Genomic DNA, 57,671 nt, shown 5'->3' with positions numbered 1-57,671 from the left:
AACATCACCATTTTCTACTGGCTCTATTCCCGTTTCTCCTTGTGATCTTTGTTGCCCGGCAACTACTCCGGTTCTTCCAGAATCTTCAATTCTCTCCTGCAATTCTAAATCCTGATTAAAAACAGCGATAAAGGTATGATCGTTAAAATCACTATTGAATGCACTATCGCTGCCATCTTCACCAGCTTTAATCGTTCTGTACCCAACTAAAACCTGATTGTTATATTCAGCAATATCTGTAATATATGCATATTCGCCATTATCGGCTAAAGCTTCTGTATCTATAGAAAATGGGCCGCTTACTGCCTGGGTTTCTCCGTTAATCTTGTAAAATGTAGCCACTGGTTCTTCATAATTTCTAGAAGAAAATTGTACAAACATTTCATCTCCAACAATCCCTCTACTTTGGATAGAAACCTGAAGATCTATTTCGTTACGCCCTTCCAGTTCACCTTCCTGGTTTAAAATAAAAGATTGAGTTGTCCCTGGATCACCCTGCCTGTAAACAAAAGAGTAGGCTGCCAGTTCGTTGTAGAAATACCAGGATGGCGTTCCTACCACCTGAAGACCATCTCCTACGATAGAAACCTGCCCTTGTGAAATATCGTCTGTAGTTAGTAAATAAGAGTTTTCTTCTGACGTTGCTGCAATAACATATTGCTCTGGTGAACCTGTTCCTACACCATCACCTCCAGAAGTATCTGGAGTATCATCGTCACTACAAGAAGTAAGTCCTAAAGTTGCTGCAATAGCTAAAGAAAAGTAAAATTTCTTACGTAAAATCATATTCATCATCATTGGTATAATTAAAATTTATCAATAAAATATCGAAGCTTAACTGCAAAGCTTCTTCCTGGTTTTTGTAGACTGTAGTTATCGTATAAGTTCTCATCCAGAATATTTCGGCATTCCAGAGAGATATTATACTTCCCACCTTTTAAACTATAGTTTAGGTAGATGTCGTGAGCAAACTGTGTTGGAATATTAATATTGGTTGCACTATTCCCATATCCGGAATAATCATAGCTAAATTCGTGGATGTATAGCATATTATAGTTTACACTAAAACGATCCTGTGATTTCCACATATCATCAAAGAAGAACGAGAAACCAGCATTTCCAAATAAATAGGGCTGATTGGGAATTCGCTGATCGTAGCTTAAATTCGTGGAACCATTATTTCTATATTCTAATGTATTTCTTTGATCCTGGTAGGTGAAACTGGCATTTGCACTAAATAAGTTTCCATACGTATAAAGTGCTTCAAAATCGATCCCTCGGTTTTCTACACTTGCCTCGTTGATTGAAGCTGCAGCACCTTCAGAATTTACCTGCCTTCTTATAAAATCTTCAGTATCTCTGTAAATAAAACTTGCATCTAGATTTAGGGTGTGATCTTTCGCCAGGATCCAGTTGTAATTAGCGCCAATATTTATGTTATCACTACTTTCTGGCCTTAGATTTGGATTTCCTAATTCAAAGCTGCTACCAGATCCAAAGAGTTCTCTTCCGGTAGGTAATCGAACAGCATTTTCGTAAGAAGCTTTAAACTGCAGACTTTCTGTTATAAAATAGGAAGAGGCGATTCCGTAACCATACGTATCTGTAAATCTTGAATAATTTTCGTACTCATCATTTCCTTCTGGAGCAGCATATTGATTCACCGTATTGCTATAATATTTACCAAAAACAGATGTACTCCACGCATCGTTTGGCTGAAATTTATATCCAACACCTAACACATTTTTAAAGTTCTCACTAGGATAATCGTCTGCCGGGGATGGCTCGGCCAGGTCTGTTCCTTTTCTGGAAAAAGCACTAAAGACATTATTTACCGTAAAAGCATGTTTATCATTGAACTTATAGGTTGCATTTGCGTTCACAGAGCCATTTCTGTTTTTAAAAAACCGCCGTGAATACTGGTATTCTCCAAGTGCATCCTTTTCTACATATTCTCCCAGCCAGTTGTAATCACGATTGGCTGCATCGATATAAGACGATTCTCCAAAATTGTAATTTGCCTTAAGCGAAACATTTAGATTCTTTGTAAAAAGGTCTTTTTTACGATAGGTAAGAGAAGGCATTAAAGTTTCAGCTGTCTCATAGATTTGCCCAAATGCAACATTCATATAGGCAGGATGCTGAACTTCATTATATTCATCGCCATAAGTAAAGCCAAGTAGTAATTGATCTGCATACGATTTATTCACCACTCCTACTTTTCCCATTAACGTATAGTTGCGGTACATATCATGAAATCTTCTAACATTTTGGCGTTCTCCTGAAAACTGGTAACTACCTTCTCCTTCTAATTCTACGATACCGGCATCTACTTTGTAATCGTTATCTGAATAATTTTGAAAAGCAGTTAAACGTGCTGTAAATCCAGAATCTGAAGTATAGGCCGTATTCAAAAAGCTTTTATGAGTATTAAAAGATCCATAAGAATAAGAAGCATCCAGAAAGTTCTGTTTTCCATCTTCGGTCACGATATTTATAGCTCCTCCTAATGCATCAGATCCAAAGTTGATAGGAACTACTCCTTTATATACTTCAATTCTTTTAGCCAGATTAATCGGAATGTTATTCATACTAAAAGCTGAATTAAATCCTTCCATAGGCACGCCATCGATAAACATTTTAACGTGTCTTCCTGTAAATCCATTCAGCATTAGATTTGCATTAGATCCTAAACCTCCAGACCTTCGCACCCTTACACCAGAGACTCTTTCTAAAGCCTGCGAAATATCTAAAGTTGTATTATGTAAACCTTCAGCATTTAAAGCCACAACATTATAGGAAGATTCCTGAATTTCCTTAAGAGCAGATTTCCCAATTAAGCTAACATCACTAAGCGTCATATCTGGATCTATAGGTAAAACAAAATCAATCCTTTTACGCTCTGCAGGCTCTAAACTAACATCCTTTATGGTTTTAATATACCCCATTGCAGAAGCGGCAAATTTATAGTCACCAGCATCTACGCTGATACTATACTTTCCATTTTCATCTGCTCTGGTATAAATTGTTGTCCCATTTATATAAAGATAGGTTTCTGGAATAGGCTGATTTTCTTCTGAAGTTATAATACCGTATATCTCTGCCTGCTGGGCTGTAGCAGTCAAAGAATTTATAAGTACGCAAACGAAGCAATAAAAAGTTAATTTTTTCACGAGGGAATTTAATATTCTATATTTGCACTATATTTATTTAAACTTAGTCTAAATATTGATTGCAAAAGTATAGGTTGACCCCATACCCAGATTACGGTATTGGAAATAAAAATATCGCTAAACGTATAATGGAAATTAATTCAGTAATCCTCGAAGAAAATTGCTCGATGTTTAAAGAAAACACCGGTAAGTATAATTCTAAAGATATTATTTCCAAGCGCATTAAAAAGATTAAAAAAGATGCTTTTAATGCCGAGTCTACACTAAAACTTTCCAAATTTATTAGTGTTATTTACACCAATTTCGACCTCAAGAAAAAGGTGACCGATAAGTTTTCGATTACCGGAGATACCATCATGATAAGCTGTGTATATAAAGGTGATTCTACAGTTTTAAGCAAACGCAGTAAAAATCTGGAGTTGGGACAGGTATTTCTTACCTATTCCCCAGAAAGCACGCAATACATTAAAATGCCGGCTTCGAAGACCCGGTACGTTTGTATCTTATTGCAAACCGATTACTACTTAAATCTATTGAAGAATGAAAAATGGATCAAGAATGATTCATTCTACAAAAATGTTGGTTTAAAAAAGCAAATATCACTTGGACAATTTAGCTTACCAGTAGGTTTTCAGCTTCAACAGATCGTTAAAGATTTACTGGCATGTAACTGGCATTCCAATACCGATCTACAATTAGATTTTTTTGATTTAAAGCTAAAAGAACTTTTTCTTCAGCTACATCATCAAAATACCGGTGCAGATCATGACACTAATTACACCGTAAGTAGAACAAGTATGGAGAAACTCAAGAAAGCTAGAGCTTTTTTAATGGCGAATTACAAAAACCCACCTACGATAAAAGCGCTTTCAAGAATCATCTTACTTAATGAGATGGAATTAAAAAAAGGTTTTAAAGAAGTCTTCGGAAAGACAATACGTGCTTATATCATCGAATTAAGAATGAACAGTGCTTCCCAACTTATTAAAGATCATTCTGTAAACGAGGCTGCTGGGATATTGGGCTATAAAAGTGTTCCCCATTTTATTAAAAGTTTCAAAAAGTATTATGGGGTAACGCCAAAACAATTCTAAACTTATAACAGGTAAGATTGCATAAAAAAAGCCTCTCATTTCTGAGAGGCTTTTTACCTGTGCGGGCGGAGAGACTCGAACTCTCACACCTCGCGGCACTAGATCCTAAGTCTAGCGTGTCTACCAATTCCACCACGCCCGCAGGTTCAATAAAGTGCTCATCCTTTCGGTAAGCGGATGCAAATATAAACAAATCTTTCAATACACAAACAAGCTTTCAGAAAAAATTTTTGAAATTATTATCTTTGAGAAATTTCAAAATCTAAACCAATGGACAACGTTAAATCTTATGTTGAAGAGCATAAAGATAGATTTGTCTCAGAACTTGTTGATTTACTTAAAATTCCGTCGATAAGTGCCGATTCAAAATTTAAAAATGAAATGATCACCACTGCCCAGGCAGTGAAAACAGAATTAGAAAAAGCTGGTTGTGATTTAGTCGAAATTTGTGATACCCCAGGACATCCCGTTGTATACGGCGAAAAAATTATCGATAAAAACCTACCTACGGTACTGGTTTATGGACATTATGATGTGCAACCACCAGATCCTTTAGATCTTTGGAATTCCCCACCCTTCGAACCTGTTATTAAAGAAACTGAACTTCATCCAGACGGCGCTATTTTTGCCCGTGGTGCCTGCGACGATAAAGGCCAGATGTATATGCATGTAAAAGCATTGGAATATATGACCAAAACCAATCAGCTTCCATGCAACGTAAAATTTATGATTGAAGGGGAAGAAGAAGTAGGAAGCGAACATTTAGGATGGTTTATCGAAAATAATCTGGAAAAGCTTAAAAATGATGTGATCTTAATTTCAGATACCGGTATGATTGCCAAAGATGTACCGAGTATCACCACAGGATTAAGAGGATTATCATATATGGAAGTTGAAGTTACAGGACCTAACCGTGATCTTCACTCTGGGCTTTATGGCGGTACAGTAGGAAATCCTATCAATATTTTGACTAAGATGATTGCGTCTCTTACCGATGAGAATAATCATATCACCATTCCGGGATTTTATGATAATGTAGAAGAACTTTCTGCGGAAGAAAGAGCTAAAATGGCTGAAGCGCCTTACAATGAAGAAGAGTATAAAAAGAAACTAGACATTAATGATGTTTATGGTGAAGCAGGATTCTCTACGCTAGAACGTGGCTCTATTCGACCGACTTTAGATGTAAACGGAATCTGGGGCGGTTACATTGGTGAAGGTGCTAAAACAGTTTTACCATCTAAAGCCTTTGCTAAAATATCGATGCGTTTGGTGCCAAATCAGGATTGGAAAGAGATTTCTGAACTTTTCAAAAAACATTTCGAAAGTTTAGCACCAAAAGCTGTGACTGTAAAGGTGAACACGCATCATGGTGGTTACGCTTATGTAACGCCAATCGATAATGACGCCTACAAAGCTGCAAGTAAAGCTTACGAGAAAACCTTCGGAAAAACACCAATTCCACAACGTAGCGGTGGTAGTATTCCTATCGTTTCTCTTTTCGAAAAAGCTTTAAAAAGTAAAATTATTTTGATGGGCTTTGGGCAGGATACCGATGCCATCCATTCACCAAACGAACATTTTGGAATTTGGAATTATCTAAAAGGTATTGAAACCATTCCATATTTCTATAAAAATTTCGCTGACTCACAGAAATAAGTTTCGGTATTAGTCAGCTGTTTTTACAGAAGCTCTTATCGATATTTAAAACTAAACCTCACAGGTTTTAAAACCTGTGAGGTTTCTTGTTTTATAGAATTTGAATTTGAAGAAATAGATTTCTCGACTTCACTTTGTTTCGCCTTTCTGTCGGCTAGGCAAGCTCGAATTAATCGTTAGCGAAATTTACAGAAAACTGAAAGCTAACTGCTACATGATAATTGTTTATTGAATTTTGCCAATTGTCTACTGAGACTGCTTACTGAAATCAGATTTCTCGATACAATTTAATTTCGCTTCACTTCTTTAAAATCACTCGAAATGACAACATCTTAAGTTATAAATAGATTCTGCCATAGTGGCCACTTTGAAATTAGCTTCTCAATACTCAATTCTGACGACTAACAGCAACACGATCTAACATCTAATTTCCCAAATCTAACAGTGCAGCGGTCTAAATTTTCTCGATCAAATCTCCACGAACGGGTGAGTAATTTTCGATATATTTTCGGTCTACTTTTAAGCGTTTAAAATAAGATTTTAAGCCTTTCGCACTATTCATTCTTAATTCATCCTGAATATGCATATGCAAATGTGGCTCGCTGGAATTTCCTGAATTTCCGCATAAAGCCAATAGTTCCCCTTCTTCAACCTTATCGCCTTCCGCCACTTTAATCGAATGCTTTTTTAAATGTGCCAGCCATAAAAACTCGCCATCTTTCAGCTTGATTACAATGGTATTTCCGGTCACAAAATCCGGATTCATTTTTCCAGGAATATTATCATAAATTCCGTCCACCACCATCACCACTTCTCCGGCAGCAGGAGCTAAAATTTCCTTCCCAAATGCATAATATTGCTCGTTGGTGCTACCCTCGCCTTCATGCGTTTTAAGATCGTCGTTGATCTTTAGAAAATCGAAAGCGCCAGTTTGTGCAGGATGCTCTACATGATAATTATCTTCTTTCTTGTCACCACCCCAAACCACGTACCATTCACCTTCAAAAGGAAGATTGAGCATCGTGTCGGCTTCAGCAAGATTGGTATCTTTTCCGTAGGGCGTAAACTTAAAACCGATAATCTCTTTATTTTCTGAAAGCGCCAGGCTAAACATAAAAGCACCAGCATCAAATTCCGTAGCATAAATCGTATATGGCGGATTAAATGTTAGAAACTCTGAATCGATAATATTTCCTGCGGAAGTCTTTAAATTTCTAAAAAACTCTTCGGTTTTATCTAGGCTAAATGCGCCTTGCATTTCTACGGAATAGCTATCAAAAATCGATTTATATTCTCCTGAATTATATGCTGAAATTACAGATTCTTTTACCTTTTCATAATCGTTTTGATTTTGCCCAAAACTTAACTGAAAACCAAGAACGAAAAATAAGAATAGAATACTTTTATTCATTTTTTACTTCTTTTATGTAGTTATTTACCAAATCTTCCATTAAGGTTAAAGTCACCGTTCCCTGCGATAAAATTACCCTGTGAAATTCACGAATATTGAAATCTGTTTTTAAAGCTTCTTCTGCTTTTTTACGCAATTCCTTGATTTTAAGCTCGCCCATTTTATAGGATAGCGCCTGTCCCGGCCACGAGATATAACGATCGATCTCGGTATTAATTTCATGCAAAGAAAGTGCGGTATTTTTAGTCAAAAAATCCACCGCTTTTTCGCGACTCCATCCTTTAGCGTGCATTCCGGTATCTACCACTAATCTACAGGCTCGCCATTGCTCGTAGGTTAGCTGCCCAAATTTCTCGAACGGATTGGTGTAAATTCCCATTTCTTCACCTAAACTTTCCGCGTATAAACCCCAGCCTTCACCATAAGCCGAAAGATAAAATCCACGGCGAAATGGCGGAATGCTATCTCCTAATTCAGCATTTAAAGAAATTTGTAAATGGTGCCCCGGCACGGCTTCATGAAGTGCTAAAGCGGGCAATGCATATTTTGGCCTGCTTTCTAATTTATAGGTGTTAATCCAAAAATATCCAGGTTCGGTTGGAGAAGATGCTCCTTTATATCTTCCTGCCGTATATTTTGGCGCAATAGCGCTTGGCACTGGGGCTACGCCATAAGGTTTCCTTGGTAACACTTTAAAAAATCGAGGCAATTGCGCATCGATCCTTTTTGTAATATCCCGACCTTCTTTTAATAATTCTTCTCCTGTTTCTGCATAAAATTGATCGTCTGTTCGTAGAAAATCGATAAATTCATCAAAGCTTCCTTCAAATTTTACTTCTTCAATAATTGCTTTCATTTCAGCATTAATTCGCGCCACTTCTTTCAGTCCAATTTCATGAACCTCATCTGCGGTAAGATCTAATGTGGTGTAATAATGAATTCTATTTTGATAATATTCACGACCGTTTGGAATTTCAGAAACACCTATACTTTTTCGGGTTTTTGGAAAATATTCGGTTTCAAAAAATTTCTTGATTCGCTTAAACTGCGGAATCACATTTTCTTCCACAGCGATTTTAGCGACTTTCAATACCGAATCTTTTTGCGTCTGCGTTAAGTTGCTAGGCAAATCCTGAAAAGGACTATAATAAAAGCTGTCTTTATAATCGTCTACGATCTGATCGTTATAAGTAGCCTCGTAACCATCGAAGATCACCAAAGGCTGCGTGATTCCTAATTCCAATCCTTCTCGCAACAATGCTAAATTTTGATCTACATACTGCGGAATCGCATTTAGCTTTTTTAAATACCTCTTCACCTGCTCATAATTATTCAATCGCCCAACATGATAAGGCAAACTCACATGAAATCCCGCATCTGAAAGCAGCGGATTCAAATAAGCTTTATATTGATATTGATCAACACGTTCCTGAAGCTTAAACTTCATCAATTCAGCCGTAATTTTTTCAGTTTGCGAGAGAGTAGATTTATCGATTTTGGATAATTTATCAAGGAGATTTTGGGCAAAATAGGCTTCAGATTTATAGAGTTCTTCTGTATGTAATCCTAAAGGATATTCAGCATAATCGTAAGCGCGATGTTCGCTTTCAGCTTTAAGAATGCTATCCAGTTGGACTGACGGATTTTGAGCAAAAAAAATACTCGTAAAAAATAAACAAAATGAGCAAAGAAGTGATTGTAATTTCATTAACCAGGGGTTTTACAAGGCCTAAGATAATGATTATAGGGAAATGATTTATTAGTTGACAGTTCAGGGTTGACAGTTATCAGAGATGAACTAGCTTTCAGCTTTTAGCGATCAGCTTAAATTAATGTCATTCCATGCTTGCCACAGAATCTCATCCCCTAAATATGCTTTTAGACTATCGATCGAGTCCAACTGATAAGTTAATTGAATGTCACTTCGAGTGACAAATTTCGTAATGTAATGGAGGAATTTGTTGTATCGAGAAGTCGATATCAGGTTGCAATTTACAGAGACATCTTAAAAATAAAATTGGACCATGAATTCAAAATTATCGCTCTAACTCTTGAATCTCTTATCTATTTTCTATGTTCTAAGATCTAATTTGTAAGAGCGAAGCGGTCTAAATCAAACTGCTAAGTGAGACTGCATACTGCGACTGTAAACTGAAACCTAATTCCCTCTCATTCTCTCTAATAAACCTTTCATCATTTTAGAAGCATCGCCGTAATCTTTTTCAACTTCGGTCGCGATAAGTTCTCCGTCTTTGACTTCGAGTTTATAGCTAAAAACAAATCGAGAATCATTTCCTGTTGGATCGATCGTACCAAAACGAAGATCATTAAAATAGAGTTCTCCTTCTTTTTCGGTAATCGTGTACCAGCCTTTCGAGATCTTAACCAATCGCTCGAAATTTGGATAATTTTCCAGATCTCCCAGCAAATCGTAATTTTTAGGATAGCGCCTAAATTCTATGGGCATATCGTCTAAAATCGAATAAGTTCCCACTAAATAAGATTTGTCTGTCGCCACGTTAGCCGTCCAAAGAATAGTGTTAAACGGACTAGGTTTTGTTTCGATCTCGTAATAAGACAAATTTTGTTCTTCTAAGGCATTTTCAAATTCAGAAAATGTATAGATCTTCAGCGGAATCGTAATGCAAAAAAGGTAAAAACAGCTTAATTGTAATCCCATATAATTCAGCTTTCTTCGGCCTATAGAATCTTTCGGCCTAAAAGCAGCCAATGCTACAAAAAATAAAAATGGGAGCGTATAAAAAGGATCGATCACAAAGATCGTTTTAAACGCCAACCTTATATCTGCCGGCCAAAAAAGTTGCGTTCCCCAGGTGGTAAACATATCTAGAAGCGGATGCGTAAATAAACCCCAAAACATCAATTTAGACCAGCCTTTCCAATCAACATCTACTTTACGTTCGATCTTAGAAATAAGCCAACCAAAAATGGGTGCAAAGATCAAAGCAAAGAAAATAGAATGTGTAAAACCACGGTGCATCTCATTAGCGGTGATCGTATCTGTAAAATTACGAGCAATCACATCCAAATCTGGAATCGTACCGGCAATTGCCCCATAAAGCATGGCTTTGTTACCAACTTTTTTACCTAAAACCACTTCGCCTACCGAAGCTCCTAAAACAATCTGGGTTAATGAATCCATTTAAACTTTCTTTCTACTATTCGTCTACAATCTCCATTTTTCGCAATAAAAACGAAGCATTCATATTTTGGCAAATCCCATCTTTAAAGCGATAATCAAAATGAAGTTCATCATTAATGATTTCTGCATCAAAATAGTGGTTTTTCACCTGGGGTAATTCTGCGGTAATTTCACAAAGGCTTAGATCGTGGGTGGCGATAATTCCTGTAGAATGTGATCGTACTAGTTTTCGAACAAACTTTTTAGAACCATTGGCCTTATCGGTACTGTTTGTTCCTTTTAAAATTTCATCTAAAATTATAAAATATCGGTCTTCTTGAATACGATTTACGATATATTTAAGTCGTTTTAGTTCAGAAAAGAAATAAGATTCATCATCGTTAAGCGAATCGCTGGTTCGCATACTGGTAATTAATTTAATAGGCGTGTACTCACAATTTTCAGCACAAACCGGCAAACCAATGTTGCTCATCACGATTTGCAAAGAAACCGTTCTTAAGAATGTACTTTTCCCGGCCATATTTGCCCCGGTCACAATAAAAAATTCTTTGTTGTCGATATAAAAATCATTAGCCACTCGCTTTTCCGGATGCAAAAGCGGATGCGCTAATTGGGTTGCTAATATTCCTTTTTCTTCGGAATTTATCTTCGGAAATGTATAATCTGGATGATTAAAACTGAAGTTTCCCAACGAATTATAAGCATCGGTAAGTTCGATCACTTCAAACCACTTTTCCACCTGAAGTCCGTATTTAGCGATCCAGTTTTCCAATTTTAAAGATTGCCGCAAATCCCAAAGCAAAAAGCCATTCCCAAAGATCCCGAATAACATATTATTTCGTTGATCTAAGGCATCGATGGCTTTAGAAAATTCCCTGAAGATCTGTGAAGCTTTCTTACTTTCTGTCCTAATCGCCTGCTTTTTGTCTTGCATTATTGCTGAAGAAAATGCTTCGTTTTCTAACATTCCCAGCAATTGGTGATATTGGTGAAAAGTATCCTGAATTTTAGAAACGCTTCCCGAAAGTAAATTGATCTTTTTCAGGTAAATTCCCGTGATCAAAATACCAACGATTAACCATAATATTAGCTGAAATTCACTTACAAAACCAAGCGCATATCCAACAATTACAGCAATCGACAATACCGAAAATACCGGCGAAAGCCATTTTATAAACTTCGGAACAAAACTTTTGTATTCTTTAAACCAGTTAACGATAGTGGTAGAAGATTCGATTGTTTTTACCAAACTTGCGGTAGCGCTAAACTCCTGGCGCCATTTGGCTTTTTCGGCCAGTTCTTTTACCGCTTCCTGTTTCTGCGGAATATCTTCAATCTCATTTGCCAGCAGCACACTCACAAGCTTTTTTGTTCCCTCATAAAGTGCCGTTCTATTTAAATACTGAAAAAAGGAACCTCTTCCGAAGAGATCAATATCCTGCGCATATTCATGATTAGGAACTTCAAACTCACTACCATCTGGCAGATCCTGAAATCGTCGCGATTGCATGACATCAATTTCGGTTTGATTCAGTTTAATGATCGCTTTTTGCTTATCGCTTTTGTATTTAAGATCGCTATGCCGCGAAACCAGAAAAACGAAAAGTGCGATCCCGCCAATGATCGAAGAAATAATTACCTGTGTATTTCCCCAGAAAAAATAAATTAGAAAACAAATAATTAAGAAAACAAACAGGCGTAATAAGCTGGACGCCAATAATTGTTTAGAAAGTTTGTCTGCCGCTTTTTGATGAATTTCAATCTGTTTTTTATAAAAATCGATGTGTTTTGCCATTATAATTGGTCGAATTCTCGTTGTTGTTTTTTCGTTAAGCTATTAACGATTAGATGATAAGAATGGTCTGTAAGTTCAAAAATTAATTCGGTAGGGATTTCACCATCCAGAATCATCGTATTCCAGTGTTGTTTATTCATGTGATAACCGGGAATGATCTTCCCGTCGTATTCTTCGCGAAGCTCTAAAGCTTTTTCCGGCTCACATTTAAGATTTACACGAAGTGGGACAGCATCTAAAGACACCAAAGCAAACATTTTACCCATCACTTTAAAAACAAGTGTTTCAGGATCAAAAGGTAAATGCTCGGTCACCGCTTTTTTATCCAAACAATAATTTCTGAAAGTATCTATATCCATATTGTTGAATTTCAGACTTAATTTTTTTCGATCTTTTGTTGTTCGTTTTCATCTAAAATCAATGCCGAATAATCTAGTTTCCAGCCAATGGTTTGGACGATATTTTCCATAAGTAATACCGTATTTAACGCCTCTTTTTTAGCCTGTTCGAACAATGGTGATTCCGGAATTTTATCTACAATATGCTTTTTTGCGTCACGATTAATTTCAGTTAAATCTGAAGTTGTAAAAGGATTAGCCCAGCCTTCGCGCTTATCGTAATATTTAAAATCGGTTTCGATGGTAAGCAATTCGGGTTCAGGAAAATTAGTAAGAATGATTTGCTTTTTCTCGTTATCACTTTCCATCTTGATCTTACTAAGATCGAAACCCACATGCGCTTTCGCGTTAATCAAAATAATTGCCTTCTTTTTCCCAAAGATCAGGCTTATATATTTTTCCTTTAGATTTTCGTAATGATAGATTTCAGAAAAATCACCTTCTACCGTAATAAATTTGCAAACGCTTCTAATCTTTTCCATTAAAACGACAGATTGCTCTTTGGTTTTCACCTTAGAACGATCCTTATTGAATGCTGTAAAAATAAAGTACGACGCAATGGCGCCTGCCGCCAGCCCGATAAAAAGAAATTCCATAGTCTACTTTCCGATTTCTCCCAAATGAGTGAATTTAAAACCTTTTTCGTATTTGAGTCCGTATCCTAAAATACGATCAAAAGCCGAATGAGAAAACAAAATTACACCTATTAATTGTAAAACCTGAAAATGCAGATGAATCCCCACTAGCCAAAACAAGATCGCCAATCCCTGGTGATGAAACAAATTGTACAAAAATGCCCCTACTTTATTATTGAAAACATAACCAATCGCACCAATATCTGGCGCCAAAAATAAACCGATAAACCACCACCAGGAAAAGTCTAAAAAATAGAAAGCGAAAATGCCCAATCCCAGTTTGGCAAGTTCTTCGAGTTTAAGTGTTGTTTTCATTGATCACTGAATTTTATATAAAACAGGTTTTGATGGCGAGGCATCATTTTCAAAGGAAGCGATCTGCAAATTCAGAAAATATTCACCGTCTAGCACATGATTCGGCACATAAATAAGTTCTGAAATTGTTGCGTCAAAACGTGTATTTTTAGGATAATTCCAAAAAGCTTTATGTGCCAGTAATTTTCCTTCGTCTTTCTCTTTATCTACCGATGGCAGATCGATCAGCAAATGTTTTACATTCAATTGCCTGATAAACAGCATAGCTTCTTCAGATAAATATGGCCAATTGGTATGCGAATATTTTTTGCTTCGCTTTTCGATATAATTTGGCAGTGTTCTTACCACTAAAGCTTCCGGGCAAGAATCGCCGATTTGCTCTTTTAATAATGCTGCGGAAATTACCTGATCTTCACCTTGAACTTCCGGACTTACAGAAATAAGTTTCGACTTAAAAAAGAAGTTTTTTAAAGTTTGATTTACGCTGAAAAACTCTTTGCTGATATGCCCAACACATTCGGTATGCGTGCCATGCCCATGAGGATTAAACTGAATATTATTAAAATTCACCGAAGCTCCTTCTGAAACTTTTCCTACAAAATCGCCATCTTTAAATGGCGTTATCTTTGGCGAATCTAAATACCAAGCAACAGGATTTTTATCGTCCCCGCGTAAACTCATCGATATATCGATAGGTTTCGAAAAATCGATCGTAAAACTTTCTTCTTTATACTGAATTTGTGCAAGCATAATTTGTTTAGTTCTGGAGAGTAAAATTAGAGATTATTTATGGTTATAGCAGTTTTTGTAGAGCATTGAGTGTTAGTTTTCCGCAGAAAAATTTTAAAACTCAGTTTTCAAAATAAATCTTAATCCTTGCCAGTTGTTCCTCTCGTCTTATCTCTCTTATCTATTTTCTATATTCTCCATTCTAATATCAATCAGCGCAGCGATCTAAGCCTTAATCGATATAAAACAAATCGGCTGCAATGCCGTCACTTAAAAACGTTCCTTTTTCAGTAATATGCATTACATTATTTTCAATTTTCAAAAGCTCTTTTTGAAATAATACAACCGACTGTTCCTTTAGATATTTTACATATTTTTCACCAAATTTGGTTTCAATTTCTTTCAAATCTACACCGAAATGCGTTCGCAATCGCGTCATGATATATTCGTTATAACAATCTGTGGTGCTTAACTCTTCAATTTCGAGAGGTAGTTCCGATTTCTCGATGGCTTTTATGTAAAGCGTATTGTTGCCGATATTCCATTTTCGGGAATTTCCATCGTAAGAATGTGCAGAAGGTCCTATTCCCAAATAGGGTTTACCTAACCAATAAGCCGTATTGTTTTGGGAAAAATAGCCCGGTTTCCCATAATTTGAAAATTCGTAATGTTCAAAACCTGCATTTTTCAATGTTGTCCTTAGAATCTCGAAATGTTGCGCAGCAGCCGCATCATCTACCGGTTTTACTTTTCCTTTTTCGATAAATTTCTGCAAAGCTGTGTTTGGCTCGACCGTTAATGCATAGCTAGAAATATGCGGGATATCCAAATCAAGTAATATCTGGATATTCTCTTGCCAACGCTCGTTATTCATTCCAGGGATGCCATAAATTAAATCGACCGAAATATTATCGAATTTCGATCTGGCCAACTTGATAGATTGTAGAGCTTCTTCAGCATTATGAGCACGGTTCATTAATTTTAGATCTTCTTCAAAAAATGACTGCACGCCAATGCTTAGTCGGTTAATTTTTGAATTCGCCAGCTCGTTTATTTTCTCTTCAGCAAGATCATCTGGATTTGCTTCTAAAGTAATTTCAGGGTTTTCAGCAATATTGAATTCCGCATAAATCGTTTTAAAAATCGCATTTAATTCCTGTAAATTCAGCAAACTTGGTGTGCCACCACCAAAATATATGGTTTGGATCGGCTCATCAGGCAGCTCATTTTTCCGAAGTATTAATTCCTTTTGCAATGCGCTAACGAGCTCACTTTTTTTCTTCAATGAGGTCGAAAAATGAAAATCGCAGTAGTGACACGCCTGCTTGCAAAATGGGATATGGATGTAGATTCCGCTCACTTAGTTCAATTATCAATTAGCAATGATCAATAAACAAGAATTATTAATTATTTAGCCTTGTTTTCTTTAAAATCGAATACAATATTCGGGATATTTCGTCGCAATCTTTATGTAGACTTTCAAAATTCTCTAATTGCAAATATTCTGAATCTTTTAAAAGTGACAGCCAATATTTTGTCTCTAAACTTTCTTTGTAAGCAATCGATATTTTAGCCGAAAAATCAGCATTGGATATCGCACCATTCGCTTCGGCAACATTTGCTCCAATTGAAGTGCCCGATCTCAATAACTGTTTAGAAAGTATAAACTCTCTTTTGTCTGCCATTAATTTCTTGGCAACCAAAACAATTTTCAATGCAAAATCATAAGATTTCTTCTTCAAAGGATTATTCTTAAAATCTTTCATGATTTTGCTTATTGTTAACTGATAATTGCTTATTGCTTTTTGACTTTCCCCGGGTTTTGTTTAATAAACGCGTCCCAACCGGTGTAACTTTTACCGATATTAGGTTGCCCGGAATTGTAAAAGTGACAAACCGCAGCGGCGAGACCATCAGTAGAATCCAGGTTTTTGGGCAAAGTTTTTAACTTCAGCATACTTTGCAGCATTTTCGCAACCTGCTCTTTACTGGCATTTCCGTTTCCGGTGATCGCCATTTTAATCTTTTTAGGAAGATATTCAGTAATTGGGATCTCGCGTGAAAGTCCGGCAGCCATTGCCACTCCCTGTGCTCTTCCCAGCTTCAGCATCGATTGCACGTTTTTACCAAAAAAAGGCGCTTCAATCGCAATTTCGTCTGGATGAAAAGTATCAATAAGCTCGATCGTACGCTCAAAGATCAATTTCAGTTTCACATAATGATCATCATACTTTTTTAGTTGAAGTTCGTTCAGCTGCAAAAACTCCATCTTCTTATTTTTCACTTTTATCAATCCAAAACCCATAATCGTAGTTCCCGGGTCGATTCCTAAAATGATCTTTTCGCTCAAATTCGTGATTTTTTGACAAGGAAATTAAAGTATTCCTCTTTTGCAAAGCTACGGAAATCTATCTTTGCGATAAATTGCCACAGGATTTCTGAAACTTCAGTAATTCTGAAAAAATCGAACCCATTTTATGCTAATATTCGTTGTTTTAATCGCCATTTCTTACGCCGCACTAATGATCGCTTTCAAAAAAGGCTGGGGCAGATTAAAAGAGCCGCTTTACGACTACGAAACGCCGGAAAATAGCTTTTCGATTGTGATTCCGTTTAGAAATGAAGCCGAAAACCTACCAGAATTACTCGAAAGTTTGTCTTTGCTGAATTATCCTTTAGAACTTTTTGAAATTTTACTGGTAAATGACGAATCTAAAGATGATTCTGAAAAAATTATTGCTGAATTTATCGAAAATCAACCTCAACTTACCCTGAAGCTTTTACAGAACAATCGAAGTTCTAATTCCCCAAAAAAAGATGCGATAAAAACAGCGATTGAAATTGCCCAATCTGACTATATTCTTACCACCGATGCCGATTGTAAAGTACCGCAATACTGGCTGCAAAGTTTTAATACTGAAATTATAAAAAACAATCCGGCAATGATCGCTGCGCCGGTGACTATTGAGGTTGAAAACCCAAAATTCAGCACCGCTTTTGAAGCGCTTGACTTTTTGAGTTTGCAAATTTCTGGTGCTGGAGCATTCGGACTTAATAAAGCTTTTATGGCCAACGGCGCTAATCTTTGTTATAAAAAGGAAGCTTTTATTAACCAAAATGGATTTGATGGAAATGATAATATCGCCAGTGGTGACGATGTATTTTTGCTGCAAAAATTTATTCAGCAAGGATTAAAAGTGAGTTTTCTTAAAGATAAGTTGGCTGTGGTAACCACAAAACCGCTGAATAATCTTAAAAAACTGGTACAGCAACGAATTCGCTGGGCATCAAAAACCCCAGCTTACAGCAGTATTTTTGCAAAACTTACCGGACTTATCGTTTTTGTAATGAATCTCGCTTTTAGTTTGAGTCTGCTTTTGGGACTATTCAAGCTGTTTCCATTTCCTTATTTTATGATCATCTTTTTAGTGAAATTTAATTTAGATTTTGTGCTGCTTTATAATGCCTGTCAGTTTTTTAACCAGGAATCCCTAATGCGACATTATATGGTCAGCAGTGTTTTGCATCCGTTTTTTTCGATTTATGTGGCTTTTCTATCTCTCTTCGGTGGTTACCAATGGAAAGGGAGAAGTTTTTAGTAGTTAGCAGACAGCTTTTAGCTATTATCCTTCTGCAATATTATGGTTTTTGTTGTTTTCTCCATCAGTTGGCAGTCTCAGTTAGCAGTAGAGTTCTATTCGCAATGATTGTCATTTCGAGTGATTTTAATGGAGTGAAGCGAAATTAAAATTGTATCGAGAAATCTAATTTTCATTGCAGTAAACAGTCTCAGTAGGCAGTTGGCAAAATTCAATTAACAATTAGCAATTAGCTCTCAGCCTTCAGCAATATAAAGGTTTTAGTTATCTCCATCAGTTGGCAGTCTCAGTTAGCAGTAGAGTTCTATTCGCAATAATTGTCATTTCAAGTGATTTTAATGGAGTAAAGCGAAATTAAAATTGTATCGAGAAATCTAATTTTCATTGCAGTAAACAGTCTCAGTAGGCAGTTGGCAAAATTCAATTAACAATTAGCAATTAGCTCTCAGCCTTCAGCAATATAAATGTTTTAGCTATCTCCATCAGTTGGCAGTTTCAGTGAGCAGTAAAGTTCTATTCGCAATGATTGTTATTTCGAGTGATTTTAATGAAGCGCAGCGAAATTAAAATTGTATCGAGAAATCTGTTCCCAGTAAGCAGTCTTAGTGGGCAGTTGGCAAAGTTCAATAAAAATTATCAATTAACAGGTAGCCTTTAGCTATTAGCAAATTTCATTATAAATTAGGTCTAAAGAGATGACGGAATCTCATTCAAAATTCAGCATGTAAAATTCAAAATGAGTATCCTGATTCTTCAATCTTGACTTTAGCATCTAAAAGCGAAGCGTCTCAATACTCAATTCTAAATACTAAAAGCGTAGCGGTCTAACTTCTAACATCTAACAGCGCAGCGATCTTAAATCTATTCCCTATCTTTAACCAAAACCAATCTTATGAATTTTTATATCCTAACTTATCATCTTGTAGATTCGTATTTAGAAGAACGTGGTAAATACCGCGAAGAACATTTAGGTATGGCGAAAAAAGGACAGGAAGCTGGAGAAATTGTTATGGCGGGAGCGCTGGACAATCCTGCTGATAAAGCTGTTTTTATCTTTAAATCTGAATCTGAAGAAACCGCTAAAAATTTCGCCGAGAATGATCCTTATTATAAAAACGGACTCATAAAAGAATATTCGGTTAGAAAATGGAATGTGGTGATCGGCAATTAGTAGTGAGTAGTGAAATTTCAGATTGAAAATTTAAACTGCAAAAATGTTTTTTTACTGAATGCTATAATTACTCTGCTTTAATTACAATTGGCATTTTAAAAGCGGTAGAAACTGGGATTCCGCGTTTGCTGGCTGGATAGATCTTAGGTAAAGAATCGATACTTTCTCTTAGCCAGTTTTCAATTTTTGGCAATTGATTGGTCACCGTACTATCTATTGCAGAAATCGAATCGATCTCTGGTTTCCCTGTTTTAGTGACTTCAAGATAAATATAGATGGTATCGTCGATACTTTTACTTACCACCGGCTGTTGCTGTTCCAGATAAGCGTAAACGTTTTTGGCGACTGCAGTTTCAAAACATTTTTTGGCAGCAACCAATTCGGTTTCCTGCTGGCATTCTTCAAAAGCCGGATATTCATCGACTTCTTTCCAGTTAAGGGATTTTGATTCCTGTTCTAAAACTTCTTCAGAAGATATTTTTTTTGTTTCAAAATTACAGGAAAACAGCATCAAAATTAAAACCGAAAAAAAGCTACCTCGAATCACACCTTTTACGTAGGTATGGTTAGTAACTTTTTGTAGCGAGAAAGGCGTTTTTATAACCTCATATCTACTGTTGAGTAAACTTCTTTTCATTAATCTTCGGCTTCTGGCATCAAAAATAATCAAATTGCGCTTAACCCCAAGATTAGATGATTTTTATACTATTTTTTCTGTTCAGAAATATTGCTGGTATCTGCTTCAGCTAAAGAATCCTTCAATTGATCTTTTTCATTTTCTTCGGAAATTTTTTCAGCAGCTAAATGTTTTTTTTCTTTAAGATCACTTATTCGGGTTTTAGTGAGATACAGCATTTCTCTCGCTAAGTAATGAGGATCTTCGCTATAATATTTATCCCAAAAAGCCTGATAATAATTTATCCTTGTATCGATATCCCGAAAATAATTATCGCCGGCAACCGCACGCTCATACAAAGCCCTGATATGATCGGGATTTTCCTTTAAGGTCTTCTGGAAATAATCAAAAGCTTTTTTATAGTCTTCAAGATACTTATAGGTAAGTGCTAAACTAAAATATTCTCCATCCAAAGGCTGATCCTTAATCTCGATAGCCATTAATAAATGCGCTTCAGACTGCTTAAAATCTTGCGTGTTGGCGTACAATTTTCCCAATAAAAAATGGGTTGAAGAATTTCCCGGCTCGTAAACTAAAGCCATTTTATATTGTTCTATCGCCTTATCTTTTTTACCGTCTTTATAATAAGCGTAAGCCAATTTGGTATGAATAAATTCATTCCCTTGTCCTAGCTTAATGATCTTTTCGTAATGCGGAATCGCTTCGTAAAAAACCGCCATCGCCGAATATGTTTGTGCTGTGATAGAAAGTAGCGAGACGTTATTTTCGTTTTTGCCTAATCCCATCGCAGTATAGGCTAAGGCTTGCTGATAGTCGTTATTTCGAAGACTTTCTTTAGACAATTTATACAACGCATTTTGGTGAAATTGGTCATATTTATGCGTTTTTTTAAATAGCTCGAAGGCCAGACTATCTTTTGCCATTCGTTCGTTCGCCAAACCTCTGGAATAATAAAATTGTGCGTTTTCAGGATAACGTAAGCTTAGTTTTTTGTAAAGACTGTCAGCTTCCTTTAATCTATTCAGGTTCAAAAGTGTTTCCCCATAATTTAAAGCCGTTATTACCCGGCTAGAATCCAAATCCAGGATCTTTTTATAGGTTTTTAAAGCCTTTTTATCTTCACTATTCGCCTTGTAATATTTAGCCAGATCTGTTAATATTTTTACTGAAGAAGTATCTTCTTTCTCCATCAACAAAACCGCCTCGTCGTATTTCCCAACAGCATACAAACTATCGGCAATTTTGGTGTTGGATTGTGCATAAATCGAAAGACTGATAAAGGCAAAAAGAATTGTACTAGTAAATCGCATAATTATACTTTTAGATAAAACGGAAGCACCTGCTTTCGTTTTTCGTATTCTGAAACTAAATTTTCTCGTAATTATTTCTAATATCAACTTGCGCCGACATGCTTTTTAGCCCGAGAATCAGTACAACAAAAAGAAAGCCTCTCATTACACCTCTGCATTTAATGTAATTGGCAGCGAGTAAATCACATTTACTTTTTCAGAATTATGTTCTCCCGGGATTAACTGCGGAAGTGCTTCTACGGCCTTTACCGCTGCGGCTTCTACAACTTCACGGTTATTGCCTGCTAAAATCGCTCTGGCTCTTGCTGCTTCAACTTTTCCTGAAGAATTAATTCTGAATTGCACCACAACTCTAATAGCACTATCAAAATCACCTTTTATCCCCTCATTAAACCTGTTATTTACAAACTCATTAATTTTTTCTGAAGTACAGTTTTTTTGCTCTGCTTCAGATAGCTCTTCACAACCCTTAAAAAGCGGAACTTGATCGACCACCGCAAAAGGAAAATCTACGGGCTGATTTTCGCTATTTCCAGCCATTATTTCAACATTCGCTGTGTTCTCTGCGGAAGTAGCGCTTGCTTCAGAAACCTTATTCTGAATCGTATTTGCTGAAACATTCGCTACAAAAACCAACATGGCGAACGTTAACGGAATGGCAAATAAATATTGAAGTTTAGCCAAAGATCGGCTTTGTTTTTTCTGTATCATTTTAATGCGTTTTTTTAATGATGAATTATTTAAAAACTGACTCGAAAATATAAGATCCTCACTACCAAAACTGGCATTGAGTAAATGCTGAAAATAGTTAGATTTTGAGGTCTTTTTTACCGACTCGGTATCGGCAAGATACTCGTGGATCATCGCAATTTTAGATTGATACACATATACCAGCGGATTAAACCAAAAAAAGACCTTGAAAATCTCGAAAATCAACAAATCTAGGCTATGTAATTGTTTGGCGTGTACTTTTTCGTGTACCAGGATTTGATCCCGCTCTAATGCTGAAAGTTCGCTTCCCAAAAAAATAGTTTTAAAAAAGGTAAAAGCAGCTTTAGTTTGCGGTAGCTCTATAATTCTAAATTGATCTTCAGTTCTTTTAAGGTTTTGTGTAAAAAGTGACTTCAATTTAAACAATTTCAGGCTTAAAAAGATTGCGCTTATCACAACACCAATCACATAAGTTACCACCCACCAGTTTATAAAAATTTGCTTCGAAATTATCGAATTTCGGCTGGCTTCTTTTGTAGTTTCAGGTGCGGTAATATCTAAAATCTGTTGCGCCCTAAAAGCGCTTAGCCTTTCTGGTGAAACCACATCATAAAAAAGATCGAATTTCAGTAAAGGTAAAATTAGCGACAAACTAAAAGAAAGCAGTAAATACCAGCGATTATAAGCAAAAAAAGTAGTTCGTTTTAAACTAATCTCGTACACCAGCCAAAATAGGAACTGGAACACAATTACCTGAATACTGTACTGCAACATCTTTTAATCTTTAAGTAAAATACCTTGGGGTAAACCCACAAGGCATTCGTTAGGAATAAATTTTTAAATGAAAACTGCCCAGAAATGGGCAGTTCCCTAAGTCTTTTCAATCAATACTTAACCGTTCTTAAAAGAAATTGGTAATGAATACACAACACCTACAGCTTCTCCACCTTGCTTTCCTGGCGTCATTTGCGGGATAGTATTTACCACTCTCTTAGCCTCTTCTTCTAATTCTGGTGCTGGACCTCTGGCTCTAATATTACGAATGCTTCCGGTTTCATCGATCTTAAACTGAACGATTACTCTGGCAATAACCCCTTCTTCCAAAAGATCCTCTCCTATTTGAGTATTAAATTCTTTCTGAACATGTTTCATAATCTTTTCTGAAGTACAATCCTTACGCTCTTCGTTGGTTTTTAATTCTTCGCAACCAGCAAAGGCAGGAACTTCTTCAATAACAGCAAACGGAACATCTGCCCCATCAGATGAAACTCCGTAACCTTGTACCTCTATTACTTTTTTATCTTCAAACCTACTAGATCCCAACATTTTACCTTCAATTTCCTGCAAACTATTTACCAATTGAAGTTTTTGATCTGAAGTTAAATTGTCCCTGCTTTCGATCTTAGAAATTAAATTTTCGATATCATTGCTTGGATCTTGCGAAGCAACCTCTCGATCATCTGAGCAGGAAACATAAACAAGCATCATCGCCAATACCGGCACCACCAGTAAAAACTTGAATTTTGCGATGGTTTTAGATTTGTTTTTTTGTAACATAATTATTCGTTTTTTGATTAAAGATTTATTAAAAAATTGATTGGTGAATGAGAGATTTTGGGTTTCAAAAGCACTGTTAAGTAACTGATTGAAGTAATGTTTTTTAGAAGTTCTTTTTACCACTTCTTCATCGGCGATAAACTCGTGTAATAAGGCTATTCGATTCTGAAAAATATAAACTAACGGATTAAACCAAAAAAGCACTTTTAAGATCTCGAAAAACAATAAATCCAGGCTGTGTTTTTGCGAAACATGAATAAGCTCGTGTTCTAAGATTTGCTCGCGTTCTTCTGCTGAAATTTCACTTCCCAGGAAAACAGTTTTCAAAAATGTAAACGCCATTCTGGAATTTGGAATTTCAACGATTTTAAAGTCTTTTTTATCTTCAGCTTTAAACCTAAATAACTTCCCTATAACTCGCCATCTTTTTAGGAATAACAGCAAGCTCGAAAAACTACCCAAAGCATAGGCTACCAGCCACCAATTAACTGCGGTTGTCTTTTCGGCTACAATATGCACCGTAGGTAATTGTTCAACTTGCGGCTGGTTACTACCTATAAAGACTTCGGGTAATTTTATGGTATTATTAATTGCCATGACGGCAGATGCAGGTACAACTTCAGATAAAATAGTAAAACTGGCAAAAGGGAGTATTAAAGAAAGCACCGGGGTTAACAAAAGATACCAACGGTTCGCCGTAAAAAAGGTTTCCTTTTTAAGAAACAATTCGTACACCAGCAAAAATGCCAGCTGAAAAACTATAATTTGAATAATGTACCTTATCATAATTTTTTATTTTTAGAATCTCTTGAAAGAATTTCCAAATCAGAAAACTCTTTATTTCTGAAAATCAAGGAACTTTTAGAATTATTTATCCCCTTTATTAATTTCTTTTAAAATGGCTTCTAAATCTTTAGTATCCATTTCGTTCTTTTTCATGAAAAAAGAAACCATACTTTTAAAAGACCCATTAAAGTAATTGTTAATTAGCTTCATCATACTCTGGTCACTGTAGGTTTCTTTCGCAACTATAGGAAAGTAGATGTATCCTTTTCCCTTTTTGCGATGATCTACAAATTCTTTGTTTTCCAAAATTCTTACAATTGTAGAAACGGTATTATAAGCCGGTTTTGGCTCTGGCATCTCTTCGATAATCGTCGCGACGTTCGCTTCCTTTAATTGCCAGAGAATTTGCATGATCTCTTCTTCTGCTTTTGTTAATTGCTTCATTTTTTATTTTTTAATAGGGTCTTTAATTTCATAAATCTTGAGTATTCGAAGGTCTTTATAGTAACATTAATAGCAATTCCAAAAAACCTTTTTATACTCATTTGATGAAACTGATAGTATTGATTGATGATGCTAATATAAACTAATCATTTAGTTTAAACTAATCTGTTAGTTCAAAAATTTAAACTTTAACATTTCATGATGCTTATTGATTCCTGAAACTTCATGTAATCTATTGATTTATAAACTTTTTATAAAATTGCTCAAAATAATCATAAGGGTAAGCTTCAGCTTTGAGAATTTCTATAACTTTTGGTTTAACCAATCGACTAATCATAACACTTCATGGAAAATGCTTATCAAAAAGCGATAGCCCAAATAGAAAAAGAATTCAATACTAGTAGCAAAAATGGGCTTTCAGGAGATCAGGCCAAAGATAAACTTCAAGAATACGGCCCTAATAAATTAAAGGAAAGTAAACAGAAGAGCCTTTGGGCAATACTAATCGCCCAAATTGCCAATCCAGTGATCTATTTACTTACCGCAGCAGCGGTTTTGGCTTTTGTTTTTGGTGATATTGCTGAAGGTATCGCTATTTTAGTTGTACTAGTGGCAAACACCATTATTGGTTTTTGGATGGAATATCAGGCGCAAAAATCTATGGAAGCTATTAAAGAAATGGATAAAACTGAAGCCATGGTTTTGCGTGACGGGAAGGATAAAACTATTGATGCTGAAGAAATTGTACCCGGAGACATCCTTATTGTAAAGGCAGGTGTTTTAATTCCGGCAGATGCTCGTGTTTTTGAAGCAACCGAACTTAAAGTTGACGAATCCCCATTAACTGGAGAATCTGTTCCTGTTTCTAAAAACCCTGAAGATATCGAGGGAGAAAAACAAATTGGTGATCGTAACAATATATTACACAAAGGAACTGCCGTTACCGGCGGAACCGGAAAAGCAATTGTTTTTGCTACAGGAATGGATACCGAAATGGGAAATATTTCGGCAATGGTAAACGAACAGGAAGACGATGAAACACCTCTAAATAAAAAATTACATAGTTTAACCCATAATCTTATCTGGGTTATTTTAGGAATGGCGGCTGCATTTTTCTTATTTGGGTGGATCGCCGGCAAAGATATTTATCAATTAATTCAGACTTCAATTGCCTGGGCAATTGCGGCCATACCAGAAGGGCTTCCTATTGTAGCAAGTATCGCTTTAGCCAGAGGAATGTATCGACTTTCCAAAAAGAATGTATTGGTTAAAAAACTGGCAGCGGTAGAAACTCTAGGTGAAACTACCGTCATTTTTACCGACAAAACAGGAACGCTTACTAAAAACGAACTTACTGTTAAAGGTTTTCTATATCCTAAATCGGATTATAAAAAAGTCGACTGGAACAACAGTGAAAAACCGGTTATTAAAGGGATCGAAAAATCAGATAGCCAACAAAACTTTAAGCAACTATTTAAAATTTCGGTTTTAGCAAATGATGCCAACCTTAAGGATAATGACGATGAAAACGATGCCCAGGGTGATCCTTTAGAAATCGCTTTATTAAATTTTACTAAACAATTTGATAAAGGCTTTTATACTGAAAATAAGGATTTAGAACGAGAAGGTCACATTCCATTTGATTCAGACATCATGCTAATGGGAGCGGTGTATAATCAGGAAAATGGCCATTATATTGCCGGAAAAGGATCTACAGATGCCATTTTAGAACGTTGTGATACTATTTTGATCGACGGGGCAATTGAAGATTTTAGTGATTCAGAAAAAGAGAAATGGAAAAAAAGTAATAATGAATTAGCCGAAGATGGATTGCGGGTATTAGCTTTTGCTTACAAAGAGGTTGATAATTTCTCTAATAATGAAGAAAATAATTTTCTCCAAGGATTAACCTTTGCCGGTTTAATTGCCTTTATCGATCCACCAAGAAAAGAAGTCGCAGATGCTATTGAAACTTGCCGTAACGCAGGTATAAAAGTGGTTATGGTTACGGGAGACCACCCCGGCACGTCTAAGAATGTTGGAAAAACAGTAAAAATTTTGGATGACGAAAAAGATTATGATTCGGTTGTACTTCATGGAAAAAACTTAAATAAAGACCTGGAAGAAGACAATAATGAAAAGCTGGTTAACACGCCTATTTTCTCTAGAGTAGACCCAGAACAAAAATTAAGCTTAATCTCACATTACCAGGATCAGGGAGAAATTGTTGGGATGACAGGTGATGGTGTAAACGATGCTCCTGCCCTTAAAAAAGCAGATATTGGTATCGCTATGGGAAAACGTGGTACGCAGGTAGCCCAGGAAGTTTCAGATGTGGTATTACAGGACGATCAATTCCAGTCGATCGTAAAAGCCATAGAGCAAGGCCGTATTATCTTCGGAAATATTCGCCGTTTTGTTCTTTATCAGCTTTCCTATCATTTTGCTGAAATCATCATCATCGCGCTAATGAGTTTCACCTTATTTATTTTACCAATTTTACCGCTTCAGCTTTTATTCCTGAATTTACTTTCAGATGTCTTCCCTGCTTTAGCGCTAGGTATTGGCGAGGGGAATCCACATATTATGAAAGATCCGCCAAAGGATCCCAAAGAACCAATTATTACCAGGAAAAACTGGTGGCAAATTGGAATTTATGGTTTTATTATTGCTGCTTCTGTAAGTGGAGCTTATCTATATGCTCATTTTGTTTGGGAGACTTCCGAAGAAATTAATAATAATATTGCCTTTTTCAGTCTGGCTTTTGCTCAGTTTCTACATGTATTTAATATGCGAGAAGGCGATGAACCTCTGTTGAATAATCAAGTTACCAAGAACAAATATGTGTGGATGGCGCTTGCATTTTGCATAGCGGGAACTCTCGCGGGATATTTTATACCAGCATTAAAAGAGATTTTTCAGTTTCAGGATCTGGATATCAGGACTTGGATTCTAATTGTCATTGCCGGTGTATTACCTTCAGTAATCATTCAATTCATAAAACTGGTAAAAAAAGATTTCTAAGTGAAATTGATTTCACCCTTATTTAAATTCAACTTTAATAGAAAACTAACATAAATAGCTTCTAAAAGTTCTATCTTGAAACGACAAATTTTAGCATCACAATAATTAACTATGAAAACTTTACAAGACCCGAAGCAATTAGATCCGGCGATAGAAAACCTTGAAGAATTACAATCGAAATTCAGCAAAAACAAACCGCTTATTTTTTTAGATTTTGATGGCACCCTGGCTCCAATCGTAGAGAATCATGAAGATGCGGGGATGGACGATGAAACTCGAAAGATTGTAAAGAAACTCTCCCAAAAATATGCTATTGCTGTGGTAAGTGGTCGTGGTTTAAGTGATGTTAGGGAAAAAGTTGGGCTTACAGATATTTATTATGCCGGTAGCCATGGTTTTGAAATTGCCGGACCTAATAATTTTGAAAAAGACAATGAAGAAGCTGAAAAAATGCTTCCGGTTTTTAACGAAATTGAGGAAAAACTTCAGCAAAAACTAAAAGTGATTGATGGCGTAAGGTTTGAGCGTAAAAAGTTTACGCTGGCCATTCATTATCGCCAGGTGGCTGAAGAAAAGGTTTCAGAGTTTCATAAAATCATAGAAAATGAAGTCGAAAACTATCCAAAACTGCACAAAGGCGATGGTAAAAAAGTAGTTGAAATAAAACCGAATATCGACTGGCATAAAGGAAAAGCGGTTAATTTTCTTCGGAAGGAATTGAGCGAAGAAGAAAATCCATTTTCAATTTATTTGGGAGATGATACTACAGATGAAGATGCCTTTAGAGAAATGGAAAACGGAATTGGAATCCTGGTTGGGGAACACGCCAACGATTCGTATGCCGATTATCGCGTAGAAAATATTGAAGAAGTAAAACAATTTTTAAATGCATTACTTTAAAAGAGTGATCAACTTTTAGAAAAAAAGATATTCAAATTATACAAAATCAATCCTAGTTTTAGCATGACGATACTCCTTATTAGCCTCGCGGTTATTTGTTTAGTAATTGGAATTATTGGCAGCGTATTGCCTGTTTTACCAGGCGTGCCTATAAGCTGGCTGGGATTATTGTTTTTTTATATTATTCCGGGTATCGAAATTGATTATTGGTTTTTAGGAATTACACTTGTTGTTGCTATTGCGATCTATGCCTTGCAAATAATGATCCCCGCCATGGGAACTAAAAAATACGGTGGCAGTAAAGCAGGAATGATTGGCACTACCATTGGTTTGATCGTAGGGATTTTTGCGCCTATTCCTTTTGCTATCCTAATTGGCCCTTTTATAGGTGCTTTTATTGGAGAGATCGTAAACAAATCTGATTCTAAAACAGCGTTGCGTGCAGCTTATGGTAGTTTTATAGGATTTTTGGCTTCTACTTTTATGGAATTTATGGTAGCGCTTATTTTCTTTATCCTATTCTTATATAAAGGATGGAGTTATCGTGATTTTATTTTCAGCTATTAGTCTAGATATATCGCGGGATAGAAACATTAAATTTAGTTCCGGTTTCTTCTTTAGAATCTATATCCATTTGCCCACCCATCTCGAGTACTAAGTGTCTCACTAATTTTAAACCAAGACCATAAGATTGTTCTCCTACAAGTCCTTCTTTTGCCTGCAAACTTGCATTCATAATATCTTCGACAGCCTCTTGCTTAAGAAAAGTTGTTTTATCCTCTACTAACACACTTAACTTAGCCATATCTGAAGCTCCGCTATTCTTTAAACCAATAAACACTTTAACTTCTGAACCTTCGGCTGCATAATTGATCGCATTAGAGACTAGATTTCCAGAAATTTGAGTGATCTTTTGTCTTGAAAATTTTAGTTGTTGATTACCCGGTAATAATTCGATATTTAAGTCTATGTTTTTAGACGTTGCCAGCCCGCCATACAGTGCCAGTAATTTTGCTTTCAATTCACTAATGGTGATGCTTGCTTTTGCATACTCGAGAAACTCGGAATTATTTTTCTCTAAAATATCACTTATAATATCCAAAAGCTCTGTACTACTTTGTCCAGAAAGGTTAAGATATTGTTTTAATACTGAAACGTCCTCTTCGTCCTCGGCCAATTTACTTAAACCAAGAACACCACTCACCGGCCCTCGAAGATCATAACCCAATTCTCGTTGTGCTGCGTGCATATCATGAAAACGGCGATTTACTTCAGCCATTTTCTTCATTCCTTCCAGTTTTTCAACGATTTCAGCTCCGATCAGTTTTAAAGCTTTTTGCTGATCTTTATCCAAACTATGCCCAACCTCATCGATTATACAAAGCGCTCCAATTGCATTCCCTTCAGAAGTTCTTAAAGGCACGCCAAAATAATAACCATATTTATCGTCTAGGGGCACATTAAATTGATCGCTATCCCTAAAATTCTCGACTTCTAAAGAGTCTTTTTCACCAATAGTATATTGACAAACTGAATTTTCTCGACGCATTACAACGGGATCCATTCCGTTTGCCGCAATAGACCATTGCCAGTAAGAATCTAAAATATTCACTAAAGAAAGTTCGGCTCCGGTGATACTGGAGGCAAGTTCCGTTAAATTTTTAAACATTTCCTGTAGGCTCTGGTAGTCCAGGTCTAGTTGAGAAACTTCGAGAATTCTTTTAAACTCGGCTTCAGAAGAATCATTAGGTGCATTCATACATTTGGTCGAAAAACGTAGTAAAATACATATTTTCAATCAGATAGGCAACTTTTATATTTTCAGAAGAAATCATTCAATTAATCACAAAAGAGAGGAGAAAAAATACGTCAAAATTTCAAAATTGGACAAAATGAAAGTTTATGTTAATTCAGCAAAATTAAGCTAAGCCCATTATTAACAAAGGTTTATACGCTCATATTTAAAAACACAGATCCTATTCTATAATTTTACAACTAAAACCAAAAAGACTTTTATTATGAAAAAGAATGTAATTAAATTATCTGTTTTAGCTATTGGGCTTACAGGTATGATAAGCCTATCGTCATGTAAGAATACAGAATCTGATAACGATGCTCCACTGGCCGATAATAATGATATGGAAGTAGAGCAGGATGATAATACTGATAATTCTTATCCATCAAACCCTACTGCAGAATATCTTGCTTATGTAGATCGATCTACCGTAGAGCCTGGGGAAAATCTTTACACAAAAGAGGCTATAAATAAATTAGCTGCTGCTGTTGAAGATAAATCACAAGATCTAAAGGCGACCCCAAATGATAGCTTAACTGCAATAGTTCCTGAAATGAGCGATAATGCTGAAGCTGACACTACGATCACTACAGAAAATCTTTATTCTAAAGGACATGTAATTGTAGGCGTATTGGAAAACCTTCAAAAGCAAAATTTCCCAAATTTATCTGATGATGTTGAGGAGCTTAAAGAAAGCTGGAAAGAACTGGAAGAAGCTAAAAAAACTGATTATAGTGAAATGGCTGTAAATTCTTTCTTTAATAAAGCAGCAGATCTACTTGAAGAAATGGACTCTAACACGCCAGATGGAACAATGTCTGCTAGTTATACCGGCGATTCTACTCAATATAGTACAAAAGGTGACACCTTAAAGGTAGAGGATCAATAAAATTGAGCTTAAAAATAATCAATATCAGGTCGTCTTTTGGCGACCTTTTTTATTAGGCAAAACTTAGCAACCAATCCAAAATATAGGGAGCTAACAAAGCGGTAATAATTCCGTTAAAACACATAGCCAAACCGCTGAAAGTTCCTGCGGAAGCACTAATTTCAAAAGCTCTGGCAGTGCCAATCCCGTGTGCTGAAGTTCCTAATGCCGTGCCAACGGCCTTTTTATTTTTAACACCCATTTTCTTAAGTACGATCGGTCCAAAAGCATTCCCTAAGATTCCGGTGATGATCACGATCCCAGCAGTGATTTCTGGAATACCTTCAGTAATCTTAGTAATTTCTATGGCAATTGGCGTTGTCACCGATTTTGCAGCTAAGGACCGACTAATAATTTCAGGAGCATTAAAAAGCACCAGGATTATTATTACTGAAATTATACCTACGATCCCACCAATGATTACAGAAATAAGAAAAACCTTCAGATCACGTTTTACTTCCTCTAGTTTTTCATATAAAAACACACCCAAAGCCACGACAGATGGACCTAGAAAAAAACTGATGTATTTTGCGCCGTTATTATAAGTTTCAAAATCAATATTAAAATTAAGCAAGACAGCAACTATTAAAATCACCGAAACCAATACCCGATTAAAAATAACTAGATCTAATTTCTCCTTTAATTTCCCTGAAAGAAAATAGACAAGTAAAGTTAGCGTTACGCCAAAGATAGGAAGCGCTAAAAATTCTTTCATTTCTTATCTAATTTCTGGTAGATCGCCCCGGTTGCATAAAGTGATAACAACGTACTTAAGATCACAGCTACCGAAACCGGAATCCAATATTCTGCAATAAGATTTGCATAGACCATTAGACCTACACCGTAGGGTATAAAAAAAACAACCAGATACTTCACCAAAAAATCTGAAGCTGGTTTTACATCTTCTAGTTTAATCATTTTAAAAAATAATGCCAGGAAGATAAGTAGCATCCCAATGATATTTCCCGCAATGGGAATATTGAAAAAATAATGAATTAATTCACCTAAAAAAAGAAAGCAAAAAATGTAGATTAAGGATTTAAGCATCACTCATAAAGATTATCTACATCTGCATGATGTAATTCTACAAGAAAATCGGCTATTTTAGTACTTACCGCTTCTACGAACTTTTTACCCTTTTCGGCTGTTGCCTTTTTAGGATTTCCTACTCCGGTATCTTTCGTCACTTTTGTCCACTGTCGCTGGCTAGTGACCCAACCCTCTTTTAATCCTTTAATTTTAAATTTCTTAGCAGTACCATCGCCAGCTTCTTCAAGTGGCAACACAAGTTCTGGAGCCAAATGCATTACCACAGCTGTTTCTAATTCGCCAGCATGATCTCCAGGATCATCAAAAAAAGGAGTCGCATCCAAAACCTGAAACCAGTTTAACGAACAGGTAAAAATATCTGGAAACTCTAAACTAAGCTCCCGTATCATCTGTTTAAAATTATTACCGCCATGAGAATTAAAAATAACCAGCTTTCGTATTCCGCAATTATCTAAAACCTGCGCCACATCTTTTAATATGGCATATTGTGTAGAAGGATTCAAATTCATGCAAAATGGAATATCCAATTGCCCTGTATTCACTCCGAATGGAATTGTAGGCAGCAACAAAACTTTAGCACCCTTATCCCAAGCTTTTCTACAGGTTTCCTTGGCCACACCCTCTGCTTCGATATTATCTGTTGCGTATGGCAAATGATAATTATGTGCTTCAGTAGCGCCCCAAGGTAAGATAGCTATTTCGTAATGTTCATCTTTTACATTTTTCCAGTTCGTTTCAGCAAGGATATAGGGTTTCATGATTTTATAGACTTCTAATTAAATATGAATTTACGATATATATTTTCAAATAAATAATTAGAAAAGGAGGATTTTTTTATATAATACTTAAGTTTACAAACTGTAAAGGCAATTACAAAACAAACCATGTTCGATTTTATAATTATTGGGGCAGCCCAGGCTGGCCTTGCAATGGCGTATTACCTAAAAGAAGCTGGTTATCATTTTCTTATTCTTGATAAGGAGGAGGAAATTGGTGCTTCATGGCTTAACCGTTGGGATTCCCTAAAATTATTTACTCCAACAGAATTTAACCATTTACCCGGTATGGATTTCCCGGCCGAAAAAGGTCATTATCCTTCTAAAACCGAAGTTGCCAATTACTTCAAAGTTTATGCTGAAAAGTTCGAATTTCCGCTACAGTTAAATACGCTGGTGACTTCAGTAAAAAAAGAGAAGTCCTGCTTTTTTATTGAAACTGAAAATCAGCATTTCCAGGCGAAAAATGTGATTGTAGCTACAGGGCCTTTTCACATTCCTTACACTCCCCCTTTCTACAAAAAAATAAGTCCTGAAATCTTCCAAATTCACAGTAATTATTATAAAAGTCCGGCGCAATTAAAAGAAGGAAACACACTTGTTGTTGGTGCTGGGGATTCTGGATTTCAGATTCTCGATGAAATTTCAGCATTGGGGCAAAAAACCTATTTTTCAGGAGCTACAGATGTAAAAGTGCTTCCGCAGGAATTTTTAGGAAAAACTTTATGGTGGTGGTTTACTAAAACAGGATTTTTAAGTTTTAGTAAAGATTCCTGGATCGGGAAAAGAATCAACAAAAACAGGCAACCTATTATTGGCACCGATGTAAAAGAGATCTTATCGCGAAACAATGTTGAAGCTGTTGGTAAAACTATCGATGCTGAAGACCATATTATTTCTACTGAAAAAAAAGACATTACCGATATCGCTAATATCGTTTGGGCTACCGGCTACCGACCTAATTTTAACTGGATCGACGGATTAGAACTTACAAAAGACGGATATCCAAAACACAAACGCGGAGTGAGCAACACCAAAGGACTATATTTTATAGGCCTCCCTTGGCTACATACTCGTGGATCTGCAACTTTGGGAGGCATAAAAAATGATGCGAAATATTTATTTCATTTTATCGAAAATCAAGCTTCGTGACGCTTGTAATTTTCGGTTGGTAATACTAAAAATGGAATTTTCACATTGTAAGCAACTTCGTGAACTAAAGAGCTAAACAGCAGCTTTTCGATAAATGTGTGCTTGTTTTTAACCATCACCAGCATTTCCACAGGATTTTGTTTTTGATATTCCTGTAACGCATCCATCACGCTATCTCGATTTATACGGCCAAAAATATAGCCGTAATCATCAAAATATTTTTGAAGTGCTTCTTTAGATCTTTCCTGACTTTCATCCAGGTCTTTACCAAAACTAACGTTTAGAATATGGATTTTCGCTTCAAACTGCTCAACGATATTTTTTAAGAACCATAAATCGTATTCAGAAAAGTCTAATTTAAGATCATTTGGAAACAAGATATTTTTCGGTTCTTTATAAGTAGCTCCTGCAGGAATTGCCAGCAAAGGACATTTGGCCACTTTAATGGCATGTACAGTGTTGGTTCCAAAAATAAGTTCGCTGCCTCCCTGTGCACCTTCGGTTCCCATTATAATTAAATCTATAGACTGTTCAGATACACGATCTTTAATTTCTTCGTGCAACATTTTAAAAGTAGAAACCAATTCGAATTCGTGATATTTATTTGGAAACTCCTCTTCGATCTTCTTTAAAAATCGAGATAAATTTTTGATCGAATTCTCTTTATAAACTCCATATAAACTACTGTAAATTATAAAATCGGCATTGTAGAGCGTATTTAGCAGAATAAACTTAGTTCTAGAATTTTTAAATAACTGCAATGCATACTTAATCGCATTATAAGAATTATCTGAAAAATCGGTTGGTAAAAGCACAGTTCTCATGACTAATAATTTTATGTCTAATTTACGAATATTGGTTCTACCTAACTATGATTTTGATCATATAAACAAGCCTTTAGAGGACTAAAAAAACTTCAAATCTGGGTTTAAAATATTTATAATTAACAGGGTATTGGCAACATGCCATAGATTAATAATTAACTTTTGCATTAAATCGACCTCATTTTAATGGAAAGAGAAGCAATAGATACTAAGAATAATCATAATCCTTTTAAACTCTCACCAAAGGGCTGGTGGAAAGTCGTGAAACAGGTGAAAAACGAAATTTCTGCAGATAAGGTAAGCATTGTATCTGCAGGTGTTGCTTTTTATGCTTTTTTAGCCACCTTCCCGGCAATTATGGCATTGATCTCTTTATATGGATTAACCACAGATCCACAGGAAATTCAGCGACAAATAAATGAGCTTTCGGCTATGATGCCTCAACAGGCCTTCGAAATTTTACAGCAACGAATTGATGTTTTTCTAGAAACACATGGCGATAAGCTTGGTTGGGGAACTTTATTTGGAATCCTGTTTAGTATTTGGAGTGCAAACAAAGGAACTAACGGCCTATTAACCGGAGTGGATATTGCTTACGACACAAAAGAAGATCATAATATTTTTAAGCAATACTTAATGGCTTCAATATTTACCATTGGTGGACTTGCTATGCTAATCTTAAGTATGATCTTAATTGTAGGCTTCCCTGCATTAGTTCATAAAATTGGATTACCAACTTATATTGAAGATTTGATTAGCTGGTCCCGCTGGTTATTATTAGCCTTTTTAGTGAGCATTTTTTTATGTTTGGTTTACAAGTTTGCTCCTGCTCGTGACAAACCGAAAACAAGGTGGGTTATTCCCGGTGCTTTATTTTCAACTTTTGTTTGGTTAGCTGCCTCTTACGGATTTTCTTTCTATGTAAGTAACTTCGGAAATTATGGCGAAGTTTATGGCTCAATTTCAGCAGTTGTGGTGCTATTGCTTTGGCTTTACATCACTTGCTTCATTATTTTATTGGGTGCTGAAATTAATACTGAAATTGTGGATCATTTAATTGATAAAGAATTGAATAATGACAATAATTCAACACAAAAAGCAAAATGACACACTTTTATAAACAATATTGTTAAAATTATAAGCTAAAAAATAATAATTTATTAAATTACATGGTATTCTTTCCTAATTTAATGATTATGAACAATGATGCTTTTAAAGAGACGAATATCGAATATTGTGTAGCCAATTTTGTGTTTGCAAATAATCTTACTTACCAAAAGAATAAACAAGGCAAATTGTTTACCGACCAAAAGCTGGATTGTAAAAATTTTAAAGCAAAATTCTTAAAATTAAAAAAGTCTAAAGTGCCAAAACATTCAATTTCGGCTAATCCTATCATTTTTACCTGCGGATTTAAAATGATAAAAAACACTTCATACATTCTAAATTAAATTATAATAATTTTCATGTTCAACTTTATCGCTCTATCTTTAAACAAAAGTTGAGTTATGAAAATTGCTGAAAAATTTAATCTATCTGAGAGACAGGTAGATCGCGTTATTGCCATGGCCTGGGAAGATCGCACTACTTTTGAAGCTATCGAATATCAATTTGGGCTTACAGAGAAAGATGTGATCAAATTTATGCAAGAACAAATGCATCCCAGGAACTGGAGAAAATGGCGTGCAAGAGTTCAGGGCAGAAAGACAAAGCATCAAAAGCTAAGAAACTTTGAGTCTGGCAGATTTAAAAGTAGCCGCCAACGACAGATCACGGGAAACAGAATTTCGAAAAAGAAATATTAATCGCCATGGCACCTGAAAAAGAATACAATTTAACGTCGTTGGATATTTATCTTAGCGGCAACAGGAAACCCTTAGATAACTTGAAAAGCTTACAGCTGCACCCGCTTTGCAGCATGGATATTTTTGCCGATTATTCAGATAAACTAAGAGAGAATGCTAGGCGCCAAACCGAATTGGAATCTCTTGAGGTCTTTGCTAAAAAATATAATTGGGACACTCCGCTAAATTTTATGCTGCATCAGGATTACGAAGCTTTAATATTAACCAAAAGAGACCAAACGATCTTATGGACCAATAAAGGTTTCAGTCATATGACAGGTTACCCGGCAAATTATGCTAAAGGTAAAAAGCCAAAATTTTTGCAAGGCGAAAACACTTCCGTAGTAAGAAAAAGGAAGATTAAAGATCAGGTAATTGCTGAAGGTAATATTTCTGAAATTTTAGCAAACTATCGTAAAAATGGAGAGGAATATTTATGTAAGATCGATATTTACCCAATTAAAAATAAAGCCGAACAGGTAACTCATTTTTTAGCTCTGGAAAAAGAAGTTTATGACTATTGAAGAAAGAATCGAAAAGTCTACGACCAGCCTTTTTAAAGCTGTTTTCCCTAATACTACAAATCATTACGATACACTTTTCGGTGGTACTGCCATGCAAATGATGGACGAAGTTGCTTTTATTACCGCCACAAGATTTAGCCGGCAACGTATGGTAACCGTTAGTAGTGATCGTATCGATTTTAAAAAGCCGATCCCGGCTGGGACTTTTGTAGAATTAATTGGTAAAGTAACTAAAGTTGGAAATTCTAGTTTAAAAGTTAGTGTAGAAATTTTTATTGAAGAAATGTACTCTAATCATCGTGAACAGGCGGTACAAGGTGAATTTACTTTTGTGGCGATCGATGATGATAAAAAACCCGTAAACCTAAATATCTAGAAAAAGAAAAAGCCATGAACGATCATGGCTTTAGTTTTGGGCAAAAAAGGATTACTATTCTGTATAAAAATAAACAGCTGAAGCACCAGATAAACTATTATTAATTTGTGGGGATCTATTTCCACTAGACGTACTGGCTTCAGAAAATGCAAGAACTCTACCTCCTCCATTTGCTACTTCAGCAATAAATACAGCATCATAATTAGCGTCATAAACAACATTTACAGGATTTCCTAGGTTGGTATTACCACCTTCTACACGCATTTGATCACTAACAGAGATCATGCCGCCATCCATAGTTGCATTAAATTTACTATCAAAATTCGTGATTACGTGAAAAGCGCCATCAGCATCAGATCCTGCATCTCCAATATCGGTCATCACCATAGTTCCTCCATCATAATCTAAACCATGTGTTCTAACGATACCCTCTACTTCTACAGTTTTAGATGCTGAAGCTTCCATATCTGTCATATAATTTGAAGAAAAATTGGTAAATACAGCCAACATATTAGTCGTGTCTACCACAGCATAAAGATCATTCCCTACAAACTCTATTCCCCAAACTTTAAAATCAACTGTTACTATATTTCTTAGTTCGAAACCAGAAGAAGTTTTGGTATAAACAAAGAATCTACCATCTGGAGTAGTATCGTCGCCATCGACATCTGCATTATCTGCAACTACATATATATTTCCGTTCACTGCAACATCACGCGGACTTTCAAGATCTGAAGAACTAGAAAGATCAAGATCGATATTAAGATCTATCCCGGTTTGTAAACCGCCGATACCAGCATAACTTTCTAAACTTGTCGAAGAACGGGAAACTATGGTAAACGAATCATCCCCACCGTCGTAATAAATCCCTTCAGCATCATCAGAAGAAGTTTCATAACTGGTGGTTTCTCCATTATTAATATCATAACGTGTTACACTTCCATCGTGACTTGTTGCATAAAGATGTGCTGTACCAGATGGCATTACAGGATTTCTATCCATATTATCATCATCGCTGCAGGAAATCATCATCGCTCCTGCTGCCAGCATAAAAAATGGTCTAATAAACTTTTTCATATTAATTGAGGTTTTTTGTTGTGTAAACATTTACGCAAAAATGCCTCAAATAGTTTCCGTATAATTCTTAAGGAAATGTTATAAAGAGTATATACCTCTGATTAATAGTGATTTAAAAATTAAATCAATTCTACTTTTAACTTTGATTTATAAAAACATTAAGAGTGCTTTACCTGAGATTCGAATAAAAAATTGCGTCATTCATACTGGAAAAAGGAAGTTTAAATCGATGTTAATGAATTGGAAGATTATATGATAGTAAAAGACAAAGTCGCTTTAATTACTGGAGCAAGTAGTGGTATAGGAAAAGCCATCGCAAAAAAATTATCAGAAGAACAATGCAAAATAATTCTGGCAAGTAGAAATGTAGAAAAGCTGAAGGAAATCCAGCAAGAACTAAAATCTGAAAGCATCGTGATCGAAATGGATGTTAGCCAGACCGAAAGTGTTGCCAAAGGTTTTAAAAAAGCGATTGCCAAATTTAATACCATCGATATTCTGGTGAATTCTGCCGGAGTTATGCCTTTAACTTATTTAAAAAATCGTCATTTAGACGAATGGCTTCAAACCATCGAAGTAAATGTAAAAGGAACTTTGCGCTGTATACATGGCGTCCTTCCTTATATGAAGAAAAACGAAGGTGGTCATATTATAAATATTTCCTCTGTAGATGGTAAAGAAGTTTACAAAGGTGGTGCAATTTATGGCGCTTCGAAATCGGCCATTATCACATTATCTAAAGCCATGCGAATGGAACTTTCTCCAGATTATAATATTCGCGTAACCTGTATAGAACCGGGAACAGTAGATACTAGTTTAAGAAATACGATTACAGACGAAGAATTATTAAATGATAAAGATTACGACGATGAATCTGAACCAAAATTAGAAGCTAACAATATTGCAGATGCCGTTCTTTACGCGCTCTCCCAACCCGATAGTGTAAACGTGAACGAACTGCTTATAAAACCCACTGGAAAATCTTAAAAAATTAATTCTGAAACCTATAAAACTGGCACAGAACTCAAATATTAACTAAAACGAAAACTATAATTCTATGAAAAATCAATTAAAAAAAACCGGAAAATGGGCTGTAGGATATCTTGCTGCTAAAGCAGGGAAAAAAGTCGTTGCAAAAAGTGGCGCTGTAGGACTTGGAATTGGTGCTGCTGCCGGTCTTGGCTATCTGGGGTATAAATTATTCAGAAAGAAAAAAGAAGAAAATGATATTAGCGAGAATTATCACGAAATAAAAGGAGAAAAGAAAATTGTAGTATAAAATATACAATATTAGCATTCGTCATTGTCATTTATTCTACAATGATATCAAAGAAAAAAAGCCGGAAATTCCGGCTTTTTTTATGTTTACTTTTTAAGCAATGATCGTATATTTATACAGTGATTTTAATTTATATCCATAAATTAGAGATCATAAATACTATTTTTAACCGAGTGGACACTCGTAAGAATTCAAGCTTCAAAAAGAATAATTTACAAGTAATAATGAAAAAAATAATACTCTTTTTCGCAGGATTAAGTTTTTTAACTTCCTGTAAAAATACTGCTGAAAACAAAGAAACACAGGAAGGTAATCTTATTGTTTCTACGGAAAACGGAAAAATCGAAGGCTTTTTAAATGAAGACCAATCGGTTCGAAAATACTTTGGAGTTCCTTTTGCGCAACCACCAGTTGGGGATTTACGATGGAAAGCGCCACAAGATGCTAAAAACTGGAGCGATACTCTAGCAACAAAAGAATTCAAAAATAAACCAGTTCAGGCGAATGTTTTTGGGGATATGAAATCTCGTTCTAACGGGATGAGCGAGGATTGTTTATATCTAAATGTGTGGACACCAAAAGAAACTTCAGAAGAAAAACTGCCGGTTCTTGTTTATTTTTACGGAGGCGGATTTGTAGCTGGTGATGCATCAGAGCCTCGCTATGATGGTGAAACCATGGCTAAAAAAGGAATGGTTGTGGTCACCGTAAATTATAGATTGAACATCTTTGGTTTTATGGCACACCCAGAACTTAGCGAAGAAGCACCTTATAATGCTTCAGGAAATTATGGATTGTTAGATCAACAAAAATCACTGGAATGGGTTCAGGCCAATATTGCAGCTTTTGGAGGCGATCCTAAAAAAGTAACCATTGCAGGGGAGTCTGCCGGATCGATTTCGGTAAGTGCTCAAATGGCTTCGCCTCTGTCTAAAGATCTAATGAATGGCGCGATTGGCGAAAGTGGTGCTTCTATTCATCCAACTCTTGCTCCTATTTCTTTGGAAGAAGCTGAAAAAACCGGAATCGATTTTGCTGAACAAATTGGAGCAAGCTCACTAGCTGATCTTAGAGCGATGAGTACCGACTCTATTTTTATGCTGTACCAAAATGCTGGAAGATTTGGATTTCCTACGGTTATTGATAATTACTTTTTACCAAAATCGCTTCCAGAAATATTTGAAGCCAAAGAACAGGCACAAGTTCCTTTACTTGTAGGCTGGAATTCTGCTGAAATTCCAGGAATGGGTGTGATGCAGGGATTAGAAAACACTCCTGAAAATTTCATCAAAAAAGTAAAAGAGATCTATCCTGAAGATCACGAAGAAGTCCTTAAACTTTATCCGCATAATACTTCAGAAGAAGTAAAATATTCAGCAACAAAACTTGCTTCAGATCGCTTTATCGTTTATAGTACCTGGAAGTGGTTCGATCTTCATCGTAAAAATTCAGATGCTCCTGTTTATCGTTATTTATACAGCAAATTAAGACCTGAATTAAAAGATCAATCTAAACAACCGGGACTTGCCGGCGGAACTCAGGAAAAAGACGAAAATACTCCTGAAGCACCCAAAGCGATTGGCGCACCACATGCCGCAGAGATCGAATACTTTATGGGGAATCTGGATCGCATAGAAGATTATGCATGGACAGATGATGATTATAAAGTTTCAGAAACGATTCAGGAATATCTGGCGAATTTCGTTAAAACCGGTAACCCAAATACCGAATCTTTACCAGAATGGCCAAAAGCTGAAGCTAATGATCAAACTCCACCTGTAATGATCTTAGATACCGAATCTAAAGCTGAAAATGCTGAAGATGATAAACGATTTTTATTTTTAGATAAGGATTACACAAAGTAATCGCCAAATATCTGCTTTTATAAAAAAGAAAGCCCTCTAAAATTAGAGGGCTTTTTTGATCCTTGTAAACTATCTAAAGGCCAGCCAATGAAAACTTTGTTTGAAAATAAACTTTAATTCGAGCTAAACTTCGAAGCATTAAATTTCGATGACCGAGTTAATTTTGGCGTCTATCTCGCATCCTGCCACGCATTTGTTCACGGCGCTCTTCCTGCATTTTAGTATATTTATTAAACTGATCTTCCGTAAGTAATTCTTTAAGATCTTCGTCTCTCTTTTCAGAAAGTTTTCTCATTTGCTCAAAACGCTTGCTGCGATCATCACCAGAGTTTCGAAGGTTTTTCAAGCCTTCCATAAAATTCTTATTGATTTCCTTATAATCTGGGATTTGTTCTTCACTTAAAGCTAAGGCAGCAATCTCTTCTTCCTGCATTTTCTTTAAGACATCTTCAGATATTCTTCCCTGAGCAAATATTTGAGCTCCAAAAAGAAGAAATAAACCTAAAATTAATTTTTTCATGATTTAAACTGGTATTAAGTTACTACAAGCATTTGACTCTTAAATAATTAATTAGTTTAAACCATAAATCTTAAAATTATAAGATTTCAAGAATAATTATTTAGAACATTTATCACATAAACCTTTCACCACAAGATTAGCATCTGTAGCCTTAAATCCTTTAGGAAGACTAATATTCGGAATTGTTTGATCTGTTAAACATTGGGTTTCCCCACATTTAGAACAGTGAAAATGAAGATGCAGTTTATCACTCACATTATTCTCTCCTGCAGTTTCTAAAGCAAACTTGGCCGTTCCGCTGCCATCTTCTATTTTATGGACTAAGCCTTTTTCTTCAAATAGTTTTAAACTTCTAAAAAGCGTAGTGCGCTCTGTTTGTCCAAAAGCAGCTTCAATATCATTTAAACTCATCGCCAAAGATTCTTTTGCCATAAATTTATAAACCAATAATCGCACGGCGGTTGGGCGAATTCCCTTAGCTTTCAAAATAGCTTCAATTTCTTCCATAATACTTTCAACCTTGCTTTTGGATCTCTATTCAGAAATATAAATTTAAGCTTTATTGCATAGTTTCTTAGTATTTCGGCAGAAAGTCTTCAGGATTTATCTCCTACTACATTTATAACTTAAGTCAACTATCTTGGAGCAAGCCGGTGAGGCATTTTTTTAAAATCGTCTTTGTATCGAGGCAGGTTTCGGAACATTTAATCTCGATTATCAAGTAAAAAATATAAGTCAAAAATCGATAAAATCGAGATGTATTTTTATTCCTTTCAAAAAGTGCTAAAGCCAACTTAAAGTTTTTATAAATTCTGAAGTGAATAGCGCTTGTCACTGTGTAAAGGCTTTATAATTCTTTACCTTTAAAAGAAAACCTATCCATGAAATTTTTCATTAATAAACCCGATAACGTTGTAAACGAATCTATAGAAGGATTGCTTACAGATCCTAATCTTACCAAACTAGACAGTTTTCCTGAAGTTAGGGTAGTTACCCGAAAAGAGATCGATAGATCTAAAGTTGCCATCATCTCTGGAGGAGGATCTGGTCACGAGCCTATGCACGCTGGTTTTGTTGCCAAGGGCATGCTTACCGCTGCCGTTTGTGGCGATATTTTTGCTTCACCATCTGTAGATGCTGTTTTAGCAGCCATTCTCGCGGTAGACAGCGAAAAAGGCTGTTTACTGGTTATAAAAAATTATACAGGAGACCGATTGAATTTCGGGCTAGCAGCCGAGCAGGCAAGGGCGCTTGGTCATAAAGTTGAAACCGTGATTGTTGGTGACGATATTGCCTTAGGCGAAGATACTCAGCAGCGTGGTCTTGCCGGAACTTTACTAGTTCATAAAGTTGCCGGACAATTAGCGGAAGAAGGAAAATCTTTAGATGAAGTGACTAAAGCGGCAAAAAAAGTAGCTGAAAGTGCTATCTCGATCGGACTATCACTTACTGAAGGACAAAAATTCAATAATCCTGAAGAGTCGAGATTAGATAAAACCGAAGCCGAATTAGGTTTGGGTATTCACGGCGAACCTGGTGTGGATGTGATAAAGATGGACCAAGCCGATACTTTAGTTCAAAAAGCGGTAGATAAATTGAAGGAATATCTTCCGGAGGACAGTGAAAAATATGTGCTGCTATTTAACAATTTGGGCAGTGTGACTCCGCTTGAAATGAATTTACTGGTGCATAGTTTCGATAAAACCGATATTTCTGAAAAAGTGAAATACCTGGTTGGACCAACCGCAATGACCACTTCTTTAAATATGAATGGTTTTTCGATCACCCTTTTAAAGTTAGATGAAGAAATCAAAAACGCACTTTTAGAAAAAACCGAAACTCCAGAATGGCGAATTAGAGCCTATGCGAAACCCAGTAGTATTAAAAGTCCGGATTTACCTAAAACCATGCAATTTGAGCCTTCAGAAAACAAAAAGCATCAAAAAGTTGTAGAAAGCATTGCAAATTACCTTATCGAAATGGAAAAAGAAATGAACGATCTGGACGAGAAAGTTGGTGACGGCGATGCAGGATCTACTTTTGCTGCTGCAGGTAAAAAGTTTAAAAAGATTTCTTCAGAATTACCATATGCTTCGTTACCTGAATTATTTACTACCGTTGGGCGTGTGTTAGCACGAGAAAGCGGAGGTTCTAGCGGAGTATTGTTGTCGATGCTCTTTACTAAAGCCGGAAGCAACCTTAAAAATGATGACAATATTGGAAAAGCTTTGCTAAACGGATTAGAAAAAATGAAATCTTACGGTGGCGCTGAAAAGGGCGATCGTACCATGATCGATGCTATGCAACCTGCTTTTGAAGCTTTAAGCGATAAAAAGTCTACGAAAGAAGCTGCTGAAGCTGCCAGAAAAGGAGCCGATGAAACCGCTAATATCACCAATACCAGTGCAGGACGCAGTTCTTATTTATCTGAATCTAGCCTTGAAGGAATTCCAGATCCCGGCGCCGAAATGGTCGCTAGAGTATTCGAAAAACTTGTTGATATTGTATAAAAAATCCGTAAACTACCTAGATTATATCCTTTATAGATGCCAATTAAAAAATCCGTTAGAACATCTAACGGATTTTTTAATTCCTATTTACTGCCAGCCTCCGCCAAGACTACGATATAATTCAACATTAGCAATGAGTAACTGGTTTTTGATATTTATTAAATTTAGCTCACTTTCTAGCGCGTCGCTTTGTGCACTAATTACTTCCAGGTAGTTGGCGTAACCACCCCTAAAAAGCATCCCGGCATCTTTTAAACCTTTTTGGGTAACCTCGATACGCTCTTGTGCAATTGCATATTCCTCTTTTAATTTCTCCATTTTCGCCAAAGAATTAGAAACATCTGCAATCGCTGTGATAAGATCATCTTTAAAATCTAGCTGAGCGATTTCTTTTTGCGATAAAGCGATATTGTAATTTGTTTTTAGCTTTCTATTATTAAATATTGGCTGAAAAATAGCTCCGTTTAATAACGCAAAACCAGAACTTACAGGGTCTAAAAATTCTTCTAACCGAAACGAATTTAAACCTGCCGAAGCTCCAATACTTAAGGAAGGATATCGCAGCGCATTTGCAACACCGGCATCTGCATTAGCTGTGATAAGTTCATATTCGGCCATGGCGACATCCGGGCGATTTTTTATCAATTCTAAAGGTACACCAGAAGTATATCTTTTCTGAAATTCAATTTCTTCAAAATCAGTATCAATTTCTATGGATCTTGGTGATCTTCCAAGCAAGCGATTAAGCTTATTTTCCATAATCACATATTGACGCTCTAACTGCGGAATTAAAGTTTTTGCCTTTAATTTCTGAGATTTTGTTTGCTGAATCGCTAAAGATGTAGATTCTCCCGCATCGTACTGCAATTGTACAATATTTAAAGTACTATCGCTTAAGGCAAAGTTCTTCTCTGCAACTTCTATCTGTGATTTTAGCATCACCAGATTAAAATACGTTGCTGCTACTTCTGAAATTAGCGAAGTTTGCACCGCTTTTTTGAACTCTTTACTTTTCATAAACTGAGCCCTGGCGGCTTCCTTTTGCCAACGTAACTTTCCCCAAACATCAAGCTCCCAGTTTGCCTGTAAAGCAGCAGAATATTCTAGACGCTCTGTGTAAAAGCTTGTTGGAGGGTTTTCGCCATGATTTCTTCTTGCCCTGTTAGAACCGTAATTATTATAATTTTCAGAATAATATTCTCTACGATAATCGGCCGGCCTCGCATTAACAGAAGGAAGAAAATTAGCTTTAGATTGCGCAAGTTCTTCAATCCCAATTTCCATGTTTTTCATGGCTTTTTGCAAATCAATATTATTTACCAAAGCCGTATCAATAAGCTTCTGCAAAGTCTTATCTGTTATATAATCCTTCCACGGAATTTCAGACATTGGAATCGTATCGTTATTCACTTCGTTAGAGTTAAGTGAATCTACAGATAACGTTTCATCCTCTTCTTCACCTGTATAGAATTCAGAAGAAACATCATCTCCAAAATCTGGACGTGCGTATTCTTCTCCTACTTTACAACTTACCACGCAGATCATTGCAAAAATCCCTAAAGCAGATTTCAGATATCTCGCTGAAAATTTTGTTCTATTATTTGATTTTATGCTTGAAAGAAAACTCGTTCTCATCTTCAATTTTTTAGTTGATTTTGGTTTACTCGGCATAACGATCCAGATTCATTTTATCATGAAGCACCTGAAATACATACGCCAGAACAGGAATTATAAAAATACCAAGCACGATTCCGCTAATCATTCCTCCGGCAGTACCAATACTTACAGAATGATTACCCTGCGCTGAAGATCCTTCAGCGAACATTAAAGGAACTAAACCAACTGTAAATGCCAGAGAGGTCATGATAATTGGTCTTATTCTTAATGCGCTCGCCTCGATCACAGCATCGAAAGCGGTAAAACCAGCTCGCCTTTTTTGCGCTACAAATTCTACGATCAAAATAGAATTCTTAGCCAGTAAACCTATAAGCATAATAATACCTATCTGCACATAAATATTATTGTCTATACCTGCAATATTAATGGCTGTAAATACACCAAATATACCTACCGGTAAGGAAAGCATCACCGCTAGGGGCAATAGGAAACTTTCATATTGCGAAGCCAGGATAAAATATACCAGTAGAATAATAATTATAAATACGATGATCGTATCTCCACCCGAGTTCTTTTCTTCTAAACTCATACTGGTCCACTCGTAACTTAAGGTTCCTGGAAGTTTTTCAGCAGTAAGAGCTTCGATCATATTCATTACATCACCGGTACTATAACCTTGCGCTGGTGTTACGTTAATTTTCGCTGCGTTGTAAAGGTTGTAGCGGTTTACTACCTCTGGACCATAAGTTTGCCTAAGTTTTACGATCGTATTCACCGGCACCATATCTCCTTTGTCGTTCTTAACAAAAATACTATTAAAGGATTCTGGCGATTCCCTAAACTGAATATCAGATTGCATGTATACACCATATTGCCTGCTGAATCTATTAAAATCACCGGGCTGAACTCTACCAAAATAAGATTGAATGGTAAACATCATATCTTTTACGCTCACTCCCATATTTTTCGCTTTCTCGTAATCGATATCCAAACGATACTGCGGAAAATTAGGATTGAACGAAGTAAAAGCATTTTCTACTTCTTTTTGATTGTTCAGGGTATTTATGAATTCGTTTACGATTTGACCAAATTCACCCAAATCGCCATCTGCTCTATCCTGAAGCATAAATTGCACCCCATCGAAGTTACCAAACCCCTGTATGGTTGGCCTTGGATACATATTAAAATCGGTTTCAGGAATTTCATCTAATTTGGACAATAAGTCTTTGATCACGGGCTGAATATCCTGAATTTCACCACGATCTTCGGCTGCTTTTAATTGCACATAGGCTAAACCAGAAGAAGGACTATTAGCATTATCTACCACATTAAACCCTGAAACAGTGTTTACTCCTTTTACCGCTGGTTGTAACTGTAAGATAGAATCGGCTTTTCTTAGCGCCACATTGGTACGGTGAAGTGAAGAACCTTCGGGCATTTTCATAGATAAGATCAAAAAGTTATCATCCTCGGTAGGAATAAAACCACTTGGTGTAAACTTCGATAAAAATACGGTGAGCCCAATAATTACTGCTAAAGCACCCAGACCAACCCATTTTCTGTTCAGGATCCAACGAACCGCATTTAAATATTTTTGAGTAAAACGATCGAAGAAATTATCGAATTTCCTAAATCCTTTTCTACGTAACACTTTAGCCCTTCTAAACTGCCTGTAATTAGAAACAGCTTTGGTGATTCCTCGCTTATCTTTTTTTGTTTCCTTTTTTCCGAAGAAAACTTTACTAAGTACCGGCGTTAATGTAAGCGCGTTAATTGCTGAAATTAATACCGCAAAAATAATCGTGTACGCAAATTCCTGATAAAAAACTCCTACCGGACCACTTAAAAAACCTACCGGTAAAAACACCGCTGCAATTACAACCGTTATCGAGATGATAGCTCCGGTAATCTCGTCCATTGCAGAACTTACCGCTTCTTTAACCGGCATTTTGTGATGCGTCATTTTTTCGTGTATGGCTTCCATAACCACGATCGCGTCATCTACCACAATACCAATAGCAAGTACCAGTGAGAACATACTTAATACGTTCATTGAAGCACCAATGATATTTAAAAAGAAGAAGGTACCTAAAAGTGATGCCGGGATAGAAATAGCCGTAATAAGTGTAGCTCTAAAATCCTGCAAAAAGATAAACACGACTAAGAACACCAGAATAAAAGCTTCCACAAGCGTATGCTCTACCTGGCTCATCGATTCTTCGATCTGGTTTCTTACACTATAAGTGATCTCGTAATGAACATCTTCTGGAAACAGTTTTGATTGTGCTTCTAAGATTTCTCGAATTCGGCCATCGATTTCCATCGCATTCGCCCCATTTTGCTGTACGATATCTATGGTTACAGATGGTTTTCCGTTCAAACGGTTTTCACTGGTATAGTTAGAAGCACCAAACTCCACTCTTGCGATATCTCTTAAATGTAATGCCGTTTCATCTTTAGTTTTAATCACGAGATTTTCATAATCTTCTGGCTGATTAAAACGACCATCATGCTTCATAATGATCTCAAAAAGTTCTTCTGAATTTTCACCAAATTTCCCAGGAGCAGCTTCGAAGTTTTGATCCTTAATTTGATTATAAACGTCTCGTGGTGTGAGTTTATAGGAAGCCATTTTTTGCGGATTTAACCAAATTCGCATGGCATAATCACGTTGTCTTAGAATTGAAGCTTCAGCAAGACCGTCGACACGTTTTAGTTCTCTACGGATATTAATTCTCGTAAACGCATTTAAGAACGTCTCATCATAAGTAGGATCATCACTATAAATATTAATAGTCATGATACTACCTTTCATCCTTTTAGTAACAGATATCCCAGCTTCTGAAACTTCTGGCGGAATCATGGAGGTAATCGTAGAAATTCGGTTTTGAATATCTACAGCAGCCAGATCTGGATCTGTACCTGGCTTAAAATAAACAGTTACACGCCCTCTACCGGAATTGGTTGCCGTAGAGTTGGCATAAGACATATTTTCTGTTCCATTAATCGCCTCCTCGATAGGTAATAAAACAGATTTTGCAACAGTCTCTGCATTCCCTCCCGGGTAATACACCTGTACACTAACACTAGGCGGAGCAATTTCTGGAAAACGTTCTACTGGTAAAGATGTGATACTTGCGGCTCCGGCAATAAGCAATATGATGGTAATGACCAGTGTAAGGACTGGCCTTTTTACTATTTTCTTAAACATGTAATTTTTTTTGGTTGTGGATTTCTGAAGCCTGGTCTATTCCTGAATCTGGGATAGCAAACGCCCTCTTTCGATAGGTTTTACTTTAATTCCGTTAGCCAGTTTATCGAGACCAGAAAGCACTATGCGATCATTAGGAGATAAACTTTTAGAGCTTACGATGTAATTATCGCCAGATCTTCCTTCAGTAATAATCTCTTTTCGTTGCGCTATATTATTTTCATCCAGCGTAAAAACGAATTTCTTATCCTGAATAAAAGTGGTAGCACTTTGAGGAACTAATATCGCTTTAGGATAAATCTCTTCCATTAAAATTTTACCCGTATTCCCCGATCTTAATAAAGTATCTGGATTTTGGAATCTAGCTCTTAATGTAATAGAACCCGTAGTACGATCGATTTGTCCTGAATTAGCATCGATTCGACCTGAATGTTCATAAACTGAACCATCAGCTAATACAAGTTTCACCTTATTATTCATTTTATTAGAAAGCGTATCGTTCTTGGCTCTCTCGTAATACAAATAATCTGATTCACTCATTGAAAAATAAACGTAAATATCATCTACTTTGGATAATACGGTAAGTGGCTTTTCATCTGTTTGCTTTACAACGTTTCCTGGAGATTTAGGAATCCGTCCCATAAATCCGCTTACTGGCGCTTTTATAGTTGTGAAATTAAGATTTATTCTCATGTTGGCAGCCTGAGCCTGCGCTCTTTCTAAAGAAGATAAAGCCACCTGATAATCGGCTTCTACAGATTTCTTTCTAACTTCAGAAATTACTTCATTATCGATTAAAGGTTGCAAACGCTCTAGATCACTTTTTGCTTTTTCTACTTTGGCTTTCTCTAATTTCACATTTGCCATTGCATTTTTATAATCCTCCATATAAGGCTGACTATTCACTTTAAATAATGGCTGTCCTTTTTCAACAAAATCACCTTCATCTACATAAATCTCTTCTAGGATTCCGTCAACCTGAGGACGAATTTCGATAGTTTCGACTCCTTCTATAGAACCAATATATTCGAAACCTTTTGAGGCATTTTGTTCCTTAAGTGAAACAACCGGTAAAGGAAGACCTTCGTCCACTTTTTCTTCTTCTTTACAAGACGAAAGGCTTAAAAGCATACATGAGATGAACAACATTGCAAACCTGTTCAACACTGAAAATTTATATTTCTTATCCATAAGTACAGAATATTTCTGCATCAGATAGAGCAATTTACATACCTCTTAACTTCAAACGTTTTCGCAGTTAATTCTTTAACAATTATTGTGAAATTATGTGGTATTCCACACCTGTGTTCACCACACATTATGTTGATTACCTCCACAAAGTTTAAGGTTGCGGGAGCAATTAATTCTTCACAAAGCTTAATAAGCTACGTTGTGCAATATGTGGCTTTCGTTTCCAGAAACTATAATGAAGGGGAAAACATCTAATCCCTATTCTAGCCAAAGTTTTATATCGCTCTAGACTAAAAGCCTTCTCAAAGCTACCAGGATAACCAATTAGATCTATAAAATAATTCTTACTTCCGTTAGTTATTAGTATATCTAGAATGCAGCCAGCAACGGGATATCCACATTCGATTTTTTTGAAGTCTTTTTTTTCTAAAAAGCTCACTACTTCTCTCTGAAAACTATCATGCTCTTCTATTCTGGATGATTCGTGATCAAAATTTTTTATAAAATTCAAATATTCGAAAAGCAAGGAATTTTGATTAAGCTTTGAAAGTTCCACCGAGGTCACTATTGCCTGATAAGATCTAGCTCTGGTAATGGCTACATTAAAAACTTCGGGTTTATTTAAATGAATAAAAGCAGAATGATGAGATTCATTACAAACACAAAATGAAAGAAATATAATTTCACGTTCAGATCCCTGGAAGTTATAAGGAGTGTCGCAAAAAAGCTTATATTTTTTTATTTCATTGATATCAAAAGTATCTCTGATGAGGTTTTTTATATAGATAACTTGAGAATTGAAGGGAGATATAATGCCAAGCGATGGTTTTTTATCTGAACCTTTATATTTCGTAACAATAGCTTTTAATCTCTCTATTATAAATTCTGCTTCACGCGTATTAACTCCTCTCTCATTTCGAGTTCCATCAACTTCAAAATAATCTAACTGGTTTTCATTGATGTGATCTGGCGTAGATTTTAAAACCTCTAATTGACCATTATAAAATTTCTGATTACTAAATTCTACTAAAGAGGGAGTAGATCTAAAATGCTCCCTTAAAAAAGTAATTTGATGTTGATCCTGAATCTTGGAAAGATATAAATCTAAAATACTTCTATTTCGATAATCTAAAGAGGCATCTTCAGGAAGATTGTATTGTTGCTGTAATTCTATTTGTTGAGCTCTAGAAACAAAAGAGTAATGCCTTAATTGATTTGGATCACCTATAATTACAGCTCGTTTTGCTCTGAAAATTGCAGGTAAAGCTGAGGCAATATCGCATTGCGTGGCCTCATCGATTAATACTAGATCAAATAAGTTTTCTTCTAATGGAAGTATAGAATTTAGATCTGAAAGATTTGCCAGCCAAACGGGAAATACTTTCAGGACACTACTTTGATCAATATCTTCTAAAATTCTTTTATAGACTGAAAAACTTGAAGAATCCAGAGCGTCATAAAATTTAGAAATATCTTTTCTATAATGTATCGAGCTTTTTGTAATATTACTAGCGATCTTATGCCTAGAGAAGACACTTATCTCTTTCTCTAGATCATTGAAAACAGTATTCATTTTATCGAATGTAGGAAGTAATTTCTCTCCCTTATACGAAATCTTACTCAAGTAAAATTTCTCCCATTTTTGCCATAAATTCAGATCATCATTAAATGAAAGATTGGATAATCTAAGCTCCTGTTCTATTAATTCTTCAAATTCAGATTCTAATCTTTCAAGTTGTCGAATTAGATAGTCAAACTTTTCAAGATTAACACCTCTCTTTCTACCAGAAACTCCGCTTAGATATTTCCTGATCTTTGACTTTAAGCTGACTTTATAATTAAAACCTGAGGTATGAATAAGATAATCTTTAAGTTTAAAATCATCTTCCAACATTTCTCTAATCACCTCTACAGCTTGTTTAGTTTTAGATACAACTAAAACAGAATTATTATTCATTAGTGCATCAACAACTATAGAATTTATGGTATAACTCTTTCCTGTACCAGGAGGCCCTATTATTACAGAATTTGAAAATTTATTCGCATTTTTAAGTGCTACATATTGCTCACTATTTAACCGATTCTTATAAATACTTTGATAGCTACCTAAAAGATCTCTTTTATCGTTTAGCAATTTTTCCAAATTCTCACTAAACCTCTCGTGCTTCGCCATCTTTTCCAAATCGTTTAAGATCCTTAATGATGCTTCAGACTTTTCAACTAAGGCTGTGCCTGCGGCCGGAACAATCTTATAAATATTATCATTAAAGTTCTCTTTGCTAAGGTATTTTCTAATTTTAGCAGCATTCCAGACCGTAGGAAATAGCAAAAGATCTTCGGTATCCAGATTTAGTGTGCTTCGATCTAGGAAACTTTTAATTCCTATTAAATTACCTGCTTCAAGCCGACGAGTAAGCTCTTTTAAAAAATCACCTTTATCAACCTCATCATCTTGCAACTCTAATAATTGCAACGCATATCTGTTAATCTCGTAATTACTTCGATCTATTCTTAAAAAACTAAGACCTTCATTAATTTCCAATTCCGCAGGAAACAGAAAAAGTGGAGCACATATACGATTATCTTTTGCTATAGGGTTGTTCGCTTTTCCAAGAATAAAATAACAACCATAAAACAGTTGCTTTTCTAGATTATAAAGCTCTAATTCTTTATTTATTTCACCATATTTTTTGTTTGGATAAGGAATTATAGGTAATTCCTTATGAAGTAATTCTTCTTTATCATTGGCAAACCATTTGTAAGGATATTTGCTGGATAAAATATTCTGAAGAATAAATTCCTTATTATCCAACTTAAAGCATTCTTTAAAATAGGAATAAAAATCCTTTGGTATATACTTCACCCTAATCTTTGTATTGAATTATCAAGTTTAAATTTACAAATCTTTATATGAGTTTTTAGCATACCAATAATTTATATCCTTAAAACAAAAAAGCCTCTTCCCGAATAAACGGAAAAAAGCTTCTCATTGGAAACCTTCAGACTAAATTAATAGCTAAAAAAGGTTTACCTACAAGTTCCAATTTCTTGGAACAAACAACACAACTAAGTCTTAAGATTCATCAAAATCCAGATAAATTTCTTTTGAATCTCTAGCGGCTTAAACCACTTATATTTTTGATCTCCCAATATAAAGGAAGTAAACTTCGATATTTGATCCCTTAAAAAAGTTCAACGGTGAGCATTGAAAAAAAGGGCTGGCAAACTTACAACCTAATTTTAAATTATACAAATCATTAATAATATCTACCCTAAATATACTTAATCAAGATCTATTTACGTTTTGGTAAAGAACCTCAGGACAGGTCCATGAGGGATTTTGAAAATCAACTCTAATTCGAGGCAAGCCTCGGAATTTATAATCTCGATTATCTTATAAAAAAGACTGCAATTAATGATCGTTGAAAGTTATACTTTAGGGATTCTGGAACAGGATAAATTAGTCCAGCTTTTAAAAGTGCTGGCATTTCAGTTTTCTGAATATGAAATACATCCATTTCAACTAGAAGATGAGATTTTAATCGTCGTTTCTTCAAAAACAGCCATAGACAAGCATTTTATGACCAGCGTTAAGCGCGAAGGCTTCAATTGCGAATTATTAATGGCTTCGTGATGAAAAAATCGAAAATAGACAGCAATTTTGACAAGTTTTGACAAGTTTTGACAAGAAAGTCTACAAGTGATTTCTTCCGCAGAAAAACAAAAATCCAGAAAAAATTCTATCGCAAGAGCTTTCAAGAATCAGGTATAAATTCAGCCATTCTTTTAAAATATACTGCCGCAATATTGATATTGGCGATTTTAAGCAATGGTTTTTATATCGCTAATCACCCTGAAAAAGAAATTGCTTCACTGATCCATATTGAAAATCGGGGAAATCAACTTAAATTGATCTTTTTACCCGATAGTAGTGAGATTCGACTTGGACCAGGGTCTACGATAAGCTATTCGAAAAATTACATTCAAAAACGTCTAATTTCGTTATAAGGAGGCCTCGCCACCATCCAAAACATTCAAAATGAAACATATTTTTATCTGTTTTCTTTTTATTCACAGCCTAGGCTTTAGTGCACAAATGGCTATAAATATTGAAAAAGGCAGCAATATAAATACCCTTAAAAAGCAAATTGAACAGCAAACTAATTATAAATTGGCTTATGCTGAAGAAATGAGCTCTAAACTAAATGTTACTACTGAAATTAACTACGACAACATAAGTGTCACAGATCTTATTGAAAAACTAAACACTAAATTACCGCATGATTTCAAAATACTAGGTAATAATATTACGGTAAAACCCGGTGAACTGAAATCCCAAAATCTTCAGGCAAATTATACATTATCAGGAACTGTTTTCGATGAAGAAAACACTCCTCTTTTGGGAGCAAGTATTACTATTCCTAAACTTCAAAAAGGAACGACCACAGATGCAAATGGAGAGTTTTCGATACAACTTCCGCAGGGAAAACATGAAGTAAATATTAGCTTTTTAGGCTATAACAAGATCACCGAAATTGTAAATCTCAATAAGGACATTAAATGGACTCTACAAATGGAACCGGGCGGAGAAACGCTGGAAGAAGTAGTGATCGAGCAAACAAATAAAGCGGTGAATATTAAAAAACCGCAAATGAGTATGAATAGCCTTAGCATGAACGAAATCAAACAGATTCCGGTTGCTTTGGGTGAACCAGATCCTTTAAAATCTTTGCTTACGCTTCCCGGAGTGACCAATGCAGGAGAAGGCTCTTCTGGATTTAATGTTCGTGGTGGCGCAGCAGATCAAAATTTAATTTTATTAGATAACGTTCCTATTTATAGCGATTCTCATCTTTTCGGTTTTTTCTCGGTTTTTAATGCTGATGCTGTTAACTCGCTGGATCTTTATAAAGGCGGAATTCCATCAAAATATGGCGGCAGAGTTTCTTCGGTTTTAGACATTACTCAGAATAACGGAGATTATAAAGATTTTAAATTTGAAGGTGGAATTGGATTAATCTCGAGCAAACTAAAAGTTGAAGGTCCTCTTAAAGAAGATAAAGCCTCGTTTATGCTGGCCGGAAGAACTTCTTATGCTCATCTTTTTTTACAACTGGCCGATAACGAAAACTCGGCACAATTTTATGACCTGAATGCAAAACTGAATTATAAACTAAATGAAAATAATAGTCTTCATTTTTCAGGTTATTTTGGTAATGATGTTTTTGATATTAGCGATAGTTTTTCAAGCACGTATGGTAACACCATGGGAAAATTAAATTGGAAACATCGCTTCGGTAAAAATATAAACACAGATCTATCGATTTTCTATAGCGACTATCAATTCCAACTCAACTTAAACACACTTAGTTTTAGCTGGGACAGTGGGATAGAAAGCTACGGACTAAAATATGCCTGGCAACATTATATTTCAGATGATATTCAGCTTAATTATGGTGTCGATGCCACTTACTACGATTTTAACCCGGGAATTCTTATTCCAAACAATAGCGAATCTACCTTAAATTATAGAGAGCTAGATCGCAAATATGCTCTAGAACCTTCAGCCTTCCTAGATGTAAATCAAAAAATTGGAGATCAATTAGAAGTGCGATACGGACTTCGATACAGTGCGTTTTATAGATACGGACCGCAAAATGTAAGTATTTACGAAAATAGCCCTGTAGATTATAATGCAGATTATAACATCTATCAGGAAGCAACACCGGTTGGAACTCAATTTTATGATTCGGGAGAATTGATATCAGATTTTAATAATTTTGAACCACGTGCTGCACTATCTTTTATTCTGAATGAAGAATCTTCATTAAAAGCCAGTTATAATAGAATGGCGCAATATTTACATATCGTTTCTAACAGCCAGTCGCCAACTCCGGTGAACATTTGGACACCCAGCGGACCTTTTATAGAACCTCAGATCTTAGATCAATATGCTTTAGGTTACTTCAGAAATTTTGATAATAATACGTACAGTTTAGAAACCGAAGCCTTTTATAAAGACATCGATAATAGAATCGATTATGTAGACGGTGCAAATCTAATAGCGAACAACGATATCGAACAGGTGTTACTTAATGGGCAGGCAAGAGCTTATGGCTTAGAAGTTCTCTTCAGAAAAAATAAAGGTGATCTTAGCGGATGGATTTCTTATACTCTTTCTCGCGCAGAACAACGAACCGCAGGAAGAACTCCGCAAGAACCGGGAATTGCCAATGGAAACTGGTATTTATCGCCTTATGACAAACTGCATAATCTAAGTGTTACGGGAAATTACGAGTACAGCAAAAAATGGTCTTTTAGTGCTAATTTTGCCTTGCAATCTGGCCAACCGGTAACTTACCCAAATGGGTATTATGAAATAGGTGGCATCCCTGTCCCCAACTATTCGTTACGAAACGAAAATCGCTTACCGCTTTATCATCATTTAGATATTGCAGCTACGCTCACTCCAAAACCTAAAAAAAAGAAAGGCTGGCAGAGCAATTGGGTATTTAGTATTTACAACCTTTATAACAGGAGAAATGCAGCGTCTATACGCTTCACAACAAACGATGACACCGGAATAAATGAAGCCCGAAGATTATCGATTTTCGGCATTTT

At 35.8% G+C, this 57,671-nt stretch carries 50 protein-coding genes and 1 tRNA gene (2 of these 51 only partly in view); 20 read left to right on the top strand and 31 right to left on the bottom strand.

Going from position 1 to position 57,671, the window contains the following annotated elements; translation table 11 throughout:
- Nucleotides 1–798: the 5' portion of a DUF4374 domain-containing protein gene (locus tag BM201_RS04695; protein ID WP_092540194.1), read on the bottom strand. Its footprint begins 468 nt before the window's first position; the window shows 798 of its 1,266 coding nt (coding positions 1–798); its start codon is at nucleotides 796–798; its stop codon lies off the left edge, out of view.
- An 8-nt stretch (nucleotides 799–806) separates the two neighbouring features.
- Nucleotides 807–3,125, bottom strand: a complete 2,319-nt coding sequence (locus tag BM201_RS04690) for a TonB-dependent receptor (RefSeq protein WP_139219133.1) — start codon at nucleotides 3,123–3,125, stop codon at nucleotides 807–809.
- 122 nt (nucleotides 3,126–3,247) lie between these two features.
- Here BM201_RS04690 and BM201_RS04685 point away from each other — a divergent pair, with 122 nt between their 5' ends.
- Nucleotides 3,248–4,267 (top strand): helix-turn-helix transcriptional regulator, encoded by a 1,020-nt coding sequence (locus BM201_RS04685; RefSeq protein WP_092540192.1) that lies wholly within the window; start codon nucleotides 3,248–3,250, stop codon nucleotides 4,265–4,267.
- Nucleotides 4,268–4,327: 60 nt separating this feature from the next.
- On the opposite strand, the gene BM201_RS04680 is transcribed toward BM201_RS04685, so the two are convergent.
- Nucleotides 4,328–4,409 (bottom strand) — tRNA-Leu (locus tag BM201_RS04680).
- Nucleotides 4,410–4,537: 128 nt separating this feature from the next.
- Here BM201_RS04680 and BM201_RS04675 point away from each other — a divergent pair.
- On the top strand, nucleotides 4,538–5,926 hold the full coding sequence (locus BM201_RS04675) for a dipeptidase (RefSeq protein WP_092540191.1): 1,389 nt from the start codon (nucleotides 4,538–4,540) through the stop codon (nucleotides 5,924–5,926).
- A 454-nt stretch (nucleotides 5,927–6,380) separates the two neighbouring features.
- Here BM201_RS04675 and BM201_RS04670 read toward each other — a convergent pair whose 3' ends face one another.
- From BM201_RS04670 to ruvC, 11 genes are all read right to left on the bottom strand, one after another.
- The gene (locus BM201_RS04670) at nucleotides 6,381–7,337 is read right to left on the bottom strand and encodes a M23 family metallopeptidase (RefSeq protein WP_092540190.1); all 957 of its coding nucleotides are present in this window, start codon (nucleotides 7,335–7,337) and stop codon (nucleotides 6,381–6,383) included.
- On the bottom strand, nucleotides 7,330–9,045 hold the full coding sequence (locus BM201_RS04665; RefSeq protein WP_092540189.1) for a DUF885 domain-containing protein: 1,716 nt from the start codon (nucleotides 9,043–9,045) through the stop codon (nucleotides 7,330–7,332). Before BM201_RS04665 ends, BM201_RS04670 begins: the two co-directional genes overlap by 8 nt.
- Before the next feature lie 450 nt (nucleotides 9,046–9,495).
- Entirely contained in the window at nucleotides 9,496–10,500 is a 1,005-nt protein-coding gene (locus tag BM201_RS04660; protein WP_092540188.1) for a metal-dependent hydrolase, read from the bottom strand.
- Nucleotides 10,501–10,516: 16 nt separating this feature from the next.
- A complete protein-coding gene (locus tag BM201_RS04655) occupies nucleotides 10,517–12,295 on the bottom strand; it encodes a MutS-related protein (protein ID WP_092540187.1) in 1,779 nt (592 codons plus the stop codon).
- Nucleotides 12,295–12,654 carry an MmcQ/YjbR family DNA-binding protein gene (locus BM201_RS04650; protein WP_092540186.1) on the bottom strand — a complete coding sequence of 120 codons (360 nt, stop codon included), beginning with the start codon at nucleotides 12,652–12,654 and terminating at the stop codon, nucleotides 12,295–12,297. The genes BM201_RS04655 and BM201_RS04650 overlap by 1 nt, the downstream gene beginning before the upstream one ends.
- A gap of 17 nt (nucleotides 12,655–12,671) precedes the next feature.
- Nucleotides 12,672–13,289 (bottom strand): DUF4230 domain-containing protein, encoded by a 618-nt coding sequence (locus BM201_RS04645; RefSeq protein WP_092540185.1) that lies wholly within the window; start codon nucleotides 13,287–13,289, stop codon nucleotides 12,672–12,674.
- Between the two features lie 3 nt (nucleotides 13,290–13,292).
- The gene (locus BM201_RS04640) at nucleotides 13,293–13,643 is read right to left on the bottom strand and encodes a DUF4260 domain-containing protein (protein ID WP_092540184.1); all 351 of its coding nucleotides are present in this window, start codon (nucleotides 13,641–13,643) and stop codon (nucleotides 13,293–13,295) included.
- Between the two features lie 3 nt (nucleotides 13,644–13,646).
- Nucleotides 13,647–14,393 (bottom strand): cyclase family protein, encoded by a 747-nt coding sequence (locus BM201_RS04635; RefSeq protein ID WP_092540183.1) that lies wholly within the window; start codon nucleotides 14,391–14,393, stop codon nucleotides 13,647–13,649.
- Between the two features lie 211 nt (nucleotides 14,394–14,604).
- Nucleotides 14,605–15,732 carry a radical SAM family heme chaperone HemW gene (gene hemW / locus BM201_RS04630; protein WP_092540182.1) on the bottom strand — a complete coding sequence of 376 codons (1,128 nt, stop codon included), beginning with the start codon at nucleotides 15,730–15,732 and terminating at the stop codon, nucleotides 14,605–14,607.
- A 43-nt stretch (nucleotides 15,733–15,775) separates the two neighbouring features.
- Entirely contained in the window at nucleotides 15,776–16,138 is a 363-nt protein-coding gene (locus BM201_RS04625; protein ID WP_092540181.1) for a four helix bundle protein, read from the bottom strand.
- Nucleotides 16,139–16,167: 29 nt separating this feature from the next.
- Nucleotides 16,168–16,722 carry a crossover junction endodeoxyribonuclease RuvC gene (ruvC, locus tag BM201_RS04620; protein ID WP_092540180.1) on the bottom strand — a complete coding sequence of 185 codons (555 nt, stop codon included), beginning with the start codon at nucleotides 16,720–16,722 and terminating at the stop codon, nucleotides 16,168–16,170.
- A gap of 127 nt (nucleotides 16,723–16,849) precedes the next feature.
- Between ruvC and BM201_RS04615 the strand changes: the two genes are divergently transcribed.
- Together BM201_RS04615 and BM201_RS04610 are read left to right on the top strand one after the other, a co-directional pair.
- Nucleotides 16,850–17,971 (top strand): glycosyltransferase family 2 protein, encoded by a 1,122-nt coding sequence (locus tag BM201_RS04615; RefSeq protein ID WP_092540179.1) that lies wholly within the window; start codon nucleotides 16,850–16,852, stop codon nucleotides 17,969–17,971.
- Between the two features lie 892 nt (nucleotides 17,972–18,863).
- Entirely contained in the window at nucleotides 18,864–19,142 is a 279-nt protein-coding gene (locus BM201_RS04610) for a YciI-like protein (protein WP_092540178.1), read from the top strand.
- A gap of 67 nt (nucleotides 19,143–19,209) precedes the next feature.
- On the opposite strand, the gene BM201_RS04605 is transcribed toward BM201_RS04610, so the two are convergent.
- From BM201_RS04605 to BM201_RS04585, 5 genes are all read right to left on the bottom strand, one after another.
- On the bottom strand, nucleotides 19,210–19,779 hold the full coding sequence (locus BM201_RS04605; RefSeq protein WP_245758572.1) for a hypothetical protein: 570 nt from the start codon (nucleotides 19,777–19,779) through the stop codon (nucleotides 19,210–19,212).
- A gap of 68 nt (nucleotides 19,780–19,847) precedes the next feature.
- Complete coding sequence (locus BM201_RS04600; RefSeq protein ID WP_092540177.1) at nucleotides 19,848–21,089, bottom strand: tetratricopeptide repeat protein; 1,242 nt, start codon at nucleotides 21,087–21,089, stop codon at nucleotides 19,848–19,850.
- Nucleotides 21,090–21,233: 144 nt separating this feature from the next.
- Nucleotides 21,234–22,574 (bottom strand): M56 family metallopeptidase, encoded by a 1,341-nt coding sequence (locus BM201_RS04595; RefSeq protein ID WP_092540176.1) that lies wholly within the window; start codon nucleotides 22,572–22,574, stop codon nucleotides 21,234–21,236.
- A gap of 117 nt (nucleotides 22,575–22,691) precedes the next feature.
- Nucleotides 22,692–24,143: a M56 family metallopeptidase gene (locus tag BM201_RS04590; RefSeq protein ID WP_092540175.1), complete on the bottom strand. Its 1,452-nt coding sequence runs from the start codon at nucleotides 24,141–24,143 to the stop codon at nucleotides 22,692–22,694.
- An 81-nt stretch (nucleotides 24,144–24,224) separates the two neighbouring features.
- Nucleotides 24,225–24,587: a BlaI/MecI/CopY family transcriptional regulator gene (locus BM201_RS04585; RefSeq protein ID WP_092540174.1), complete on the bottom strand. Its 363-nt coding sequence runs from the start codon at nucleotides 24,585–24,587 to the stop codon at nucleotides 24,225–24,227.
- A 345-nt stretch (nucleotides 24,588–24,932) separates the two neighbouring features.
- Here BM201_RS04585 and BM201_RS04580 point away from each other — a divergent pair, with 345 nt between their 5' ends.
- The 3 genes from BM201_RS04580 (at nucleotide 24,933) to BM201_RS04570 (ending at nucleotide 29,078) form a co-directional block, all read left to right on the top strand.
- Entirely contained in the window at nucleotides 24,933–27,611 is a 2,679-nt protein-coding gene (locus BM201_RS04580; protein ID WP_092540173.1) for a cation-translocating P-type ATPase, read from the top strand.
- Nucleotides 27,612–27,722: 111 nt separating this feature from the next.
- Nucleotides 27,723–28,511, top strand: coding sequence for a trehalose-phosphatase (otsB, locus tag BM201_RS04575; RefSeq protein ID WP_092540172.1), 789 nt, complete (start codon nucleotides 27,723–27,725; stop codon nucleotides 28,509–28,511).
- 63 nt (nucleotides 28,512–28,574) lie between these two features.
- Complete coding sequence (locus BM201_RS04570; RefSeq protein ID WP_092540171.1) at nucleotides 28,575–29,078, top strand: DUF456 domain-containing protein; 504 nt, start codon at nucleotides 28,575–28,577, stop codon at nucleotides 29,076–29,078.
- Between the two features lies 1 nt (nucleotide 29,079).
- On the opposite strand, the gene BM201_RS04565 is transcribed toward BM201_RS04570, so the two are convergent.
- Nucleotides 29,080–30,270 (bottom strand): GAF domain-containing sensor histidine kinase, encoded by a 1,191-nt coding sequence (locus BM201_RS04565; RefSeq protein WP_092540170.1) that lies wholly within the window; start codon nucleotides 30,268–30,270, stop codon nucleotides 29,080–29,082.
- Between the two features lie 259 nt (nucleotides 30,271–30,529).
- Here BM201_RS04565 and BM201_RS04560 point away from each other — a divergent pair, with 259 nt between their 5' ends.
- Nucleotides 30,530–31,195 (top strand): hypothetical protein, encoded by a 666-nt coding sequence (locus BM201_RS04560; RefSeq protein WP_092540169.1) that lies wholly within the window; start codon nucleotides 30,530–30,532, stop codon nucleotides 31,193–31,195.
- A 52-nt stretch (nucleotides 31,196–31,247) separates the two neighbouring features.
- Here BM201_RS04560 and BM201_RS04555 read toward each other — a convergent pair whose 3' ends face one another.
- The 3 genes from BM201_RS04555 to BM201_RS04545 are packed head-to-tail and all read right to left on the bottom strand — an operon-like array spanning nucleotide 31,248 to nucleotide 33,042.
- Nucleotides 31,248–31,949 carry an LrgB family protein gene (locus BM201_RS04555; RefSeq protein WP_092540168.1) on the bottom strand — a complete coding sequence of 234 codons (702 nt, stop codon included), beginning with the start codon at nucleotides 31,947–31,949 and terminating at the stop codon, nucleotides 31,248–31,250.
- Nucleotides 31,946–32,281 carry a CidA/LrgA family protein gene (locus BM201_RS04550; RefSeq protein WP_092540167.1) on the bottom strand — a complete coding sequence of 112 codons (336 nt, stop codon included), beginning with the start codon at nucleotides 32,279–32,281 and terminating at the stop codon, nucleotides 31,946–31,948. Before BM201_RS04550 ends, BM201_RS04555 begins: the two co-directional genes overlap by 4 nt.
- Nucleotides 32,281–33,042, bottom strand: a complete 762-nt coding sequence (locus tag BM201_RS04545; protein WP_092540166.1) for a creatininase family protein — start codon at nucleotides 33,040–33,042, stop codon at nucleotides 32,281–32,283. Before BM201_RS04545 ends, BM201_RS04550 begins: the two co-directional genes overlap by 1 nt.
- A 126-nt stretch (nucleotides 33,043–33,168) precedes the next feature.
- Here BM201_RS04545 and BM201_RS04540 point away from each other — a divergent pair, with 126 nt between their 5' ends.
- Entirely contained in the window at nucleotides 33,169–34,212 is a 1,044-nt protein-coding gene (locus BM201_RS04540; RefSeq protein WP_092540165.1) for a flavin-containing monooxygenase, read from the top strand.
- Here BM201_RS04540 and BM201_RS04535 read toward each other — a convergent pair.
- Complete coding sequence (locus BM201_RS04535; protein ID WP_092540164.1) at nucleotides 34,200–35,036, bottom strand: universal stress protein; 837 nt, start codon at nucleotides 35,034–35,036, stop codon at nucleotides 34,200–34,202. The two genes, BM201_RS04540 and BM201_RS04535, sit on opposite strands and share 13 nt — an antisense overlap.
- Nucleotides 35,037–35,222: 186 nt before the next feature.
- Between BM201_RS04535 and BM201_RS04530 the strand changes: the two genes are divergently transcribed.
- From BM201_RS04530 to BM201_RS04510, 5 genes are all read left to right on the top strand, one after another.
- Entirely contained in the window at nucleotides 35,223–36,143 is a 921-nt protein-coding gene (locus tag BM201_RS04530) for a YihY/virulence factor BrkB family protein (RefSeq protein ID WP_092540163.1), read from the top strand.
- A gap of 89 nt (nucleotides 36,144–36,232) precedes the next feature.
- A complete protein-coding gene (locus BM201_RS04525; protein WP_139219131.1) occupies nucleotides 36,233–36,487 on the top strand; it encodes a hypothetical protein in 255 nt (84 codons plus the stop codon).
- Nucleotides 36,488–36,544: 57 nt separating this feature from the next.
- Complete coding sequence (locus tag BM201_RS04520; RefSeq protein WP_092540161.1) at nucleotides 36,545–36,841, top strand: TIGR03643 family protein; 297 nt, start codon at nucleotides 36,545–36,547, stop codon at nucleotides 36,839–36,841.
- 5 nt (nucleotides 36,842–36,846) lie between these two features.
- A complete protein-coding gene (locus tag BM201_RS04515; RefSeq protein WP_092540160.1) occupies nucleotides 36,847–37,404 on the top strand; it encodes a PAS domain-containing protein in 558 nt (185 codons plus the stop codon).
- Nucleotides 37,394–37,780 (top strand): acyl-CoA thioesterase, encoded by a 387-nt coding sequence (locus BM201_RS04510; RefSeq protein WP_092540159.1) that lies wholly within the window; start codon nucleotides 37,394–37,396, stop codon nucleotides 37,778–37,780. Before BM201_RS04515 ends, BM201_RS04510 begins: the two co-directional genes overlap by 11 nt.
- A 54-nt stretch (nucleotides 37,781–37,834) precedes the next feature.
- On the opposite strand, the gene BM201_RS04505 is transcribed toward BM201_RS04510, so the two are convergent.
- Nucleotides 37,835–38,857: a hypothetical protein gene (locus BM201_RS04505; protein ID WP_092540649.1), complete on the bottom strand. Its 1,023-nt coding sequence runs from the start codon at nucleotides 38,855–38,857 to the stop codon at nucleotides 37,835–37,837.
- A gap of 252 nt (nucleotides 38,858–39,109) precedes the next feature.
- On the opposite strand from BM201_RS04505, the gene BM201_RS04500 reads away from it, so the two are divergent.
- From BM201_RS04500 to BM201_RS04490, 3 genes are all read left to right on the top strand, one after another.
- A complete protein-coding gene (locus BM201_RS04500) occupies nucleotides 39,110–39,844 on the top strand; it encodes an SDR family oxidoreductase (RefSeq protein ID WP_092540158.1) in 735 nt (244 codons plus the stop codon).
- A gap of 70 nt (nucleotides 39,845–39,914) precedes the next feature.
- The gene (locus BM201_RS04495; protein WP_092540157.1) at nucleotides 39,915–40,136 is read left to right on the top strand and encodes a hypothetical protein; all 222 of its coding nucleotides are present in this window, start codon (nucleotides 39,915–39,917) and stop codon (nucleotides 40,134–40,136) included.
- 224 nt (nucleotides 40,137–40,360) lie between these two features.
- Entirely contained in the window at nucleotides 40,361–42,001 is a 1,641-nt protein-coding gene (locus BM201_RS04490) for a carboxylesterase/lipase family protein (protein WP_092540156.1), read from the top strand.
- A gap of 157 nt (nucleotides 42,002–42,158) precedes the next feature.
- On the opposite strand, the gene BM201_RS04485 is transcribed toward BM201_RS04490, so the two are convergent.
- Nucleotides 42,159–42,521: a hypothetical protein gene (locus BM201_RS04485; protein ID WP_092540155.1), complete on the bottom strand. Its 363-nt coding sequence runs from the start codon at nucleotides 42,519–42,521 to the stop codon at nucleotides 42,159–42,161.
- A gap of 96 nt (nucleotides 42,522–42,617) precedes the next feature.
- Entirely contained in the window at nucleotides 42,618–43,028 is a 411-nt protein-coding gene (locus BM201_RS04480; protein ID WP_092540154.1) for a Fur family transcriptional regulator, read from the bottom strand.
- A 374-nt stretch (nucleotides 43,029–43,402) separates the two neighbouring features.
- Between BM201_RS04480 and BM201_RS04475 the strand changes: the two genes are divergently transcribed.
- On the top strand, nucleotides 43,403–45,031 hold the full coding sequence (locus BM201_RS04475; RefSeq protein ID WP_092540153.1) for a dihydroxyacetone kinase subunit DhaK: 1,629 nt from the start codon (nucleotides 43,403–43,405) through the stop codon (nucleotides 45,029–45,031).
- An 87-nt stretch (nucleotides 45,032–45,118) separates the two neighbouring features.
- Here BM201_RS04475 and BM201_RS04470 read toward each other — a convergent pair whose 3' ends face one another.
- The 4 genes from BM201_RS04470 to BM201_RS04455 form a co-directional block, all read right to left on the bottom strand.
- The gene (locus tag BM201_RS04470; RefSeq protein WP_092540647.1) at nucleotides 45,119–46,666 is read right to left on the bottom strand and encodes a TolC family protein; all 1,548 of its coding nucleotides are present in this window, start codon (nucleotides 46,664–46,666) and stop codon (nucleotides 45,119–45,121) included.
- 25 nt (nucleotides 46,667–46,691) lie between these two features.
- Nucleotides 46,692–49,859: an efflux RND transporter permease subunit gene (locus BM201_RS04465; protein ID WP_092540152.1), complete on the bottom strand. Its 3,168-nt coding sequence runs from the start codon at nucleotides 49,857–49,859 to the stop codon at nucleotides 46,692–46,694.
- A gap of 36 nt (nucleotides 49,860–49,895) precedes the next feature.
- Nucleotides 49,896–51,071 carry an efflux RND transporter periplasmic adaptor subunit gene (locus BM201_RS04460; protein WP_245758570.1) on the bottom strand — a complete coding sequence of 392 codons (1,176 nt, stop codon included), beginning with the start codon at nucleotides 51,069–51,071 and terminating at the stop codon, nucleotides 49,896–49,898.
- 148 nt (nucleotides 51,072–51,219) lie between these two features.
- A complete protein-coding gene (locus tag BM201_RS04455) occupies nucleotides 51,220–53,913 on the bottom strand; it encodes a DEAD/DEAH box helicase (RefSeq protein ID WP_139219129.1) in 2,694 nt (897 codons plus the stop codon).
- Nucleotides 53,914–54,465: 552 nt separating this feature from the next.
- Here BM201_RS04455 and BM201_RS04450 point away from each other — a divergent pair.
- Together BM201_RS04450 and BM201_RS04440 are read left to right on the top strand one after the other, a co-directional pair.
- Nucleotides 54,466–54,684, top strand: a complete 219-nt coding sequence (locus BM201_RS04450) for a hypothetical protein (RefSeq protein WP_092540150.1) — start codon at nucleotides 54,466–54,468, stop codon at nucleotides 54,682–54,684.
- Between the two features lie 405 nt (nucleotides 54,685–55,089).
- Nucleotides 55,090–57,671 carry the 5' portion of a TonB-dependent receptor gene (locus BM201_RS04440; protein ID WP_092540148.1) on the top strand. The gene runs 31 nt beyond the window's last position, so only the first 2,582 of its 2,613 coding nucleotides appear in the window; its start codon is at nucleotides 55,090–55,092; the stop codon falls past the right edge of the window.

This window comes from Zunongwangia mangrovi, from assembly GCF_900112105.1.
GTDB lineage: Bacteria > Bacteroidota > Bacteroidia > Flavobacteriales > Flavobacteriaceae > Zunongwangia > Zunongwangia mangrovi.
The sequence above is the reverse complement of the archived record's forward strand: the minus strand, read 5'-3'. Positions and strand labels throughout refer to the sequence as shown.

Excerpts from the sequence above, each read along its gene's own strand:
- BM201_RS04505 (WP_092540649.1), bottom strand. The coding sequence starts at position 38,857 with ATGAAAAAGTTTATTAGACCATTTTTTATGCTGGCAGCAGGAGCGATG.
- BM201_RS04655 (WP_092540187.1), bottom strand. The coding sequence starts at position 12,295 with ATGGCAAAACACATCGATTTTTATAAAAAACAGATTGAAATTCATCAA.
- BM201_RS04480 (WP_092540154.1), bottom strand. The coding sequence starts at position 43,028 with ATGGAAGAAATTGAAGCTATTTTGAAAGCTAAGGGAATTCGCCCAACC.
- BM201_RS04560 (WP_092540169.1), top strand. The coding sequence starts at position 30,530 with ATGAAAAAGAATGTAATTAAATTATCTGTTTTAGCTATTGGGCTTACA.
- BM201_RS04590 (WP_092540175.1), bottom strand. The coding sequence starts at position 24,143 with ATGATAAGGTACATTATTCAAATTATAGTTTTTCAGCTGGCATTTTTG.
- BM201_RS04465 (WP_092540152.1), bottom strand. The coding sequence starts at position 49,859 with ATGTTTAAGAAAATAGTAAAAAGGCCAGTCCTTACACTGGTCATTACC.
- BM201_RS04555 (WP_092540168.1), bottom strand. The coding sequence starts at position 31,949 with ATGAAAGAATTTTTAGCGCTTCCTATCTTTGGCGTAACGCTAACTTTA.
- BM201_RS04585 (WP_092540174.1), bottom strand. The coding sequence starts at position 24,587 with ATGAAGCAATTAACAAAAGCAGAAGAAGAGATCATGCAAATTCTCTGG.
- BM201_RS04625 (WP_092540181.1), bottom strand. The coding sequence starts at position 16,138 with ATGAAAGATTTTAAGAATAATCCTTTGAAGAAGAAATCTTATGATTTT.
- BM201_RS04570 (WP_092540171.1), top strand. The coding sequence starts at position 28,575 with ATGACGATACTCCTTATTAGCCTCGCGGTTATTTGTTTAGTAATTGGA.
- BM201_RS04670 (WP_092540190.1), bottom strand. The coding sequence starts at position 7,337 with ATGAATAAAAGTATTCTATTCTTATTTTTCGTTCTTGGTTTTCAGTTA.
- BM201_RS04640 (WP_092540184.1), bottom strand. The coding sequence starts at position 13,643 with ATGAAAACAACACTTAAACTCGAAGAACTTGCCAAACTGGGATTGGGC.
- BM201_RS04550 (WP_092540167.1), bottom strand. The coding sequence starts at position 32,281 with ATGCTTAAATCCTTAATCTACATTTTTTGCTTTCTTTTTTTAGGTGAA.
- BM201_RS04545 (WP_092540166.1), bottom strand. The coding sequence starts at position 33,042 with ATGAAACCCTATATCCTTGCTGAAACGAACTGGAAAAATGTAAAAGAT.
- BM201_RS04520 (WP_092540161.1), top strand. The coding sequence starts at position 36,545 with ATGAAAATTGCTGAAAAATTTAATCTATCTGAGAGACAGGTAGATCGC.
- BM201_RS04470 (WP_092540647.1), bottom strand. The coding sequence starts at position 46,666 with ATGAGAACGAGTTTTCTTTCAAGCATAAAATCAAATAATAGAACAAAA.
- BM201_RS04495 (WP_092540157.1), top strand. The coding sequence starts at position 39,915 with ATGAAAAATCAATTAAAAAAAACCGGAAAATGGGCTGTAGGATATCTT.
- BM201_RS04510 (WP_092540159.1), top strand. The coding sequence starts at position 37,394 with ATGACTATTGAAGAAAGAATCGAAAAGTCTACGACCAGCCTTTTTAAA.
- BM201_RS04600 (WP_092540177.1), bottom strand. The coding sequence starts at position 21,089 with ATGCGATTTACTAGTACAATTCTTTTTGCCTTTATCAGTCTTTCGATT.
- BM201_RS04535 (WP_092540164.1), bottom strand. The coding sequence starts at position 35,036 with ATGAGAACTGTGCTTTTACCAACCGATTTTTCAGATAATTCTTATAAT.
- BM201_RS04525 (WP_139219131.1), top strand. The coding sequence starts at position 36,233 with ATGAACAATGATGCTTTTAAAGAGACGAATATCGAATATTGTGTAGCC.
- BM201_RS04490 (WP_092540156.1), top strand. The coding sequence starts at position 40,361 with ATGAAAAAAATAATACTCTTTTTCGCAGGATTAAGTTTTTTAACTTCC.
- BM201_RS04665 (WP_092540189.1), bottom strand. The coding sequence starts at position 9,045 with ATGAAATTACAATCACTTCTTTGCTCATTTTGTTTATTTTTTACGAGT.
- BM201_RS04565 (WP_092540170.1), bottom strand. The coding sequence starts at position 30,270 with ATGAATGCACCTAATGATTCTTCTGAAGCCGAGTTTAAAAGAATTCTC.
- otsB (WP_092540172.1), top strand. The coding sequence starts at position 27,723 with ATGAAAACTTTACAAGACCCGAAGCAATTAGATCCGGCGATAGAAAAC.
- BM201_RS04515 (WP_092540160.1), top strand. The coding sequence starts at position 36,847 with ATGGCACCTGAAAAAGAATACAATTTAACGTCGTTGGATATTTATCTT.
- BM201_RS04615 (WP_092540179.1), top strand. The coding sequence starts at position 16,850 with ATGCTAATATTCGTTGTTTTAATCGCCATTTCTTACGCCGCACTAATG.
- BM201_RS04500 (WP_092540158.1), top strand. The coding sequence starts at position 39,110 with ATGATAGTAAAAGACAAAGTCGCTTTAATTACTGGAGCAAGTAGTGGT.
- BM201_RS04530 (WP_092540163.1), top strand. The coding sequence starts at position 35,223 with ATGGAAAGAGAAGCAATAGATACTAAGAATAATCATAATCCTTTTAAA.
- BM201_RS04595 (WP_092540176.1), bottom strand. The coding sequence starts at position 22,574 with ATGTTGCAGTACAGTATTCAGGTAATTGTGTTCCAGTTCCTATTTTGG.
- BM201_RS04475 (WP_092540153.1), top strand. The coding sequence starts at position 43,403 with ATGAAATTTTTCATTAATAAACCCGATAACGTTGTAAACGAATCTATA.
- BM201_RS04610 (WP_092540178.1), top strand. The coding sequence starts at position 18,864 with ATGAATTTTTATATCCTAACTTATCATCTTGTAGATTCGTATTTAGAA.
- BM201_RS04650 (WP_092540186.1), bottom strand. The coding sequence starts at position 12,654 with ATGGATATAGATACTTTCAGAAATTATTGTTTGGATAAAAAAGCGGTG.
- BM201_RS04485 (WP_092540155.1), bottom strand. The coding sequence starts at position 42,521 with ATGAAAAAATTAATTTTAGGTTTATTTCTTCTTTTTGGAGCTCAAATA.
- BM201_RS04675 (WP_092540191.1), top strand. The coding sequence starts at position 4,538 with ATGGACAACGTTAAATCTTATGTTGAAGAGCATAAAGATAGATTTGTC.
- BM201_RS04645 (WP_092540185.1), bottom strand. The coding sequence starts at position 13,289 with ATGGAATTTCTTTTTATCGGGCTGGCGGCAGGCGCCATTGCGTCGTAC.
- BM201_RS04540 (WP_092540165.1), top strand. The coding sequence starts at position 33,169 with ATGTTCGATTTTATAATTATTGGGGCAGCCCAGGCTGGCCTTGCAATG.
- BM201_RS04580 (WP_092540173.1), top strand. The coding sequence starts at position 24,933 with ATGGAAAATGCTTATCAAAAAGCGATAGCCCAAATAGAAAAAGAATTC.
- BM201_RS04460 (WP_245758570.1), bottom strand. The coding sequence starts at position 51,071 with ATGCAGAAATATTCTGTACTTATGGATAAGAAATATAAATTTTCAGTG.
- BM201_RS04635 (WP_092540183.1), bottom strand. The coding sequence starts at position 14,393 with ATGCTTGCACAAATTCAGTATAAAGAAGAAAGTTTTACGATCGATTTT.
- BM201_RS04605 (WP_245758572.1), bottom strand. The coding sequence starts at position 19,779 with ATGAAAAGAAGTTTACTCAACAGTAGATATGAGGTTATAAAAACGCCT.
- BM201_RS04450 (WP_092540150.1), top strand. The coding sequence starts at position 54,466 with ATGATCGTTGAAAGTTATACTTTAGGGATTCTGGAACAGGATAAATTA.
- BM201_RS04660 (WP_092540188.1), bottom strand. The coding sequence starts at position 10,500 with ATGGATTCATTAACCCAGATTGTTTTAGGAGCTTCGGTAGGCGAAGTG.